At 72.4% G+C, this 56,652-nt stretch carries 48 protein-coding genes (2 of these 48 running past the window's edge); 17 read left to right on the forward strand and 31 right to left on the reverse strand.

Annotated elements, in window-relative coordinates:
• Together OOK38_RS09065 and OOK38_RS09070 are read right to left on the reverse strand one after the other, a co-directional pair.
• A protein-coding gene (locus OOK38_RS09065; protein ID WP_266761961.1) for a metallophosphoesterase crosses the window boundary here: on the reverse strand, positions 1-1,256 show its 5' portion. 256 nt of this gene lie to the left of the window's left edge; 1,256 of the gene's 1,512 nt are visible here — the first part of the coding sequence; the start codon lies at positions 1,254-1,256; its stop codon lies beyond the left edge, outside the window.
• Positions 1,257-1,272: 16 nt separating this feature from the next.
• Positions 1,273-1,515: an SCO4848 family membrane protein gene (locus tag OOK38_RS09070; protein WP_266761959.1), complete on the reverse strand. Its 243-nt coding sequence runs from the start codon at positions 1,513-1,515 to the stop codon at positions 1,273-1,275.
• A 112-nt stretch (positions 1,516-1,627) separates the two neighbouring features.
• On the opposite strand from OOK38_RS09070, the gene OOK38_RS09075 reads away from it, so the two are divergent.
• Entirely contained in the window at positions 1,628-2,917 is a 1,290-nt protein-coding gene (locus OOK38_RS09075) for a D-alanyl-D-alanine carboxypeptidase (RefSeq protein WP_323178794.1), read from the forward strand.
• Here the strand turns inward: OOK38_RS09075 and OOK38_RS09080 are convergent.
• The 4 genes from OOK38_RS09080 to OOK38_RS09095 form a co-directional block, all read right to left on the reverse strand.
• Positions 2,871-3,929: a YihY/virulence factor BrkB family protein gene (locus tag OOK38_RS09080; RefSeq protein ID WP_266761955.1), complete on the reverse strand. Its 1,059-nt coding sequence runs from the start codon at positions 3,927-3,929 to the stop codon at positions 2,871-2,873. The two genes, OOK38_RS09075 and OOK38_RS09080, sit on opposite strands and share 47 nt — an antisense overlap.
• A complete protein-coding gene (locus OOK38_RS09085) occupies positions 3,917-4,351 on the reverse strand; it encodes a GtrA family protein (protein ID WP_266765817.1) in 435 nt (144 codons plus the stop codon). Before OOK38_RS09085 ends, OOK38_RS09080 begins: the two co-directional genes overlap by 13 nt.
• Positions 4,352-4,734: 383 nt before the next feature.
• Positions 4,735-5,679, reverse strand: a complete 945-nt coding sequence (locus OOK38_RS09090) for a decaprenyl-phosphate phosphoribosyltransferase (RefSeq protein ID WP_266761953.1) — start codon at positions 5,677-5,679, stop codon at positions 4,735-4,737.
• Positions 5,672-6,181, reverse strand: a complete 510-nt coding sequence (locus OOK38_RS09095; RefSeq protein ID WP_266765816.1) for a phosphatase PAP2 family protein — start codon at positions 6,179-6,181, stop codon at positions 5,672-5,674. Before OOK38_RS09095 ends, OOK38_RS09090 begins: the two co-directional genes overlap by 8 nt.
• A gap of 307 nt (positions 6,182-6,488) precedes the next feature.
• On the opposite strand from OOK38_RS09095, the gene OOK38_RS09100 reads away from it, so the two are divergent.
• Complete coding sequence (locus OOK38_RS09100; protein ID WP_266761951.1) at positions 6,489-7,838, forward strand: FAD-binding oxidoreductase; 1,350 nt, start codon at positions 6,489-6,491, stop codon at positions 7,836-7,838.
• Between the two features lie 50 nt (positions 7,839-7,888).
• Positions 7,889-8,644: a decaprenylphospho-beta-D-erythro-pentofuranosid-2-ulose 2-reductase gene (locus OOK38_RS09105; RefSeq protein ID WP_266761949.1), complete on the forward strand. Its 756-nt coding sequence runs from the start codon at positions 7,889-7,891 to the stop codon at positions 8,642-8,644.
• Between the two features lie 75 nt (positions 8,645-8,719).
• On the opposite strand, the gene OOK38_RS09110 is transcribed toward OOK38_RS09105, so the two are convergent.
• Positions 8,720-9,301, reverse strand: coding sequence for a 2'-5' RNA ligase family protein (locus OOK38_RS09110; protein ID WP_266761947.1), 582 nt, complete (start codon positions 9,299-9,301; stop codon positions 8,720-8,722).
• 228 nt (positions 9,302-9,529) lie between these two features.
• Complete coding sequence (gene trpS / locus OOK38_RS09115) at positions 9,530-10,543, reverse strand: tryptophan--tRNA ligase (protein WP_266761945.1); 1,014 nt, start codon at positions 10,541-10,543, stop codon at positions 9,530-9,532.
• Between the two features lie 145 nt (positions 10,544-10,688).
• Here trpS and OOK38_RS09120 point away from each other — a divergent pair, with 145 nt between their 5' ends.
• The 4 genes from OOK38_RS09120 to OOK38_RS09135 all read left to right on the forward strand — a co-directional run bounded on the left by OOK38_RS09120 (position 10,689) and on the right by OOK38_RS09135 (position 13,747).
• Entirely contained in the window at positions 10,689-11,258 is a 570-nt protein-coding gene (locus OOK38_RS09120) for an RNA polymerase sigma factor (RefSeq protein WP_151470312.1), read from the forward strand.
• Positions 11,251-12,162, forward strand: coding sequence for a hypothetical protein (locus OOK38_RS09125; protein ID WP_266761943.1), 912 nt, complete (start codon positions 11,251-11,253; stop codon positions 12,160-12,162). Before OOK38_RS09120 ends, OOK38_RS09125 begins: the two co-directional genes overlap by 8 nt.
• A gap of 138 nt (positions 12,163-12,300) precedes the next feature.
• Positions 12,301-13,011, forward strand: coding sequence for a hypothetical protein (locus OOK38_RS09130; protein ID WP_266761941.1), 711 nt, complete (start codon positions 12,301-12,303; stop codon positions 13,009-13,011).
• Positions 13,012-13,093: 82 nt separating this feature from the next.
• Positions 13,094-13,747, forward strand: a complete 654-nt coding sequence (locus OOK38_RS09135) for a hypothetical protein (protein WP_266761939.1) — start codon at positions 13,094-13,096, stop codon at positions 13,745-13,747.
• Between the two features lie 94 nt (positions 13,748-13,841).
• Here the strand turns inward: OOK38_RS09135 and OOK38_RS09140 are convergent, their stop codons facing one another.
• Positions 13,842-15,287, reverse strand: a complete 1,446-nt coding sequence (locus tag OOK38_RS09140) for a glycine hydroxymethyltransferase (protein WP_266761937.1) — start codon at positions 15,285-15,287, stop codon at positions 13,842-13,844.
• A gap of 404 nt (positions 15,288-15,691) precedes the next feature.
• Here OOK38_RS09140 and rocD point away from each other — a divergent pair, with 404 nt between their 5' ends.
• Positions 15,692-16,906: an ornithine--oxo-acid transaminase gene (rocD, locus tag OOK38_RS09145; RefSeq protein WP_266765815.1), complete on the forward strand. Its 1,215-nt coding sequence runs from the start codon at positions 15,692-15,694 to the stop codon at positions 16,904-16,906.
• Between the two features lie 29 nt (positions 16,907-16,935).
• Here rocD and OOK38_RS09150 read toward each other — a convergent pair whose 3' ends face one another.
• Positions 16,936-18,120 carry a glutathionylspermidine synthase family protein gene (locus OOK38_RS09150; RefSeq protein ID WP_266761935.1) on the reverse strand — a complete coding sequence of 395 codons (1,185 nt, stop codon included), beginning with the start codon at positions 18,118-18,120 and terminating at the stop codon, positions 16,936-16,938.
• Between the two features lie 122 nt (positions 18,121-18,242).
• A complete protein-coding gene (locus OOK38_RS09155; protein WP_266761933.1) occupies positions 18,243-18,575 on the reverse strand; it encodes a hypothetical protein in 333 nt (110 codons plus the stop codon).
• Between the two features lie 131 nt (positions 18,576-18,706).
• Between OOK38_RS09155 and OOK38_RS09160 the strand changes: the two genes are divergently transcribed.
• The gene (locus tag OOK38_RS09160) at positions 18,707-19,579 is read left to right on the forward strand and encodes a hypothetical protein (RefSeq protein WP_266765814.1); all 873 of its coding nucleotides are present in this window, start codon (positions 18,707-18,709) and stop codon (positions 19,577-19,579) included.
• Between the two features lie 294 nt (positions 19,580-19,873).
• On the opposite strand, the gene OOK38_RS09165 is transcribed toward OOK38_RS09160, so the two are convergent.
• Positions 19,874-21,265, reverse strand: coding sequence for a PLP-dependent aminotransferase family protein (locus tag OOK38_RS09165; RefSeq protein ID WP_266761932.1), 1,392 nt, complete (start codon positions 21,263-21,265; stop codon positions 19,874-19,876).
• Positions 21,266-21,312: 47 nt separating this feature from the next.
• Between OOK38_RS09165 and OOK38_RS09170 the strand changes: the two genes are divergently transcribed.
• Together OOK38_RS09170 and OOK38_RS09175 are read left to right on the forward strand one after the other, a co-directional pair.
• Entirely contained in the window at positions 21,313-21,873 is a 561-nt protein-coding gene (locus OOK38_RS09170; protein ID WP_266761931.1) for a carboxymuconolactone decarboxylase family protein, read from the forward strand.
• Between the two features lie 31 nt (positions 21,874-21,904).
• The gene (locus OOK38_RS09175; protein ID WP_266761929.1) at positions 21,905-22,621 is read left to right on the forward strand and encodes an isocitrate lyase/phosphoenolpyruvate mutase family protein; all 717 of its coding nucleotides are present in this window, start codon (positions 21,905-21,907) and stop codon (positions 22,619-22,621) included.
• Between the two features lie 101 nt (positions 22,622-22,722).
• Here OOK38_RS09175 and OOK38_RS09180 read toward each other — a convergent pair whose 3' ends face one another.
• The 5 genes from OOK38_RS09180 to OOK38_RS09200 all read right to left on the reverse strand — a co-directional run bounded on the left by OOK38_RS09180 (position 22,723) and on the right by OOK38_RS09200 (position 30,257).
• The gene (locus OOK38_RS09180) at positions 22,723-23,685 is read right to left on the reverse strand and encodes an ABC transporter substrate-binding protein (protein WP_266761927.1); all 963 of its coding nucleotides are present in this window, start codon (positions 23,683-23,685) and stop codon (positions 22,723-22,725) included.
• A gap of 1 nt (position 23,686) precedes the next feature.
• Positions 23,687-25,627, reverse strand: a complete 1,941-nt coding sequence (locus OOK38_RS09185) for a proline/glycine betaine ABC transporter permease (RefSeq protein ID WP_266761926.1) — start codon at positions 25,625-25,627, stop codon at positions 23,687-23,689.
• The gene (locus OOK38_RS09190) at positions 25,627-26,763 is read right to left on the reverse strand and encodes a glycine betaine/L-proline ABC transporter ATP-binding protein (protein WP_266765813.1); all 1,137 of its coding nucleotides are present in this window, start codon (positions 26,761-26,763) and stop codon (positions 25,627-25,629) included. The genes OOK38_RS09185 and OOK38_RS09190 overlap by 1 nt, the downstream gene beginning before the upstream one ends.
• A gap of 254 nt (positions 26,764-27,017) precedes the next feature.
• On the reverse strand, positions 27,018-28,547 hold the full coding sequence (locus OOK38_RS09195; RefSeq protein WP_266761924.1) for a GMC family oxidoreductase: 1,530 nt from the start codon (positions 28,545-28,547) through the stop codon (positions 27,018-27,020).
• A 198-nt stretch (positions 28,548-28,745) separates the two neighbouring features.
• Positions 28,746-30,257 (reverse strand): aldehyde dehydrogenase family protein, encoded by a 1,512-nt coding sequence (locus OOK38_RS09200; protein ID WP_266848326.1) that lies wholly within the window; start codon positions 30,255-30,257, stop codon positions 28,746-28,748.
• 212 nt (positions 30,258-30,469) lie between these two features.
• On the opposite strand from OOK38_RS09200, the gene OOK38_RS09205 reads away from it, so the two are divergent.
• Complete coding sequence (locus OOK38_RS09205; protein ID WP_266761920.1) at positions 30,470-31,387, forward strand: bifunctional helix-turn-helix transcriptional regulator/GNAT family N-acetyltransferase; 918 nt, start codon at positions 30,470-30,472, stop codon at positions 31,385-31,387.
• Here the strand turns inward: OOK38_RS09205 and OOK38_RS09210 are convergent.
• From OOK38_RS09210 to OOK38_RS09230, 5 genes are all read right to left on the reverse strand, one after another.
• The gene (locus OOK38_RS09210; RefSeq protein ID WP_266761919.1) at positions 31,384-32,400 is read right to left on the reverse strand and encodes a hypothetical protein; all 1,017 of its coding nucleotides are present in this window, start codon (positions 32,398-32,400) and stop codon (positions 31,384-31,386) included. The two genes, OOK38_RS09205 and OOK38_RS09210, sit on opposite strands and share 4 nt — an antisense overlap.
• Before the next feature lie 307 nt (positions 32,401-32,707).
• A complete protein-coding gene (locus tag OOK38_RS09215; RefSeq protein ID WP_266761917.1) occupies positions 32,708-33,697 on the reverse strand; it encodes a malate dehydrogenase in 990 nt (329 codons plus the stop codon).
• A gap of 775 nt (positions 33,698-34,472) precedes the next feature.
• Positions 34,473-35,741, reverse strand: coding sequence for an XRE family transcriptional regulator (locus OOK38_RS09220; RefSeq protein WP_266761915.1), 1,269 nt, complete (start codon positions 35,739-35,741; stop codon positions 34,473-34,475).
• Between the two features lie 831 nt (positions 35,742-36,572).
• Positions 36,573-37,235 (reverse strand): DUF3017 domain-containing protein, encoded by a 663-nt coding sequence (locus OOK38_RS09225; RefSeq protein WP_266761913.1) that lies wholly within the window; start codon positions 37,233-37,235, stop codon positions 36,573-36,575.
• An 88-nt stretch (positions 37,236-37,323) separates the two neighbouring features.
• Positions 37,324-38,178: a bifunctional methylenetetrahydrofolate dehydrogenase/methenyltetrahydrofolate cyclohydrolase gene (locus OOK38_RS09230; protein WP_266761912.1), complete on the reverse strand. Its 855-nt coding sequence runs from the start codon at positions 38,176-38,178 to the stop codon at positions 37,324-37,326.
• A 265-nt stretch (positions 38,179-38,443) separates the two neighbouring features.
• Between OOK38_RS09230 and OOK38_RS09235 the strand changes: the two genes are divergently transcribed.
• Complete coding sequence (locus tag OOK38_RS09235) at positions 38,444-39,100, forward strand: hypothetical protein (RefSeq protein ID WP_266761910.1); 657 nt, start codon at positions 38,444-38,446, stop codon at positions 39,098-39,100.
• 104 nt (positions 39,101-39,204) lie between these two features.
• On the opposite strand, the gene purH is transcribed toward OOK38_RS09235, so the two are convergent.
• Both purH and purN read right to left on the reverse strand, forming a co-directional pair.
• Positions 39,205-40,794, reverse strand: a complete 1,590-nt coding sequence (gene purH, locus OOK38_RS09240; protein ID WP_266761908.1) for a bifunctional phosphoribosylaminoimidazolecarboxamide formyltransferase/IMP cyclohydrolase — start codon at positions 40,792-40,794, stop codon at positions 39,205-39,207.
• The gene (gene purN, locus OOK38_RS09245) at positions 40,791-41,411 is read right to left on the reverse strand and encodes a phosphoribosylglycinamide formyltransferase (RefSeq protein WP_266761906.1); all 621 of its coding nucleotides are present in this window, start codon (positions 41,409-41,411) and stop codon (positions 40,791-40,793) included. The genes purH and purN overlap by 4 nt, the downstream gene beginning before the upstream one ends.
• 471 nt (positions 41,412-41,882) lie before the next feature.
• Here purN and OOK38_RS09250 point away from each other — a divergent pair, with 471 nt between their 5' ends.
• Positions 41,883-42,764: a hypothetical protein gene (locus OOK38_RS09250; protein ID WP_266761904.1), complete on the forward strand. Its 882-nt coding sequence runs from the start codon at positions 41,883-41,885 to the stop codon at positions 42,762-42,764.
• 61 nt (positions 42,765-42,825) lie between these two features.
• Here OOK38_RS09250 and OOK38_RS09255 read toward each other — a convergent pair whose 3' ends face one another.
• Entirely contained in the window at positions 42,826-44,598 is a 1,773-nt protein-coding gene (locus tag OOK38_RS09255) for a DUF6350 family protein (protein ID WP_354006132.1), read from the reverse strand.
• A 168-nt stretch (positions 44,599-44,766) separates the two neighbouring features.
• Here OOK38_RS09255 and OOK38_RS09260 point away from each other — a divergent pair, with 168 nt between their 5' ends.
• Positions 44,767-46,119 (forward strand): helix-turn-helix domain-containing protein, encoded by a 1,353-nt coding sequence (locus tag OOK38_RS09260; RefSeq protein ID WP_266761902.1) that lies wholly within the window; start codon positions 44,767-44,769, stop codon positions 46,117-46,119.
• 77 nt (positions 46,120-46,196) lie between these two features.
• Here the strand turns inward: OOK38_RS09260 and sucD are convergent, their stop codons facing one another.
• The 3 genes from sucD to OOK38_RS09275 form a co-directional block, all read right to left on the reverse strand.
• Positions 46,197-47,081, reverse strand: coding sequence for a succinate--CoA ligase subunit alpha (sucD, locus tag OOK38_RS09265; protein WP_261705930.1), 885 nt, complete (start codon positions 47,079-47,081; stop codon positions 46,197-46,199).
• A gap of 21 nt (positions 47,082-47,102) precedes the next feature.
• Positions 47,103-48,281, reverse strand: coding sequence for an ADP-forming succinate--CoA ligase subunit beta (gene sucC / locus OOK38_RS09270; protein WP_266761899.1), 1,179 nt, complete (start codon positions 48,279-48,281; stop codon positions 47,103-47,105).
• A gap of 753 nt (positions 48,282-49,034) precedes the next feature.
• Positions 49,035-49,412, reverse strand: a complete 378-nt coding sequence (locus OOK38_RS09275; protein WP_266761897.1) for a hypothetical protein — start codon at positions 49,410-49,412, stop codon at positions 49,035-49,037.
• Positions 49,413-49,856: 444 nt separating this feature from the next.
• On the opposite strand from OOK38_RS09275, the gene OOK38_RS09280 reads away from it, so the two are divergent.
• The gene (locus OOK38_RS09280) at positions 49,857-50,135 is read left to right on the forward strand and encodes a hypothetical protein (RefSeq protein ID WP_266848330.1); all 279 of its coding nucleotides are present in this window, start codon (positions 49,857-49,859) and stop codon (positions 50,133-50,135) included.
• A gap of 510 nt (positions 50,136-50,645) precedes the next feature.
• Here OOK38_RS09280 and OOK38_RS09285 read toward each other — a convergent pair.
• Genes OOK38_RS09285 through OOK38_RS09295 form a run of 3 tightly spaced genes read right to left on the reverse strand, consistent with a single transcriptional unit; the run spans position 50,646 to position 55,539 of the window.
• A complete protein-coding gene (locus OOK38_RS09285; protein ID WP_266761895.1) occupies positions 50,646-51,809 on the reverse strand; it encodes a VWA domain-containing protein in 1,164 nt (387 codons plus the stop codon).
• The gene (locus OOK38_RS09290; RefSeq protein ID WP_266761894.1) at positions 51,806-54,397 is read right to left on the reverse strand and encodes a DUF5682 family protein; all 2,592 of its coding nucleotides are present in this window, start codon (positions 54,395-54,397) and stop codon (positions 51,806-51,808) included. The genes OOK38_RS09285 and OOK38_RS09290 overlap by 4 nt, the downstream gene beginning before the upstream one ends.
• Positions 54,394-55,539 carry an AAA family ATPase gene (locus OOK38_RS09295; RefSeq protein WP_266761892.1) on the reverse strand — a complete coding sequence of 382 codons (1,146 nt, stop codon included), beginning with the start codon at positions 55,537-55,539 and terminating at the stop codon, positions 54,394-54,396. The genes OOK38_RS09290 and OOK38_RS09295 overlap by 4 nt, the downstream gene beginning before the upstream one ends.
• A gap of 133 nt (positions 55,540-55,672) precedes the next feature.
• Here OOK38_RS09295 and OOK38_RS09300 point away from each other — a divergent pair, with 133 nt between their 5' ends.
• Positions 55,673-56,652: the 5' portion of an SWIM zinc finger family protein gene (locus OOK38_RS09300; RefSeq protein ID WP_266761890.1), read on the forward strand. It continues 376 nt past the right edge of the window; only the first 980 of its 1,356 coding nucleotides appear in the window; its start codon is at positions 55,673-55,675; the stop codon falls past the right edge of the window.

Here is a 56,652-nt window from a genome sequence, read left to right on the forward strand (position 1 = left end):
AGCAGCACACAGGCCCGCGTGGTGTCCCGGTCCCCGAGCGCCTTGCCGAAGTCGGGCCCCTGCCCCTCGCTCTCGCCCTGTACGTCGTTCACGCCGGCGAGGTCGAATCCGGCCAGCTCGGTCCGCGCGTTCTCCAGGGGGTGGATCCCCAGCTCCCGCACCTCCCGGACCCACTGCTCGGCTCCGGAGAAGTACTCGTGGTTCCCGGTGACGAAGTAGGCCCCGTGCCGGGCCCGCAGCCCGGCGAGAGGGGCGGCCGCCGGTCCGAGATCCTTCACGCTGCCGTCGACGAGGTCACCGACTACGGCGATCAGATCGGGCTGTGTGGAGTTGATGGTGTCGACGACCTTCTGAGCGAACCCGCGCCCGAGCACCGGCCCCAGATGGATGTCGCTCACGACGGCGATCCGGAAGCCGTGGGCGGACCGGGGCAGTTTGGCGAGCGGCACGGTGACCCGCTTCACCGACGGCCCGCGCAGTACGCCGTACGTCCCGTATCCCACGGTCCCCACCGCTACGGCCGCGGCGGCACCACCCACGACACGGGAGACGAACAGGCGACGCGACGGCAGGCGGACCGCCTCCGTCGGCTCGGTCACCTCGGTCGGCTCGGTGGGACCGGTCGGCTCGGTGGGACCGGTCGGCTCGATGGGACCGGTCGGTTCCGCCGGCCCCTCCGGGCCCACATGCCCGATGGGTCCTGGCTCTACCGCGGATTCCGGCCGTTCCGCCGATTCCGGCTGTCCCGGCTGTTCCGCCGGCCGCGTCGAAGACGACCTGCCGGAGGGTCCGGTCGTCGCGGTCCGTGCCCCGGCCCCGCCGTCGCCGCTCATCGTCGCCGCCGCGCCGGACCGGGCACGTACGCTCTCGCGCGGACCCGCCTCCCCGACCGCGGCGGGGGACGCCGCCCCGTCGGTCTCCTGGCGTCCGCCCGCCCGGCGTTCCACGAGCCTGCGCAGAACCGGCCGTACGAACTCACCCGCCAGCAGCGCCAGCACGAGGTAGAGCAGCACCGCCATCCACAGGAACCCGGGCCAGGCCAGCGTCCGCTGAAGCCAGAAGGGAGCCCCCGCGCGCTCGCTCGCGACGGCGCCGAACATCAGCAGCGGCCCGGCGGCGAAGACCACCGCCCCCACCCGGCGGAGCGCCCCGGGACCGGCCGTGGTGTCTCGCACCAGCCGTCTCCAGGCATACCAGTGCGACCCACCGAGCACGGCCAGGACGGCCACACCCACCAGCACGAACACGATGACCATGACGCCGTATCCCCCGTTATGACGTCTGGCGCAATGCGCGTACGCCGCGCAACCCGATGACCCCGACGACCGTCCCCAAGACAAAGGAAACGACGGCGAGCGTCAGATGAACCCAGAAGTACGCCGTCGGATCGCCCGCGTCGTCGAACGCGAGCCCACTGCCGTCCTTGTACAGGTTCTTTACGAAAGTGACCCAAATGACCCAACTCCACACCCCGAAGGCGAGCAGGAACCAGGACACGGGGCGGCTGAGCTTCATGCGTTCAGTATCGCCGTCGCCGACGGGGATCCGGCGCCGGGGTGGAGAGGGCGAGGAGGCTTCCCCGAGAGGTGATGGGACTTACCGTCGCGAGCCCTGTACTTTCTCGACCGTGCCTGCCTCGAAAAAGACCGCCAAGCGATCCTTGTTGGTCACTTCCGCCACGTTGTTGACCCTCTCGCTCACAGCGCCCGCGTTCGCCGACACCGCCGACGAAACGAGCCCGGCGAAGAGCCCCACGGCCTCGCCGTCGGCCACTCCCCCGGCGAACATGTCGACCGTCGGCGGTGAGCAGCTCGGCCGGCCCGGGAACCAGGTGAACCTCGGCAGCGGCGTCCCCGTCCTGCCCAAGGACATCACCGCCCGCTCCTGGATCGTCGCCGACGCGGAGTCGGGCGACGTCCTGGCCGCTCACAACGCGCACTGGCGGCTGCCCCCGGCGAGCACCCTGAAGATGCTCTTCGCCGACACGGTGCTGCCCAAGTTCCCGAAGACCACCCCGCACAAGGTGGCCTCCTCCGACCTGGCGGGCATCGGCTCGGGCTCCAGCATGGTGGGCATAAAGGAGAACGAGACGTACACCGTCCACGACCTGTGGCTCGGTGTCTTCCTGCGCTCCGGCAACGACGCCGTGCACGTGCTGTCCGCGATGAACGGCGGCGTCGACGAGACGGTCAAGGACATGCAGGCGCACGCCGAGGATCTCCAGGCCCTCGACACGAACGTGGTGAGCCCGGACGGCTACGACGCCGGGCGTCAGGTGTCGTCGGCGTACGACCTGACGCTGTTCGCCCGTTCGGGGCTCCAGAAGAAGGACTTCCGGGAGTACTGCTCGACGGTGCGGGCGAAGTTCCCCGGCGCGACGGCCAAGAACAAGAAGGGCAAGACCACCCGGGGGTCCTTCGAGATCCAGAACACCAACCGGCTGCTGACCGGCGACAGCGACGTCACCACGTACCAGGGCATCGCCGGCGTGAAGAACGGCAACACCACCAACGCGGGCGCCACCTTCACGGGTGTCGCCGAGCGCGACGGCAAGGTGCTGCTCGTCACGGTGATGAACCCGGAGAAGGACGAGCACAACGAGGTCTACAAGGAAGCCGCGCGGCTCCTCGACTGGGGGTTCAAGGCTTCGGGCACTGTCCAGCCGGTGGGCGAACTGGTCCCGCCCAAGGGCGTCGACACCACCGCTCAGCCAGGTGCGAAGGCCTCGGACGGCACGAGCCCGGAGCGCGCCTCCACGAAGCCGGTGGCGGCCGCCACCGCCACGAAGAAGGGCGGTTCGAGCGGGATCGGCGTCGCGCTCGGCCTCACGGGCGGCTTCCTCGTCCTGCTCGCGGCAGGCGTCTTCCTGGTCAACCGCCGCTGGCCGCTGCCGGACCTGATGCGCCGCCGCCGCTGATACCCCGGGGCTCCGGAGCCTTCGCGTTCTTCGGGGCCCCCGAGACCCTCCGGCCCTCCGGGCCGGACGGTTCGCCCCGGTCCGCCGCTTCGTCCGGGTCCGCCGCTGCCCGCGTGGTCTCCGTCCGCTCCCCCGCGTCTGCCTCCTCCTCGGTGCGCGCCGACTCCTCGCTCCCCGTGGCCGTCCAGGCGGCGCAGTACAGGAGCAGCTTCGACGTGAAGTTGATCCACAGGAGCAGCGCGATCGGCACCCCGAAGGCGCCGTACATGCTCTTCGACGCCACGCCCCGCATATAGCCGCTCAGCAGCAGCTTGAGCAGTTCGAACCCGGCTGCGCCGATCAGTGCCGCGACGATCAGCCGACGGCGCGGCGGCTGCACACCGGGGAGCAGGGTCAGGACGTACAGCAGGACCAGGAAGTCGGCGAGCACGGCCACCGCGAAGGCGATGGCCTGCAGCAGCACGCTCCCCCAGCCGTTCTCGTCGATGCCGAGGTGCCGTGCCGACCAGCCCACCGCGGTGGACGCGAGGGTCGAGACGACGATGGTGAGGAGCACGGCGCCGCCCAGCCCGACGAGTACGCCCCCGTCCTTGAGCTTGCGCAGGAGGGGGTTCTCCTCGCTGTCGGGCAGCTCCCAGACCACGCGCAGACACTCCCGCATCGAGCCCACCCAGCTGATGCCGGTGACCAGCAGCAGGGCGCCGGCGACGAGCCCGATCGTGCCGGCGTTCTGGACGAGGCCGTTGATGTCGAGCTGGTCGGAGATGCCCGGCACCTGCTCGGCGAGCTTGTCCTGGAGGTCCTTCTGCTGCTGCGTGCTCAGCGTGGCGGCACCGATCGCCGCGGCCACGGTCAGCAGCGGGAACAGCGCCACGAAGCTGATGAAGGTCATCGCCGCGGCGAGCCGCGTCCACTTCACCCGGTCCAGCCGCTCGTACGACCGCCACGCGTGCGTGGCCATCAGGCGCACGACCAGGGGCCCCACGCCGGGAATCTTTTTCAGCCAGTCCATGATCCGACTCTGCCCTCGCCTCGGAAAACCAATGACCGGGTACCCCAAAAGCGCAGGACAGTGGCGAGCGCCATGCCGATTCCCGCGCCCGAGACGGTGTCCGCGCGCTGCGAGGTGAACCCGAGTCCGTGGTGACTGACCGCGAGGCACAGCAGCTGTACGAGGGCGCCCGCGATGTTCACCGCGAAGAAGATCACGTACTGGCGCGGGCCGCGGGCCGCCGCGTGCCGGTAGGTGCCGAGCGCGTTTCCGGCGTACGCCACCGAGCAACCCGCCAGGAAGGACAGCGCCTTGGCGGTCAGCGGGTCCAGACCCACCGGGCCGCGCAGCCAGACGAAGAGGCCGAGGTCGGCGGCGTAGGCGAGGACTCCGACCGAGGCGAACCCGAGGAGTTCGCGCAGGAACGGCTTCCGGGGGCCGATCGCCCCGGGAGCCACCACCGAACCCCTGACGGCGGTCCCCGGATCCACCGACTCCCTGGTCGCGGTCCCGGGATCCACCGACTCCCTGACGGCGGTCCCCGGATCCACCGACTCCCTGGCCGCGGTCCCCGGATCCACCGACTCCCAGGCCGCGGTCCCCGGATCCACCGACTCCATGTCGACGGCCCCTGGATCCACGGGCTCCCTGTCGACGGCCGCCGGGGCGATCGTCTCCGAGACGGCGGTCGAGGGGCCGGCCGGCTCCGAGGCGGCGCCACCTGGGGCGATCGGCTCCGCGACGGCGGTACGCGGGGCGGACGGCACCGCGACGGCCGCACCTCCGGCGACAGGGAGGCCGGAGCCGGGCCGGTCCTCGGTGACGCTCACCAGTTCGCCACCGCGAGCCCGTACATCGCCAGCCACACCAGTCCGATGAGGGCGAGCGCGCGGTCCCGCAGGACCACGTCCTCCGGCTCGCCCGCCGTGCCCCGGTCCGCGAAGACGGCGTAGCGCAGGACGGCCAGGATGAAGGCGACCATCGACAGCTGACGCCACGGCAGCACTCCGGCGCTCGGTACTCCGCCCTCCTCCAGGGCCCACAGGCAGTAGCCGAGGACGGAGACCCCGGCGGCCAGCTGCCAGACGAAGCGCAGGTAGCCCGTCGTGTACTCGGTGAGCAACGCGCGGGTGGCACCCGCCTTCCCCGCCATCTGCACGGCTTCGGAGTACCGCTTCGCCGAGACCATGAAGAGCGCCCCGAAGCCGGTGGTGATCAGGAACCAGCGCGAGAGCGGGATACCGAGGGCCAGCCCGCCGATCATCGCCCGCATCAGGAACCCGGTCGTGACGACGACGAGGTCCACCACGAGCACATGCTTCAGGCTGACGCAGTAGGCCAGCTGCATGCCGATGTACGCGGTCAGCAGCGCGCAGACGGCCGGTGAGCAGAACCAGGCGGCGACGGCGGGAGCGAGGACCGCGAGGGTGCCCCCGACGGCGTACGCGACCGGGACGGGGACCTGGCCCGCGGCGACCGGGCGGTGCCGCTTCACCGGGTGGGCCCGGTCGGCGACGGCGTCCCGGGCGTCGTTGATCAGGTACACCGCGGCGGCGCAGGCCGTGAACAAGGCGAAGACGAGCGCCAGTTGGCCGAGCGCGTGCCGGGAGAAGAGCTGGCCCGCGGCGGCCGGGGCGGCCACGACGAGCACGTTCTTCACCCACTGCCGGGGGCGTGCGGTCCTGACGAGGCCCCGGACGAGGCCGGTCAGGCTCCTCGGCGGCGGGGCGGCGGCCGGGATGCGCTCCAGGAGCGCCGTGCGCTCAGCCATGGCCGGCCCCGATCCAACGAGCGCCCAGTCCGGCCGCCGCGGCGCCCAGGGCCGCGCCGGCGGCGACATCCGTGGGGTAGTGGACCCCGACGACGAGCCGCGAGACGCACATCGCGGCGGCGAGCGGCGGAACGGCGTACGCGCCGAGCGTGCCGTAGGCGACCGCCGCGGCGGCCGCGGAGGTGGCGTGCGAGCTGGGGAAGGAGTGCCGCCCGGCCGTGCGCACCAGGGGCGTGACGTGCGCGGGACGCGGGCGGCGCACGATCCGTTTCACGCCCATGCTCGCGAGGTGCGCGGTGGCGGTGAGCGCCGTCGCACGCAACCACGCGCCGCGCCGCTCCCGGTCGACGGCCGCCCCCGCGAGCCCCGCGGCGAGCCAGAGAGCTCCGTGCTCCCCGCTCCAGGACAGGGCGCGCGCGACGGCCGCGACGCGTGGGTCCCCGCCGTACGCGTGGAACGCGGACAGCAGCCGACGGTCCACGTCGTCGAGCCGGCGGTCCATGCCGTCGGGCTGCCGGTCCATGTCGTCGTGATCGTCATGGTCGTCGAGCCGGCGGTCCATGTCGCCATGGTGGTCACGTTCGTCTGGCCGTCGGTCCATGTCACCGCGGTGGCCATGGTCGTCAAGCCGCCGATCCACGTCGTCACGGTCGTCAAGGTCGTCCATGTGGTCCCACTCTTCTAGGGAGCGGTCACAGAACTACGGCAATCTAGGACGACATCCCATTAATCACCCATTTCGGTGAGGACCCGTGAGGGCCGGTTAGATTGCCCCGTTGTGCACCCTTACCGGCGCTACGGTCACGGTCATGCCTGCCGACACCGTCTCCGTCACGGGTTGGGGCCGCACCGCCCCGACCGCCGCCCGTCTGGTCCGCCCGCGCACCTACGAGGAGGCGGCGGCCGCCGTCCGGGAGTGCGGGGCACGGGGAGGGATCGCCCGCGGGCTCGGGCGGGCGTACGGCGACGCAGCGCAGAACGCGGGCGGGGCGGTGCTCGACATGACGGGCCTGGACCGGATCCACGCCATCGACGTGGGCGGCGGCACGGTCCTGTGCGACGCGGGGGTGTCCCTGCACCGGCTCATGCAAGTCCTGCTCCCCCTCGGCTGGTTCGTGCCCGTGACACCGGGGACCCGCTATGTGACCGTGGGCGGCGCGATCGGCGCGGACATCCACGGCAAGAACCACCACGTGTCGGGCTCCTTCGCCCGGCACGTCCTCTCCTTCGAACTGCTGACCGCGGACGGCGAGATCCGGACGGTCGGGAGCGGCACCCCCCTCTTCGACGCCACGGCGGGGGGCATGGGCCTGACCGGTGTGATCCTCACGGCGACCGTCCGCCTCCAGCCGGTGGAGACCGCCCTGATGTCCGTCGACACCGAACGCGCGGTGGACCTGGACGACCTGATGGCCCGCCTCACCGCCACCGACCACCGCTACCGCTACTCGGTCGCCTGGATCGATCTCCTCGCGCGCGGGGCGCGGACGGGACGCTCGGTCCTGACCCGCGGCGATCACGCGCCGCTGGACTCGCTGCCCCCACGCGCGCGCAGACACCCGCTGGCGTTCCGCACCTCGCAACTGCCGGCCGCCCCCGCCTTCGTACCGGAAGGGCTCCTCGGACGGACGACGGTGGGCCTCTTCAACGAGCTCTGGTACCGGAAGGCGCCCCGCGCGCGGACCGGTGAGCTCCAGCGGATCCCGGCCTTCTTCCACCCCCTCGACGGGGTTCCCCACTGGAACCGTGTCTACGGGCGCGGCGGCTTCGTCCAGTACCAGTTCGTCGTCGGACACGGGCGGGAGGAGACCCTGCGCCGGATCGTGCGGCGCATCTCCGAACGCCGCTGCCCCTCCTTCCTCGCCGTCCTGAAGCGCTTCGGGGAGGGCGATCCGGGCTGGCTGTCCTTCCCCGTGCCCGGCTGGACCCTCGCCCTGGACATCCCGGCGAACCTGCCCGGCCTCGGCGCCTTCCTCGACGAGCTGGACGAGGAGGTGGCGGACGCCGGAGGGCGCGTGTACCTCGCCAAGGACGCGCGGCTGCGGCCCGAACTGCTGGCCGCGATGTATCCGCGGCTCGGCGCGTTCCGGGCCCTGCGGCAGGAGTTGGACCCACGAGGAGTCTTCACCTCCGACCTGTCCCGCCGCCTGGGCCTGTAGCCCGGCGCTCCCGGCCGCCCGTCTTCGTTCCCTCGTCTCAAGGAGCTGTCATGAAGGACGCTTTCGGTATCCCCCAGTCCCTGCTGATCCTCGGCGGCACGTCAGAGATCGCGCTGGCCACCGCGCGCCGGCTCATCACCCGGCGCACCCGCACGGTGTGGCTCGCCGGACGGCCGACGCCCGCCCTGGAGGAGGCCGCCGAGCAGCTGCGCCGGCTCGGCGCGGACGCCCGTACCGTCGCCTTCGACGCCCTCGATCCCGAGTCCCACGAGGCCGTGCTCGGCAAGGTCTTCACCGAGGGCGACATCGACATGGTGCTGATGGCCTTCGGGGTGCTCGGCGACCAAGCGGTGGACGAGAAGGAGCCGGTCGCGGCGGTGCGGGTCGCGCAGACCAACTACACGGGCGCGGTGTCGTCCGGTCTGGTGTGCGCGCGGGCGCTGCAGACGCAGGGGCACGGCTCCCTGGTGGTGCTGTCCTCGGTCGCGGGCGAACGCGCCCGCCGCTCGAACTTCATCTACGGGTCCAGCAAGGCCGGTCTGGACGCCTTCGCGCAGGGTCTGGGCGACGCCCTGTACGGCACGGGCGTGCACGTCATGGTCGTACGCCCCGGGTTCGTCACTACGCGGATGACGGCCCATCTGGCGGAGGTGCCGCTGTCGACCACTCCGGAGGCGGTGGCCGCGGCGATCGAGCTGGGGCTGAGGCGGCGTTCCGAGACGGTGTGGGTGCCGGGGGCGCTCCGGATGGTCATGTCGGCGCTGCGGCACGCGCCGCGAGCGGTGTTCCGGCGGCTGCCGATCTGAGTCCCGCGGCCGGTCGCGAGCACGGAGGCGGGGCCGGGGTGCACGGGCCCGGTCCGGGCCGTACGGCCGGTCGTCCTAGAGGGCCGGGAGTGTGGTGTCCCGCTCGGGGGCGCATGCCTGCGGGGGTACGACGGCGCCGCCGAAGACGAACTCGCGGAGCTTGCGCCACACGCCGTCGGCGCCCTGCTCGTAGAGGGCGAATCCGGTGCAGGGCCACTGGGCCTCGTATCCGGAGAGCGCCTCGAAGGCGCGGTCCATCGCCTCGTCCTCGATGCCGTGGGCCACGGTGACGTGCGGGTGGTACGGGAACTGCAGCTCCCGGGCGACGGGCCCCGAGGCGTCCCGGACCTGCTTCTGCAGCCAGGTGCACGCCTCCGCGCCGTCGGCCACCCGTACGTACACGACGGGCGACAGGGGGCGGAAGGTGCCCGTGCCGGACAGCCGCATCGGGAAGGGGCGCCCGGCGGCCGCGACCTCGACGAGGTGCGCCTCGATCGCGGGCAGCGCCGTGGCGTCCACCTCGGTCGGCGGCAGCAGGGTGACGTGCGTGGGGATGCCGGAAGCCGCGGGGTCGCCGAAGCCCGCGCGCCGCTCCTGGAGCAGGCTGCCGTGAGGCTCCGGGACCGCGATCGACACGCCGATCGTTACGGTCCCCACGTCGTCTCCTGTCGTTGTTCGATGTCCGGGCTGTGCGGTGGTGCTGCGCGGGCAGGGGCGGTTGTTCGGCCTGCCCGGCTATCGACTGTACGGCGGTATCGCCCGCAATCGGCGGCCGTACGGGTGTCGCGCTCGTCTCGTACAGACTGCCGAGGGGGCTGTGGTAGGGGGCCGTGCCGCCACCGCGGGGCGGCCGGACGGCCGCGGGTACGGTGGCGGCCCCGGACGTCAGTGTTTGGCGGGCAGGAATCCGACGTTGTCGTAGGCCTGGGAGAGCGTCTCCGCGGCGACGGCACGGGCCTTCTCGGCGCCCTTGGCCAGGATCGCGTCGAGGGTCTCCGGGTCGTCCAGATACTGCTGGGTGCGCTCCCGGAACGGCGTCACGAAGTCGGTCATGACCTCCGCGAGGTCCGTTTTCAGCGCACCGTAGCCCTTGCCGGTGTACTTCTGCTCCAGTTCCCCGATTCCGGCCCCGGTGAGGGTCGAGTAGATGGTCAGCAGATTGCTGATACCCGGTTTCCCCTCCGTGTCATACCTGATGACCGTGTCCGTGTCGGTGACCGCGCTCTTGACCTTCTTGGCGGTCACCTTCGGCTCGTCGAGGAGATTGATGAGTCCCTTCGGCGTCGACGCCGACTTGCTCATCTTGATCGACGGGTCCTGGAGATCGAAGATCTTCGCCGTCTCCTTGAGGATGTACGGCTTGGGGATCGTGAACGTCTCGCCGAAGCGGCCGTTGAAACGCTCGGCGAGGTCGCGCGTGAGCTCGATGTGCTGGCGCTGGTCCTCACCGACCGGGACCTCGTTGGCCTGGTACAGCAGGATGTCCGCGACCTGGAGGATCGGGTACGTGAAGAGGCCGACGCTCGCGCGGTCGGCGCCCTGCTTGGCCGACTTGTCCTTGAACTGGGTCATGCGGGAGGCCTCGCCGAAACCGGTGAGGCAGTTCATGATCCAGGCGAGCTGCGCGTGCTCGGGGACATGGCTCTGGACGAAGAGCGTGCACCGCTCCGGGTCGAGACCGGCGGCGAGCAGCTGCGCGGCGGCGAGCCGGGTGTTGGCACGCAGGTCCGCGGGGTCCTGCGGAATCGTGATCGCGTGCAGGTCGACGACCATGTAGAACGCGTCGTGTGACTCCTGGAGAGCCACCCACTGACGGACGGCGCCGAGGTAGTTGCCGAGGTGGAACGAGCCTGCCGTGGGCTGGATTCCGGAGAGCACGCGAGGACTGTCAGAGGCCATGTTCACCATTCTCTCAGGTACAGGGGCCCGCTCCGGAACTGGCCGGAAACAGATGTGCCGCGGGTGGGAACCGATGGGCCGCGGGCGGTGTAGCAAGAGTGTGAGGACGCGGGAGGGGGGCCGCATCGTCGTCGACGAGGCCGTGGTGATCGCACGGGTACGCGCCGGGGAGCCGGAGGCGTACGCGGAGCTGGTCCGTGCCCACACGGGCATCGCGATCAGGGCGGCCAGGGCGCTCGGAGCGGGCGCGGACGCGGAGGACGTGGTGCAGCAGGCCTTCATCAAGGCGTACTGCTCGCTGGGGCGCTTCCGGGACGGCTCGGCGTTCAAGCCCTGGCTGCTGTCGATCGTCGCCAATGAGACGAGGAACACAGTGCGGACGGCGGTGCGTCAGCGGACGCTGGCCGGCCGGGAGGCGGCGCTGGCGGAGGCGGCGCCGCTGATACCGGAATCGGCGGACCCGGCGGTCGCGGCGCTGGAGTCGGAGCGGCGCTCCGCGCTGCTGGCGGCTCTGGAGCAGCTGAGCGAGGACCACCGCCTCGTCGTCACCTACCGCTATCTCCTGGAGATGGACGAACCGGAGACGGCCCAGGCCCTGGGCTGGCCGCGCGGCACGGTGAAGTCCCGGCTCAACCGCGCCCTGCGCAAGCTGGGCCGGCTGCTGCCCGCGTTCGAACCTCGGGAGCCTCGGGAAGGGGGTGACGAGCATGAGTGAGTCGTACGAGGACGGAGGCGCCGGCGGCGCGGAGTCCGGCCGCGAGCGGGCACGGCGAGCCCGTGCGGACGTCTCCCGGCTGCCGGACGAGCTGCGGGCGCTCGGGCGGTCGCTGGACCGCCCGGGGGCCGACGGCGACGAGTCGATGGTCGAGCGGGTGCTGGAGGACATACTCGCGATGGGGGTACCGCCCGCGCCTTCCGGGCGGCGGGAGGGGATCCCGCTGCCGCCGCCCGGGACTCCGGGGCCCCGCGAGCGGCTGCGCGCGGTGCGCCGCTGGACGCGGGCCCGCCGGCGGGCCCTCACCGCGGGCCTGTGCGGAGTGCTGGCGGTCCTCGTGCTCACGCCCCCGGTGCGGGCGGCGGTCGTCGACTGGTTCGGCTTCGGCGGGGTCGAGGTGCGCTACGACCCGTCGGCGGTGCCCTCGGCCGGAGCCCGGGTGCCGGGCTGCCCCGGGCCCTCGCTGACGTTGGAGCAGGCCGGGCGGCGGGCGGGGTTCGAGCCTCTCGTGCCCGACGCCCTCGGCGCTCCGGACGCGATCACCGTGACGCCCGAGCCGGGAGGACGGCTGCTGATGAGCCTGTGCTGGCGCGAGCACGGGCACACGGTCCGGATCGACGCGTATCCGGCGCGGCTGGACATCGGCTTCACCAAGACGGTCCGGGAGCCGCCGCAGTGGCTGCGGCTGGACGGCGACGAGGAGTTCGGCGATCCGGCGCTGTGGTTCCCGAAGCCGCATCTCCTGAGCTTCTGGCTCGTCGGCGCGGACGGCGGCCGCTTCACCCGCTCCGAGCGGACCGCCGGGCCCACGCTCCTGTGGATGCACGACGGCGACGTGACGCTCCGGCTGGAGGGAGTGGCCTCGAGGACCCGGGCACTGGAGATCGCCAGGTCGCTGAAGTAGCCGGGTTCGCCGTCTCCGGCACGGCTCGGAATTCGTGGGCGTCGGGTGGGAACCCCGGCCGGTCGGGCGGTGTACCAGATGTGACAGACGACGTGCGGGCGGACCGCACGTCGATCGGCCGGCCGGTTCGGGGGTTCCATGCGCAGACTTCGTGAACTGCTCACTACTACAGGGGTGTTGGTATCGGCTCTGGCGGTCGTGCTGCTGGCGGCACCGTCCGCCCTGGCCGGCGGACCGACGAGTGTGCTGCTGGTCTCGCCGGAGAGCGCGGAGAGCGCCGCGCTGTACCACTCGGACGAGGAGTACGGCGAGTTGATGCGGCTTCTGGGCGGGGCGGACTCGGACAGCCGCGAGGTGGAGCTGCCGGGGCTCGGCGCGGCCGACGGACACCAGCTCAATGTGACGTGGATGGCCCATGACGTGTCGCCCTGGCGGGTGGACCGCGTCTATCCGGACGCTTCGTGGAGCGAGGACGTCTGGATCAACACCACGACCGACATGACGACCATGAACAGCTACTGGCACAAGGCCCGGCAGCCGGCCGAGGTGCGGACGCTGCTCAAGAAGCTGGGAATCCTGGGCAGGCCGAAGGCGCAGGGCGCCGGAGGAATCCGCCCGGGTCCCTGGCAGACACCGGAGGGCACGAGTGCCGGTCCGTCGCCCACGCCCACGTCCACGTCCACGTCCACATTCACGTCCACCGCTCGGTCCCGCACGAGGACCGCCGCCGCGACCGGCGACGGCACCGACTGGTGGTGGGCGATACCCGGGGCGGCGGCCGGGGCCGTGCTGGCCCGGATACGACGGCCTCACAAGGGGGAGCCTCGACAGGAGCTGCGGGACGTGTGAGGTACCGGTCGGACGAGGGGGACCTATGAGGGGCCGGGTCGAACGGATCAGGAACGGGGTGCGGGTCCTGTTACTCGTGTCCATGGCATTGGCCGCGCTCGGCGCAGCACAGGCCCCTGCCTCGGCGGGTGCCTGGGAGCTCGGGAAGGGCGACAGCCCGGACATGGCCCTGGTGATCGCCGGTGACACGGGACGGACGACCACGCTGCACGCCGAGGAGCGGGACTTCGGACGGCTGTGGCGGCTGCTGTCGCCCCGGTACACGGGGACCGAGAGGGTGCCCGAAGCGTGGACGCACGGCCGATTTCCCGAGGTGCGGGTCACCGTGATCTGGGGGCTGACCGGTGTCGGGGGCTGGCCGCAGACCAGTCGGGCGCCCGGCGGCGATGTCGCCGTCGAGCGCCAGGACCAGGTGTTCCTCGCGCCGGACGGAACGCCGTGGGTGCGTTCGGATCCCTCGCCCGACGTGGTGGACGACGACATCCGCTGGCATCGGGCGCCGAGCGCGGTGTTCGGGCAACTGGCGGAGGAGGGGAAGCTGTTCGGTTCCCGGCCCGCGGCGGTGGCCGCCGTGGCGGCACCGGATGCGGTGGAGCGGGCACGGTGGGTGCTGCCCGGACTCGCGGTGGGCCTGGCTCTCGGCGTCGGCGTTCCGTGGTTCATACGCCGCGCGGCGGCCCGGCGCGAGGACGCGGGACCGCCGCGGGAGCCACGACAGGAGCTGATCGACTTGTGAGGACCGGACGGCCGAGTGCCTCGGGCCCGCCGGCCCGGGGCCGGTCCGGCCTCGGGCCGGTCAGACCCCGGGTCGGTCAGACCAGGCCCGTGCGTCAGCCGAGGTCGATCTCCGGGTAGAGCGGGAAGCCGGCGAGCAGGTCGGTGGCCCGGTGGGAGATCTCGTCGGAGATCTTCGCGTCCAGGACGTGCTGGGCCTTGGAAGGGGAGCCCTTGGCGGTGGTGCCGGCCTCGGTCGCGGTGAGGACACGGTCGATCAGACCGGCGATCTCGTCCATCTCGGTCAGACCGAGACCACGGGTGGTCAGCGCGGGGGTGCCGATGCGGATGCCGGAGGTGTACCACGCGCCGTTGGGGTCGGCCGGGATGGCGTTGCGGTTGGTGACGATGCCCGAGTCGAGCAGGGCGGACTCGGCCTGACGGCCGGTCAGACCGTAGGAGGAGGCGACGTCGATGAGGTTGAGGTGGTTGTCGGTACCGCCGGTGACCAGGGTGGCTCCGCGGCGCATCAGGCCCTCGGCGAGGGCGCGGGAGTTGTCGACGACGGCCTGGGCGTAGTCGCGGAACTCGGGGCGGCGGGCCTCGGCGAGCGCGACGGCCTTGGCGGCCATGACGTGGGGAAGGGGGCCACCGAGCACCATCGGACAGCCGCGGTCGACCTGCTCGGCGAGGGTCTCGTCGCACAGGACCATGCCGCCGCGCGGGCCGCGGAGCGACTTGTGCGTGGTGGTGGTGACGATCTGGGCGTGCGGGACCGGGTCGAAGTCACCGGTGAGCACCTTGCCCGCGACCAGGCCGGCGAAGTGGGCCATGTCGACCATCAGGGTGGCGCCGACCTCGTCGGCGATCTCCCGCATGATGCGGAAGTTCACCAGGCGGGGGTAGGCGGAGTAACCGGCGACGATGATCAGGGGCTTGAACTCACGGGCGGAGGTGCGCAGGGCCTCGTAGTCGATGAGGCCGGTGGCGGGGTCGGTGCCGTAGGAGCGCTGGTCGAACATCTTTCCTGAGATGTTCGGGCGGAAGCCGTGGGTGAGGTGGCCGCCTGCGTCCAGGGACATGCCGAGCATGCGCTGGTTGCCGAAGGCCTGGCGCAGTTCGGCCCAGTCGGCCTCGGAGAGGTCGTTGACGTTGCGGACGCCGGCCTTGGCGAGTGCCGGGGCCTCGACGCGGGCCGCGAGAACGGCCCAGAAGGCGACGAGGTTGGCGTCGATGCCGGAGTGCGGCTGGGCGTAGGCGTGCTCGGCGCCGAACAGTTCGCGGGCGTGCTCCGAGGCGAGGGCCTCGACGGTGTCCACGTTGCGGCAGCCGGCGTAGAAGCGGCGGCCGATGGTGCCCTCGGCGTACTTGTCGCTGAACCAGTTGCCCATCGCCAGGAGGGTGGCCGGGGAGGCGTAGTTCTCGGAGGCGATCAGTTTGAGCATGTCGCGCTGGTCGGCGATTTCCTGGCCGATGGCGTCGGCGACGCGGGGCTCCACGGCCCGGATCACGTCGAGGGCGCTGCGGAAGGCGGTGGACTCGGTGGAAAGGGGCTCTGGCATGACGGCCTCCGGACGTGGCGTTCAGCGTTCACGGGTCGGCCCAGGCGCACGGCACTCGGTTGCCACGACTCCTCGCCCGGACACTTCCGGGTCCCTCGGGGCGGCCTGTTTCTCCGTTCCGAGGTCCGGGGTCGCCCCCGGGAAGTCACAGCGTGGGTGCCGCTCCCCGATGGTCGGTCCCATCCCAGCGCGCCAGTCACGGCCCCGCCGGTCAGCCTACCGGGCGCGCCGGATCACCGGGGTCCCCGGTCCACCATGCGAGCGACGATAGGAAAGGGCCACAAGCCCGTCCCCGAGCGGGCATCACGTGCCAGCGCCCGGGGAGAACGCGCCGTGCGGCGTGCCGGGGAGGACCGCGCCGCTCCCCGCGCCGCTCGTCAGAGAACGGAGATCCCGTGACCGCCATGGATGCCAAGGAGACGACGGAGGCCCTCATCGCCTCGGCCGACGCGCACAGCGCGCACAACTACCACCCGCTGCCGGTCGTCGTGGCGACGGCGGACGGGGCCTGGATGACGGATGTCGAGGGGCGCCGCTTCCTCGACATGCTGGCCGGATACTCGGCACTGAATTTCGGTCACGGCAACCGGCGGCTGATCGAGGCGGCGAAAGCCCAGATGGACCGGGTGACGCTGACGTCGCGGGCGTTCCACCACGACCGGTTCGCGGACTTCTGCCGAGAGCTGGCGTCGCTGTGCGGCATGGAGATGGTGCTGCCGATGAACACCGGCGCGGAGGCGGTGGAGACAGCGGTGAAGACGGCCCGGAAGTGGGGGTACCGGGTCAAGGGCGTCCCCGCGGAGATGGCGAAGATCGTGGTCGCGGGCAACAACTTCCACGGGCGCACGACGACGGTCATCAGCTTCTCGACGGACCCGGAGGCGCGGGCGGACTTCGGCCCGTACACGCCGGGATTCGAGATCGTGCCGTACGGGGACCTGACGGCGCTGCGGGGGGCGGTCACGGAGAACACGGTGGCCGTACTGCTCGAACCGATCCAGGGAGAGGCGGGCGTGCTCGTGCCGCCGGCCGGTTATCTGCCGGCCGTGCGGGAGCTGACGCTGGAGCGCGATGTGCTGTTCGTCGCGGACGAGATCCAGTCGGGGCTGGGGCGGACCGGACGGACGTTCGCGTGCGAGCACGAGGGCGTGGTGCCGGACATGTACGTCCTCGGGAAGGCGCTCGGCGGCGGGGTGGTGCCCGTGTCGGCGGTGGTGTCGAGCGCGGAGGTGCTGGGGGTGTTCCGGCCCGGGGAGCACGGATCGACGTTCGGGGGGAATCCGCTGGCCTGCGCGGTGGCGCTGGAGGTGATCGCGATGCTGAGGTCGGGCGAGTACCAGCGGCGGGCGGCCGAGCTGGGTGAGCATCTGCACCATGAGCTGGGCGCGTTGAAGGACTCGGGTCATGTCACCGCGGTGCGCGGACGCGGCCTGTGGGCGGGCGTCGACATCGCCCCGGAGCACGGCACGGGCCGGGAGATCTCCGAGAAGCTGATGGACCGGGGTGTCCTCGTCAAGGACACCCATGGCGTCACCGTCCGGATCGCCCCGCCCCTGGTCATCGGCAAGGAGGACCTGGACTGGGGACTTGCCCAGCTGCGGGCCGTGCTGGGGGCGTAGGGACGGGGCCCGTCGCACCGGGCCGGCGGCTAGAGGATCACGTGGGGCAGGAAGCGGGCGTACTCGTCCGTGATCGGGCCCGACGACTCCCGGATGCCGAGGCCCGCCGACTCGTCCTCGACGACCCAGGCGCCGAGGACGACACGGTTGCCGTCGAAGGACGGGAGCGGTGCCAGCTCCTGGTAGCAGCAGGCCTCTTCGCGTACGACGGGGGCGGCGCCGGGTTCGTGGATCGTCACACCGGCGCCCTCGCGGCCGAGGAGGGGCTTGGCGACGTAGCCGTTCGTCCGGGCCAGCTCGCGGGGGCCGTCGAGGTAGGCGGGGAGCAGGTTCGGGTGCTCCGGGTAGAGCTCCCAGAGGATGGCGAGGAGGGCCTTGTTGGAGAGGAGCATCTTCCACGCGGGCTCGATCCACAGGGTCGTTCCGGTGCCGCCGCCGTTGTCGAGGGTGTCCAGGACGTGGCCGGCGAAGTCGTCGGAGGTGAGCCACTCCCAGGGGTAGAGCTTGAAGCAGCTGCGGATGAAGCCGAGCCGGTTGTCGACGAAGCGGCCGGAGAGGGGGTCCCAGCCGATCTCCTCCATGGAGATCCAGTCGGTGTCGAGGCCGGCCTGTTCCGCGGTCTCCTTCAGGTAGGCGACCGTCATCAGGTCCTCACCGAGCTCGTCGGCGGCGGAGTGCGCGAAGTAGAGGGGGCTTCCCGGCGGAAGGAGGGCACCCTGCTTCTTCCAGGCGGCGACGAGGCGCTCGTGCAGGGAGTTCCACTGGTCGGCGCCGGGGAAGCGGTCCTCCATCCAGAACCACTGCGGGCTCGCGGCCTCGACCAGCGAGGTCGGCGTGTCGGCGTTGTACTCGAGGAGTTTCGCCGGGCCCGTGCCGTCGTAGCACAGGTCGAAACGGCCGTAGACGGACGGGAGTTCGGCGCGCCGGTGCCAGGCCTCGGCGACGGCCGCCGCGACCCGCGGATCGTCGATGCCGAGGTCGGCGAAGCGTCCTCGCTCGACGATGTGACCGGCCGCCGCGAGGCACATGCCGTGCAGCTCCTCGACGACCTCCTCCAGCGCCTCCACCTCGGGAAGGGAGAAGGCGTAGTAGGCGCTCTCGTCCCAGTAGGGGCGCAGGGAGTCGTCGGGGTAGCGGGTGAGCGGGTAGACGAGTCCCTGCTCCTCGACGGTCTGCTGCCAGCCGGGGCGGGGGGCGATGGTGCGGCGTTCCATGGGTGCGTCGGTTCTCTGTTCGGCGGGTGGGGTGGGGCCGTTGCGCGGGGCGGAGCCGTTGCGTACACGGCGGACGCGCCGGGTTCGGCCCCTGGGGCGGGGGAGGACGACGCGCCCGCCGGTCAGCCGCCGGAGCCGCCCTTGCCGCCGCCGAAGCCGCCGCGGTGGACGCCGCCGCCCGAACCGCCGGAGCCGCCGGGCTTGGTGAAGGAGCCGCCGTCGATCCAGCTGCTCTTCTTGTTGCCGCCGTAGTACCAGACGCCGTTGGACGAGGTCTTGGTGGACTTGCAGTTCTCGTCGGCGACGACCTTGTAGCCCTTGCCGAGGTTGTAGCTGTCGCGGTCGACGCAGCGCTTGTCGGGGTCCGAGGAGCAGGCGGTGAGCGCCGCCGCGAGGAGGCCCATGCCGCCCAGGACGACCGTGCCCGAGCGCAGTTGGCGTCGTACGTCCGCCATGTCCGTTCCCCCGTTTGTTCTGTGCAGATCACGTTTTGGTTGAAGAGGAACAGACTAGGGATCGCGCACGGCCCCTCCGCGAGGGCCCCCCGAGAAGCACCGTCCCCTACAGTCGCTTCGTGCTCTTTGGAATGATCTGCGCCCTTGGCGCCTCGGTCTGTTTCGGTACGGCGACGGTTCTGCAGGCGATGGCCGCGCGGGCGGCGGGCGAGGACGGGACGGGCGGCGGGGCCGGTGGCGCGGCGGCACTGCTGCTGCGGGCGCTGCGGCAGTGGCGCTATCTGGCGGGACTGGGCCTCGACGGCGTCGGGTTCCTGCTGCAGATCATCGCGCTGCGGTCGCTTCCGATCTACGCCGTGGGCGCGGCCCTCGCCGCGAGCCTGGCCGTGACCGCGGTGGTGGCCTCGCGGCTGCTCCATGTGCGGCTGAGCCGGGTCGAGTGGGGCGCGGTGGCGGTGGTGTGCGCCGGGCTCGCGATGCTCGGGCTGGCGTCCGGGGCGGAGGGGGACCGGACGGGGTCCCTGGCGTTGAAGTACGCGGTGCTGGGGACGTCCGTGGCCGTCCTGGTGCTGGGGCTTCTCGGCGGGCGGCTGCCCGACCGGGGGCGGGCGCTCGCGCTGGGACTCGGGGCCGGGTTCGGGTTCGGCGTGGTCGAGGTGGCCGTGCGGCTGATCGAGGACCTCGATCCGGGAACGCTGCTGGCCAATCCGGCGACGTACGCGCTGCTGATCGGTGGCGGGGCGGCGTTCCTGCTGCTCACCACGGCCCTGCAGCGGGGTTCGGTGACGACGGCCACCGCCGGGCTGGTCATCGGGGAGACCATCGGGCCCGCGCTGGTGGGGGTGGTGTGGCTGGGCGACCGTACCCGCGAGGGGCTGACCTGGCTGGCGGTTCTCGGTTTCGCGGTGGCCGTGGCGGGGGCCTTGGCACTGGCCCGGTTCGGTGAGGCGCCGGAGACGTCGGCGGAGGCGCCGGCGGACGCGGAGGAAGCGCGGGAGGCGTGAGAGGGCCGCGTGGGCGCGCGGGAGGCGTGCGAGGGCCGCGTAGGCGCGCTCCCGGGGGTGGATCGAACGGAGCGCATCTCCGGAGCGGGAAGTCCCGGGGGGTGGGTCGTACTCGCCCAGGACCCGGCGGAGTAGGCCCGGCCATCCACGGGACCCTTGTCGGGATCCGGTGGATCGAGCGGAGCCGCATCTCCGGAGCGGGAAGTCCCCGGGAGAGGGTCGTGCTCGCCGAGGACCCGGCGGAGTGAGGCCCGGCCCTCGACGGAACCCCGTATCGGGATCAGGTCCCCCGTTTCAGGGAAGCGCGCGGCACAGCGCGTCCAGTGCGCCGGACCAGGCGTGGTCCGGCGGTGTGCCGTAGCCGACGACAAGGGCGTCCTGGGGCGGGGCGGAGGCGTCGGGGTGGCGGTGGCGGGAGAGGCCGTGGACCGCGAGGCCCTGCCAGACGGCGGCCTGGACGACCGACTGCTCGGTGCCCGGCGGAAGTCGCAGCACGGCGTGCAGCCCCGCGGCGATGCCGGTGGCGTGCACGGCGGGGGCGCGGGCGGCGAGCGCGGCGACGAGTGCGTCCCGGCGGCGCCGGTAGCGCAGCCGGGCGGCACGCACATGGCGGTCGTAGGCGCCCGAGGTGATGAACTCCGCCAGGGTGAGCTGGTCCAGCGCGCCGGTGGACCAACCGCCCTCCCCCTTCAGCGAGACGACCTCGTCCGCGAGGGACGGCGGCAGGACCAGCCAGCCCAGGCGCAGCCCGGGCGCCAGGGACTTGCTCGCGGTGCCCAGATAGACCACGTGCTCGGGGTCCAGGCCCTGCAACGCGCCGACGGGCTGGCGGTCGTAGCGGAACTCGCCGTCGTAGTCGTCCTCGAGGACGAGCCCCCCGGTGCGGCGGGCCCAGCCGACGACGGCGGCCCGGCGGTCCGGGTGCAGCGGCACGCCCATCGGGAACTGGTGGGCGGGGGTGAGCAGGACGGCTCGTACGCCCGTCATCCGGCTTGTGTCGGTGCCGAGTTCGTCGAACGGCAGGGGGGTCGTGCGCAGGCCCGACCGGTGCAGGAGGTTCCAGTGCACGTCCAGGCCGTACGACTCCACGGCGATGGAACGCAGACCCCGCTGCCGCAGGACCGTGCCGAGCAGCGTCAGGCCGTCCGAGAAGCCGGAGCAGATCACGATGCGGTCCGGGTCGGCGCGTACGCCCCGGGCGCGGGAGAGGTAGCCCGCGAGGGCGCTGCGCAGTTCGGGACGGCCGCGTGGATCGCCGTAGCCGAGGGCGTCGTGCGGTGCGCCGGTCAGGGCGCGGCGGGCCGCCTTGAGCCAGGCGGTGCGCGGGAAGGACGCGAGGTCGGGGCGGCCGGGGACGAGGTCGTAGGCCGGACCGCCCTGTTCGCGGCGGCGTGGGGCGGCCTCCCGCGCCGGTCGTACGACGGTCCGCTCGGCTACCCGGGTGCCCGAGCCCTGGCGCGCGGTGAGCCAGCCCTCGGCGACGAGGTCGGCGTAGGCGTCGGCGACCGTGTTGCGGGCGATGCCCAGGTCGGTGGCGAGCGAGCGGGAGGACGGCAGCCGGGTTCCGGGGGCCAGCCGGCCGCTGCGTACCGCCTCGCGCAGCGCCTCCGTCAGCCCCTTGCGGACGCCGGATCCGGTCGGCTCGACATGAAGGTCGACGCCGAGAGTGGCCCATGTTCTTGCCATGGAAATGGACCATACTCCTGGGCTACTCCCCTCGTAGGGTCGATCTCATGACGACGCAGGACACGACCACGCAGAACGCCACGACAACCGACACGAACGACACGAACGACACGAACGAAGGCGGGACCGCGCGGTACGCGCCCGAGCACGCCCCCCGACTGGAGTGGGCCAAACTCGCCCCCGACGTCTACAAGGCGATGGTCAGGCTCGACGCGGCGGCCCGGCGCGGGGTGGACCCCGTGCTCCTGGAGCTGGTGAAGATCCGCGCCTCGCAGCTCAACCACTGCGCGTTCTGCCTCGACATGCACACCAAGGACGCGCTCGCGGCGGGTGAGAGCGTGGAGCGGATCGTGCAGCTCGGCGCCTGGGAGGAGTCGCGGCACTTCTACACGGAGAAGGAGATCGCGGCGATCGAGCTGACCGAGGCCGTCACCGTGCTCACGGACAGGTTCGTGCCGGACGACGTGTACGAGCGCGCGGCCCGGCATTTCGAGGAGACCGACCTGGCCCAGCTGATCGCCGCGATCACCGTGATCAACGCCTGGAACCGGTTCGGCGTGACCTGCCGCATGGTGCCCGGCCACTACCAGGCGGGCCAGTACAAGTGACGGCCCGGCGCGACCCGGAGGGGAGTACGCGATGGTGACCAAGGCCGAGACGTTCGGGGCGCTGCACCACGGGCGCGTGCCGGGCGATCCGCTGGTGCTGCCCGGGCCGTGGGACGCCGCGAGCGCCCGGGTCTTCGTGGACGCGGGGTTCCCCGCGCTCGCCACGCCGAGTGCCGGGGTCGCCGCCTCGCTCGGGTACGCGGACGGGGAGACGCCCGCCGACGAGATGTTCGCCGCCGTCGCGCGGATCGTCCGGGCGGTCGACGTGCCGGTGTCGGCGGATGTCGAGGACGGCTACGGGCTGGCGCCCGGGGAGCTGGTGGAACGGTTGCTGGAGGCGGGCGCCGTCGGATGCAACCTCGAGGACTCCGAGGGCGGGGTCCTCAAGGACGCGGCCCGGCACGCCGACTGGCTGGCCGAGGTGCGGAGCGTGGCGGCGGACCTGCTCTTCGTCAACGCCCGTGTCGATGTCTTCGTGCACGGGGACGGAGACCCCGGTCAGGTCATCGAGCGGGCCGCGCTCTACGTCGCCGCGGGGGCGGACTGCGTGTATCCGATCGGGGCGCCGACCGACGTGCTCCCGCTGCTGCGGTCCGGCATCCGCGGGCCGGTGAACGTGTTCGCCGGGCTCGACGGGGTGCCGGCCGGCCAACTGGGTGAACTCGGGGCCACGCGGATCACGTTCGGACCCGGGCTGCAGCGCCGGGCGGCCGAGGCGCTGGGGGACATCGCGGCGAAGCTGAGGTAGGCCGCGGGGCGGGTGCCGCTGCAGCAGCGGGGCGGGTGCCGCTGCAGCAGCGGGGCGGGTGCCGCTGCTGCCGGCACCCGCCCCACCCCCACGTACGGCGGCTAGCTCGGAAGCCACGTCCGCCAGGTCGACGCGTGGCGGTCGACCCACTTCTTCGCCGCCTCCTGAGCCGTCAGCCTGTCGTTGGCGATCATCAAGGAGACCTCGTTCTGGTCCTCGGTGGTCCACTTGAAGTTCTTCAGGAAGGCGGCCGCCTTGCCGCCGGTCTTCGCGAAGTCGGCGTTGAGGTACTTCTGCAGCGGGGTGTGCGGGTAGGCGCAGGCGACCTTCGCCGCGTCGGCGTCGCAGCCCTCCTTGTAGGCGGGCAGCTTCACCTCGGTCATGGGGACCTTCTCGAAGAGCCACTGCGGGGAGTACCAGTACGTGAGGAAGGGCTTCTTCTCCTTCGCGAACTGCTTCATCTGCGTGATCTGCGCGGCTTCCGAACCGGCGAACACCACCTGGTAGTTCAGCTTCAGGTTGGTCACCAGGGCCTTGTCGTTGGTGACGTACGACGGGGAGCCGTCGAGGAGCTGTCCCTTGCCGCCGCTCTCGGGGGTGCGCATCCGGTCGGCGTACTTGTCGAGGTTCTTCCAGTCCGTGACGTCGGGGTGCTGCTTGGCGAAGTACGTCGGGACGTACCAGCCGATGTGCCCGGTCACTCCCAGGTCGCCGCCGGGCGCGATCGTCTTCTTGTCGTCGACGTAGCGCTTCTCCTGGTCGGGGTGGCCCCAGTCCTCCAGGATCGCGTCGACGCGGCCCTGGCTGAGCGCGTCCCAGGCGGGCACCTCGTCGACCTGGACGGTGTCGACGCGGTAGCCCAGCTCGTGTTCGAGCAGGTACTGCGCCACGCCCACGTTGGCCTGGGCGCCGACCCAGGACTGCACGGACAGGGTCACGGTCTTCGCGCCCTGGGCGTTCGCGAAGGGCGAGGCCTGCTTGGTCATGTCGGCGGCGCCGCAGCCGGTGAGCAGCAGCAGGGCCGATGCCCCGGCCACCGCCGTGGATGTCGTACGGAGTCGCATGTCAGGCTCCCTTCCTCACGCGGCGTTCGGTCGGCTGGGTCACCCGGTCGAGCATCAGGCCGAGGCAGACGATCGCGGCGCCCGCCACCAGACCGGTGGCCAGGTCGCCCTGGGCGAGGCCGAACACGACGTCGTAGCCGAGCGCGCCACCGCCGACCAGACCGCCGATGATGACGACGGCCAGGACCAGGACGACGCCCTGGTTGACGGCGAGTTGCAGTGCCGGGCGGGCCAGCGGCAGCTGGACCTGGCGCAGTTGCTGCGCGGGGGTCGCGCCGAGGGAGCGGGCGGCCTCCAGGGCCGCCGGGTCGACGGCGCGCAGGCCCTGGGTGGTGATGCGGACGACGGCGGGCAGCGCGTACACCACGGCGGCGGCGACGGCGGGTGCGCGGCCGACGCCGAACAGCGCGACCACGGGGATGAGATACACGAACTGCGGCATGGTCTGGAAGACGTCGAGGACGGGCCGGAGCAGCCGCTCGAAGCGTTCACTGCGGGCGGCCGCGATGCCGACGGCGAAGCCGATCACGAGGGTCACGGCGACGGCCGCGAGGACCTGCGACAGCGTGTCGAGGGACGGCTTCCACACGCCTAGCACGCCGATCGCGGCCATCGCGAGGACGGCGGTGAGCGCGGTGCGCCAGGTGCCGATCAGCCAGGCCAGGGCGGCGACGATCAGCAGCACCGACCACCAGGGCAGCCACTGCAGGCCGTCCCGGACGGGGTCGAGGACCCAGGTGGTGAAGTGGCCCGCCCAGTCGGCGGTGCCGCCGATGTAGGGGACGCCCGAGTACAGGTGGTCGGTCATCCAGTCGACGGCGCTGTTCACCGGCTCGGCGATGCCGACGACCCACGCATCGGGCCAGTCCAGCCGGCCGGCGAGACGTCCGGCGACCGCGACAGCCACCGCGGCGACCGCCCCGTACAGCCAGGGGGTGCTCGTACGGGCCTCGCCGAGGCGTTCGCCCGCCGCGCCCGTGACGCGGTCGAGGACGACGGCGAGGAGCACGATCGGGATGCCCGCGGAGAGGGCGGCGCCCACGTCGACGGAGGCGAGGGCCTGGTAGACGCGGTCGCCGAGACCGCCGGCGCCGATCACGGAGGCGATGACGGCCATGGACAGCGCCATCATGATCGTCTGGTTGAGGCCGAGGAGGAGTTCGTTGCGGGCCAGCGGGAGGCGGGCGGTGAGCAGGCGCTGGCGGGCCGTGGCGCCGAGGGAGGTGACCGCCTCCATCACGCCTGCGTCCGCGTCGCGCAGGCCGAGCGCGGTGAGGCGGGCCATCGGCGGGGCGGCGTAGACGACGGTGGCGAGCACGGCCGCGGGCACGCCGATGCCGAAGACCAGCACGACCGGCAGCAGGTACGCGAAGGCCGGGAGCACCTGCATGGTGTCGAGGACGGGGCGCAGCGCGCGGTGGGTGCGGTCGGAGAGCCCGGCGGCGAGGCCGAGCAGGGCGCCCAGCACGACGGAGGCGAGCACGGCGACCACCATGACCGCGAGGGTCTGCATGGTGGGCACCCACATGCCGAGCAGTCCGCAGGCGAGGAACGCGGCGCCGGTGCCGAGGGCGAGACGCACGCCTGCCGCGCGCCAGGCCACGAGCGCGGCCACGGCGGTCACTCCGGCCCAGCCTGCCGCGAGCAGCAGCAGATAGACGCCGCGCACGGAGAGGACGACGGCGTTGCTGACGTAGCCGAAGAAGTACAGGAACAGCGGGTGGCTGTCGCGGTTGTCGATGATCCAGTCGCTGGCCTTGCCGAGCGGTTCGGTCAGGTCGACGGTGAGGGCGTGCGGCCAACTGCCGCCGGCCCAGCGGGCGTCGGCGAGCGGCACGAGCACCGCGGCGACGACGGCGAGCAGCAGGAGCTTGCCGACGGCGGGGTGCCGGAGGCGGGCGGGCAGGACGCTGCGGGGAACGGATGCGGTGACCGCGGCCATCACACCGCCTCCTTCCGCGGGTCCGCCCCGGCGCGTGGGTCCGCCCCGGTCCTTGCGTCCTGGCCGGCGGTCAGGTCCGATCCGGCGACGACGGCGAGCAGCCGCTCGTGGTCGACGACGCCGAGGCAGCGGCCGTCCTGGACCACGCAGGCGGCCCGCCCGCTGCCGGAGACGGCCTTGATGGCGTCGGCGACCACGGTGTCGGGGGCGAGCGCACCGGGGTGGCCCGGTCCGCCGCAGTCCCCGGCCCGCATGGCCGTGCGCACGGTCATGACCTGCTCGCGGGGCACGTCACGGACGAACTCGCGGACGTAGTCGTCGGCCGGGGAGCCGACGATCTCCTCGGGGGTGCCGAGTTGGACGATCCGGCCGTCGCGCATCAGGGCGATGCGGTCACCGAGGCGCAGTGCCTCGGTCAGGTCGTGGGTGATGAAGACCATCGTGCGGCCCTCCTCGCGGTGCAGCCGCACGACCTCCTCCTGCATGTCGCGCCGGATCATCGGGTCGAGCGCGCTGAACGGCTCGTCGAAGAGCAGGACCTCGGGGTCGACGGCGAGCGCGCGGGCCAGCCCGACACGCTGCTGCTGACCGCCGGACAGCTGTCCGGGCCTGCGCTGCTCCATGCCCTCCAGGCCGACCTTGGCGACGACCTCGGCGGCCCTCGCCCGGCGTTCCTCACGCGAGATGCCCTGGATCTCCAGGCCGTAGGCGACGTTGTCGAGCACCGAGCGGTGCGGCAGCAGACCGAAGTGCTGGAAGACCATGGCGGCGCGGTGGCGGCGCAGTTCGCGCAGCCGGACCTTGTCCATCGCGATGACGTCCTCGCCGTCGATCGCGAGGCGGCCCGAGGTGGGCTCGATCAGCCGGGTGAGACAGCGCACCAGCGTGGACTTGCCGGAGCCGGACAGGCCCATGACGACGAAGACCTCGCCCTTGCGCACGTCGAAGCTGACGTCGCGGACGGCGGCGGTGCAGCCGGTGGCGGCGCGGAGCTCGGCGGCGTCGAGCGCGGCGAGTTCCGGGTCACCGGGGACCCGGTCGGCCTTCGGACCGAAGACCTTCCACAGGTTGCGCACGGAGAAGACAGGCTCGGTCTCCATGCCGGACTCGGTTCCGTTGCCGGACTCGGTCTCCATGCCGGACTCAGTTCTGTCGTCGGACTCGGTCTCCATGCCGGACTCAGTTCTGTCGTCGGACTCGGTCTCCATGCCGGACTCAGTTCTGTGGTCGGACTCATTTCCCTTGCCGGGCACGGCGGTTGCCGAACCGGCAGCCGCACGGGCGCCGGTCACCGTGCCGTCGGGCGTGGCGGCCATCGTGCTGTCGTCCGTGGCGGACGTCGTGCCGTCAGGCATGGCGGACATGTCGTTCCCGTCGGTGGTCGTACTCATCACGCACCGCCCCCGATCAGATCAGCGGCCTTCTCGCCGACCATGAGCACCCCGATCATCGGATTCACGGCGGGCATGGTCGGGAAGACGGAGGCGTCGGCGATCCGGATGCCGTCGAGGCCGCGGACGCGCAGCTCGGGGTCCACCACCGCGAGTTCGTCCGAGAGCTCGCCCATCCGGCAGGTGCCCGCCGGGTGGTACACGGTGTGCGCGACCTGGCGTGCGTACGCGCTGAGTTCCTCGTCGTCCGTGATGCCGGGGCCGGGGCACACCTCGCGCTTGAGCCAGCCGGCGAGCGGCTCGGCCTGGGCTATCTCGCGGGCGATCTTGATGCCGTCGACGAGGGTACGGCCGTCGTAGTCGTCCTCGTCCGTGAAGTACCGGAAGTCGAGGGCGGGTTTGACGGCCGGGTCGGCGCTGGTCAGGTAGAGACGGCCGCGGCTGCGGGGCTTGGGGATGTTGGGCGTCATCGAGACGCCGTGCGCGGGGCGTTCGTAGCCGAGGCGCTCCGGGTTGTCCGTGAAGGGGATCTGGTAGAAGTGGAACATCAGGTCTGGGCCCTGGTGTTCGGGGTCGCGGCGTACGAACAGACCCGCGTCGGAGTCCATCGCGGAGTTCTCCGGGATCGGCCCGTTCGTCTCCCAGACGATCACCGACTCGGGGTGGTCGAGCAGGTTCTCGCCGACGCCCGGCAGATCGTGCACGACGGGGATGTCCAGCTCCTCCAGGTCACCGGCGGGTCCGATGCCGGAGTGCAGCAGCAGGCGCGGCGAGTCGACGGCGCCCGCGCAGAGCAGGACCTCGTTCTTCGCGCTCACGAGCACCTCGTCGCCGTCCTTCGTGCGGACGTGCACGCCCGTGACCCGGGTCCCGTCGAGTTCCAGCTTGTACGCCCAGGTCTCCAGCAGGAGCGTCAGGTTGGGGCGCTCGTCCATCACCGGGTGCAGGTACGCCACCGAGGCGCTCGACCGCTTGTTGTTCTCCGGGTGGTACGCGAGGTCGAAGAAGCCGACGCCCTCGGTGAACGGCTGCCGGTTGAAGCCCTCGACGCGCGGCACGTCGAGCGCGGACCGCGCGGCGTCCACGAAGTCGCGGGCGATGGCGTTCCGGTCCTTCTCGTCGACCGGGACGATGTTGTTGAGGAGCCGCGCGTAGTACGCCTCCATCGGCACAGCGCCCCAGCCCTTGGCACCGGCCGCCTCCCACTCGTCCCAGTCGGACGGCAGCGGCTTGAACGCGATCAGCGTGTTGTGCGACGAGCAGCCGCCGAGCACCCGGGCGCGGCTGTGCCGGATGTGCGAGTTGCCGCGTGGCTGCTCGGTGGTCGGGTAGTCGTAGTCGAGTTCCCCGCCGAGCAGGCCCATCCAGCGGCGCAGGGTGAGGACGTCGTCGCGGCCGACGTCGCTGGGCCCGCCCTCGATGACGGCGACGGTGACGTCGGGGTTCTCGGTGAGGCGGGACGCGATCACGGAGCCCGCCGTGCCGCCGCCGATGACGACGTAGTCGTACGTGTTCTCGTGCTGGGACATGAAGTGGTACTCCAAGGTGCCTTGTGCGGTGGGGGGTTGGAGGAAGGGGGCGACGCGGGGACGGGGGACGGAGAGGAGCCGGGTACGGGTTCGCGCCGGGCGGCGGCTCGGGGTCGTCACCCCAGGTGGAGTGGCCGACGGGCGCCCGCCGCACGGCCGTTGACCCGCGGGTCGGCGAGCGGGACCGGCCGGGCGGTCTCAGCCGGCGAACCAGCGCACGGGCTTCGGCGCGAGGTTCTGGTAGACGTGCTTGGTCTCGCGGTACTCGGCGAGCCCGGCCGGGCCGAGTTCGCGTCCGACACCGCTCCTGCCGAAGCCGCCCCACTCCGCCTGCGGGAGGTAGGGGTGGAAGTCGTTGATCCAGACGGTGCCGTGCCGCAGCCGGCCCGCGACGCGACGGGCGCGGCCGGCGTCGGCGGTCCAGACGGCGCCCGCGAGGCCGTACTCGGTGTCGTTGGCGAGGGCGACGGCCTCGTCCTCGGTGGAGAAGGTCTCCACGGTCAGGACGGGCCCGAAGACCTCCTCGCGGACGACACGCATGCCGCGGTGGCACTGGTCGAGGACGGTCGGCTCGTAGAAGTACCCGGTGGCGGGACGGACACCGGACGGCTCGGGCCGCTTTCCGCCGGCGCGCAGCACCGCGCCCTCGGCCAGGGCGGAGGCGACGTACTCCTCGGTCTTCGCTCGCTGCTGCTCGGAGACGAGCGGGCCGCACTCGACGCCGTCCTCGGTGCCACGGCCGAGCCGGACGGCGCCGGCCCTGCGGGCGAGTTCGGCGACGAAGCGCTCGCGCACGGACTCCTCGACGATGAGCCGTGAACCGGCCGAGCAGACCTGGCCGCTGTGGATGAAGGCGGCGTTGAGGGCCTGGTCGACGGCGGTGTCGAAGCCTTCCTCGGTGGCGCAGGCGTCGGCGAAGACGACGTTGGGGTTCTTTCCGCCGAGTTCGAGCGCGACCTTCTTGACCGTGTCGGCGGCGGCGCGCGCCACCTTCGTACCGCTGGTGAGTCCTCCGGTGAAGGACACGAGATCGACATCGGGGTGTTCGGCGAGGCGGGCGCCGACGGTGTGGCCGGGGCCCGTGACGAGGCCCGCGACACCGGCGGGCAGCCCGGCCTCGGCCAGCAGACGGAGCAGCGCGACGGTGGTCAGCGGGGTGATCTCGCTCGGCTTGACCACGAAGGTGTTGCCCGCGGCGAGGGCCGGAGCGATCTTCCAACTGGCCTGGAGGAGGGGGTAGTTCCAGGGTGTGATCAGCGCGCAGACGCCGACGGGCTCGTGCACGACGACGCTGTGGATGTCGGACGATCCGGCGTCCACCACGCGGCCGCCACCCTCGCCCACGACGAGGTCGGCGAAGTAGCGGAAGGCGTCGGCGACGCAGTCGATGTCGACGCGCCCCTCTTCCAGGGTCTTGCCCGCGTCCCGGCTCTCCAGCAGGCCGAGTTCCTCGCGGTCGCGGACGAGGAGGTCGGCGACGCGGCGCAGCAGGGCGGCGCGGTCGGCGACGGGGGTGTGCGGCCAGGGGCCCTCGTCGAAGGCGCGGCGGGCGGCCGCGACCGCGAGGTCCGTGTCCTTCTCGTCACCCTCCGCGACCACGGCGAACGGCTCGGCATCGGCGGGGTCGAGGATCTCGCGCGTCGCGCCGGAGAGCGCCGCGCGCCACTCGCCGCCCACGTGGATGGTCTGTTCTGCCTGGTGTCCAGCCATGATCGGTGTTGCCTTCCGTTCCTGTTCGATGCCCCTGTGTCACGCGTGTGTCACTCCCGGGAGCCGTGAGCACCTGCCCCCCGACCCCGGATGCATGCACAATCCGTCACCAAAAGTGCGCCGGGTCACTGACAAATCCCCCACAACACGGCCAGACCGGTCGATGGATACCGATGGACAGCCGTGTTTCCTTTGACTAAAGTCAAAGGAATATGAAGCCAGTGTCAGCGGACCAGGTGACGGCGCTGCGGCGGTTCAACCGCTACTTCACCCGGCGCATCGGCGTTCTCGACGACCACTACCTCGGCCAGGACCGCCCCCTGGGCGAGGCCCGGCTGCTGTTCGAGATCGGTGGCGCGGGAGCCTCCCTGCGGGAGCTCCGGGCCCGGCTCGGCCTGGACGCCGGGTACTTGAGCCGGATGGTGCGGGCCCTGGAGAAGCAGGGCCTCGTCCGGGTGAGCGTTCACCCCGGCGACAGCAGACTGCGCCTCGCGGAGCTCACGGCCGCCGGGCAGGTCGAGGTCAAGGAGCAGAACCGACGGGCCAACGGGCTCGCCGAGGGCCTGCTCGGCGGCCTCGCCGCTCCTCAGCGCGCGGAACTGACCGCGGCCCTCGACACGGCCCACCGTCTGCTCCGGCTCGCCGCCATCACCGTCGAGACCGTCGACGGCGCGTCCCCCGACGCCCGCGCCTGTCTCGCCGCGTACGCGGCCGACATCGACGAAAGGTTCCCCGAGGGCTTCGACCCCGGCGACCTCGTCCGGCCCGACGAGGTGTCGGGCGACGCGGGCGTCTTCCTCGTCGCCTACGAGGAGGACCGCCCCGTGGGCTGCGGAGCGCTGCGCCGGCTCGCTCCCCGAGCGGGCGAGATCCGCCATGTCTGGGTGCACCCCGGCGCCCGGCGGCTCGGCCTCGGACGCCGCATCCTCGACGGCCTCGAACAACGGGCCGCCGAGCGGGACTTCACGGTCGTACGGCTGGACACACACGCCGTGCTCACCGAGGCGCAGGCGATGTACCGGGCGTGCGGATACATGGAGATCCCGCGGTACGACGACAACGTGTACGCGGCGCACTGGTTCGAGAAGCGGCTTCCCCGCGCCGGGGCGAGGAAGCCGCTCGGACGCTAGGTGCCGCTCGTGCAGTCGAACCCGGTCGGACAGAAGGAGTTCACGGCCGTCGTGAGCTGCTCGGTCAGGTCCGTGCCCGTCGGACCGCTCGCGACGACGGCGTACGGCGTGCCGTCGGCGGCCTGGAAGCGGTGGTCGACGGTCTGGGTGGCTCCGTACCGCTTGTCGTAGTAGCTGTAGCTGAACTCCGTCCAGCCGGTGCCGGTCCGCCGGTCCAGGTACTGGTAGTCCTTGGCCCCCTGCGCGATGCTCTCGGCCTGCGCGGAGGATTCCGCCGCCGAGGGCTCCATGATCTCGAACACCAGGAGCCTGCGGTTTCCGTCAGGCGCCGTGTAGGTGACGACGGGCGCCAGCTTGCCCTGCTTCTCCTCGCGCGCCCAGCCGTCCGGCACGTCCACGGTGTAGCCGAGCGGGTCGACCGCCCGGCTGTACCCGGGCGACGGCTCCGGGGCGGCGGTCTCCGCCGGGTCGGCGTAGGCGCCCTCGCTGCCCGAGGTGTTCAGGGTGTCCGGAGTCGCGCCGGGCTGCGACGCGGTGACGGTCACCGCGGGACCGGTCGGGCCCGCGTCCGGGTGCCCCGCCGGGTCGTCCCTGGTCAGCGCCCACAGCCCGCCGCCCACACCACCCGCCAGAACGGCCACGGCCACGATCACCAGAAGCAGCCGCCGCGAGTCACCGGCCCGCTGCGGCCCGCCACCCCCGGGCATCGCGCCGCCCCCGGGCCACGGCGGGGACTGCGGGGGTGACTGCGGGTGCGACCAGGACTGGGACTGCTGCTGCGGCCAGGGATGCTGGGGCGGCTGCTGCGGCATCGGCTGCGGTGGTACGGGGGCCGCGGGCGGATAGTGATCGGGCCGCGGCGAACCCGCCTGAGTGGCAGCCGCCCACCACTGCTGCCCCCCGTCCGGCGGCGCCCCACCGGCATCGGCACCGTCCTGGACCTGGCCGCCCTCGGGCCGCCCCGTACCGTCGTCCACCCATTGCCGACGGTCCGCGTCCCATCTCTGCGCCATCCCGCACCCCCGCTCCCCGTCGGCCGCACCCGGCGGCACCGATCTCGACGCTCTCGTCGCCGAACCTCTGCCGCGCCCTTGCCCCCCGGCGGACCGTACGTAACGACGATAGTGAGGATTCCGCCTGCCGCACCCCTCTTTATGACGACAAAGCACACACGTTCGATACGTACTTTCCGTACGCCTCACCGACCCCGCCGGACCCGGAACACAGCGATGCCCGGGTGGTGATCACCACCCGGGCATCGCGCGTACCGCGACGGACCGACTCACCCGAGCCGAACCCGTCAGATCCGTTCGGATCAGATCAGATCAGGCCGAGAGCGCGAACCGCCTCGCGCTCCTCCTCGAGCTCCTTCACGGAGGCCTCGATGCGGGTGCGGGAGAACTCGTTGATGTCCAGGCCCTGGACGATCTCGTACCGGCCGTCCTTCGTGGTGACGGGGAAGGAGGAGATGAGACCCTCCGGCACGCCGTAGGAACCGTCGGACGGGATACCCATGGAGGTCCAGTCGCCGTCCGCCGTGCCGTTGACCCACGTGTACACGTGGTCGATGGCGGCGTTGGCGGCCGAGGCGGCCGAGGACGCGCCACGGGCCTCGATGATCGCCGCACCGCGCTTGGCGACGGTCGGGATGAACTCCTCGGCCAGCCACTTCTCGTCGCTGACGACCTCGGCGGCGTTCTTGCCGGCGACCGAGGCGTGGAAGATGTCGGGGTACTGGGTGGCGGAGTGGTTGCCCCAGATGGTCAGACGCTTGATGTCGGCGACCGTGGTGCCCGTCTTCTTCGCGAGCTGGGTCAGCGCGCGGTTGTGGTCCAGACGGGTCATCGCGGTGAAGCGCTCGGCGGGTACGTCCGGAGCGGCGGCCTGGGCGATCAGCGCGTTGGTGTTCGCCGGGTTGCCGACGACCAGGATCTTGACGTCGTCCGCGGCGTTGTCGTTGATGGCCTTGCCCTGCGGCTTGAAGATGCCGCCGTTGGCCGAGAGCAGGTCGCCGCGCTCCATGCCCTTGGTACGGGGGCGGGCGCCGACGAGCAGGCCGACGTTGGTGCCGTCGAAGGCGACGTTCGGGTCGTCCGTGATGTCGATGCCCTGAAGGAGCGGGAAGGCGCAGTCGTCGAGCTCCATGGCGGTGCCCTCGGCGGCCTTCAGCGCCGGCGTGATCTCCAGGAGGCGCAGCTTGACCGGCACGTCCGCGCCGAGCAGCTGGCCGGAGGCGATGCGGAAGAGCAGGGCGTAACCGATCTGGCCGGCCGCGCCGGTGACGGTGACGTTCACGGGAGTGCGAGTCATGGCGTTCTCCGTATGACAGCTGGCGGTGGGGCGTCCCTGCCCCGGGTGCAGGATCGTCCCCTGCAACCACCGCAATGATCGATCAAAGGTCCCGATGATCGATCTCTCGGCGTCAAGAGAGATCCGCCGCCAGGCTATCGCGCATCCGGGACGCCGGACGTCAGGGTCCGTGTGGCCCACCCCACAGATGGCCCGAGAAGGCGGCCGCCGGGCCCGGGAGAGGGTGGGCTCGGCGACCGCCAAAGGGAGTACCAGGGGCACGGGAAGGGATCTCCCCCCTCCCCGAACGCACCGGATCCCGTGGGGGTACGGAGCCCCTGCCCCCTCCTTGCGAACCCAATCCCCCCAACCCGAGGATTTTTCCGCCCGGGCCGAACAACCTTCTTTCGCCCCCTCCACCCCTACCCGACCCACCCTGGGGCTCCGCCCCAGACCCCGCTCCTCAAACGCCGGAGGGGCTGAAATTGCCGAGCGCCGGAGGGACCGAAACTTCCCCGGCCAGGGCTGAATGAAAAGCGACCTCGCACCCGCAGCCGAAAGGTGACCACTGGGGCGAAGCCCAAGCCCCCGCGCACCCGCAGCCGGCAACGCACGGGAGGGGCCGTGCCGGTACATCCCTGATGTCCGTCGCTTACGTCCGGATCGAGCAGCGGCTCCCTAGGAAGCCCACGTCTGATCCAGCGGCGACGGACGGGGATGTACCGGCACGGCCCCGACCCACAACGCACCCGCACCCGCACCCGCACCCGCACGGAACGCCGACGCCGGCGTCCCGCTACTTCGTGCAGCCCTTCTGCCCGGACTTCAGCGTCGCGCAAGCCTTCGCGTCCCCCGCGTCCTTCACCGCGACCATCGGCGTGTACGCGTCCGCGTCCGCGTCCACCAGACCCGTCTGCTTCGCCGCGGCCCCCGACGACACCTCGACCCGGTCGCCCGCCGCCGCCTGCGTGACGCGAGCCCAAGCCGCCCCGCAGGTCTTGCTGTACCGCACCTCCACCAGCGCCGTCCCCACCGTCACACTGGTCGTGGTCTTGGCGAGTTCACCGCCGCAGCCCATGTCCTCGGGGTCCTTACCGGTGCACGAGGCCCCACTGCACTTCACCCCGGGCGGCAGATCGGGCTGAACACTGGCGGACGCGGCGGGCGTCTTCGGCGTACCGCCCGCGTCCTCCTTGTCCCCGCCCTGCGTGAGGTAGACGGCGGCCGCGACCACGACCAGCGCACCCACGACCCCGGCGAGGAACATCGTCAGCCGCCGCTTCCGCCGCGCGCCGTCCGCCCCCGAACCGGCACCGACGGGCCGCGCGTCCTGCGGCGGCGGACCCCCGGCCGCACGAGCCGGCCCCACCGGAGCCACCGGACCGAACTGCCCGCCTCGGTCGGACGGCGACCCGACGGCCCCCCAGCTGACGCCGGCACGCCCTGCGCCACCGGCCGAGGAGCCGGAGGCCCCACCGGAACCGGACGACGACCCGGACGACCCTCCGGCCGAAGAAACCCCGGAGGAAGAAACCCCGGACGACGACCCGCCGTACGACGGCTCACCCCCGTCCCGCCCGGACGGCTGCACCGGCACCGAAGGCGCCGACGGCGGAACCGTCGGCGCGCCCCCCGCAGGTCCAGCGACACCGGGCGCGGCGGTCACGCTGCCGCTCCTGCGGGCCGACTGCTGCGGCCCGCCGCTCCCCTTCGCCGAAGACGGCCCGAACTCCCCCAGCGCGGCGCGCGCCTGGGATATCCGTATCGCCTCCATCGTCATGTCGTGGCGCATCTCCGAACGGCTCCAGGCGCGCTCGGCCAGCTCCCACATGGTCGTCAGATGCACGGGACTGGTCCCGGTCACCTCGGCCAGCGCGACGATCGCGCCCTTGGGCGCGAGCAGCCGGCCGTTCAGGTACCGCTCCCAGGATGTCTTGCTGTAGCCCGTGCGGTCGGCCACCGCGGCGATGCTCAGCCCGCTCCGGTCGACGAGCCGTCGCAGCTGACTGGCGAACTCCCTGACCTGCGGATCGAGTTCATCCGGCAAGGCCTTCCAACGAGGCATTCTTTCCCCCCTCTTCCCCCCGTACGTGCACAACTGTCTTCCCCGCGCATGGCTCCCCGAGCTCTCGGCAACGCGTGGAGCAGGGGGCATCCCCGACTCCGCCGAATCCCCGTTCTGGCTACCCACAGGGATGCACTCGGTCCGGATCTCAGTTCCCGGGATGGGGGCGCACGGGAGCATTCGAGCCGGGGCATGCACCGTTGCACGCCCGCCGGGTCACGGTCCAGTGTTCCACCGGCATCGCGTACGACCGGCCGAACCCCCGCTCTTCGTACGGGACGTCCCGTACCGTCCCGATTGACCACGTTAGCCCGACTGTCGTGACAGATCGGTGTACATCCCTGAACTTGTCAAGACATCGACACAACGAGAACACAGATGCACCCCCAGACGCCCCAGAAACGGTCAGCGCCCCCGCAAGTAACCCACGGGCCGGAACGGGACCCGGCGAGCCGGAACGACCGCTCCGGGGGCCCGAGTCGGGCGGTTCCTGCCGAACGGCGCGCAGACCGTACCGGAATGGTCACTTCCGTGCCACAGCGGTCCGCCGGCTGTTGAACCGGCCCGTTCCCGTGCACAAGGGTTGACCCCGGGCGGAACACTCGCCCGATCGCGGCCCGTCCTTGACTCGGGGGAGAGGACGGGCCGCCGTCGTCCCCGGACCCGGACCCGGAACGGATTCTGCCCGCCGGCCGCCGCGACAGGGCGCCAGGCGTCAGGAGGCGGGCGGCGGCACACGGGGAGACAGAACGGCCCGCCCTCTCCCGAAGGAGAAGACGGGCCGCAGGTACGCCCGGGCAGGCGGGCGCGGACGCGCGAGCCGGTCCGCGGTCAGCGCACCGTGAAGTGCAGCGTGTCGTCGAGGAACGGGATCTCGAGCAACGGGTTGGGCTGAGCCATCATCGCGAGCAGGACGATGGCCGCGCCCAGGACGCCGTACGTGAGCATGTCCGTGAAGCGGGAGCGGACCGCGAGCATGCCCACGCTGGGCAGCATCCAGCGCATCACGGCGCCCGCGAGCAGCGCGGCGCCGATCAGGATCGTGCCGACCCGGAACACGTCGAGCGCGGTGAGCAGCAGGCCGAGCGCGACGGCCGACAGCACGGTGAGGATGGGCCACTGGCGCGCGGGCGCCGGGGCGTCCCCGGAGGCCGCCCGGCCGCCGCCCTCGGGCCGTGCCGTGTCCCGGGTGAACAGCGGGAAGCGGCGCGTGGTGCGCCGCGGCTTCCCCTCGGCGTCGGGCGCGCTGATGGCGTCCCGCACGGTCTCCTCGACCGGCTCCTCGGTCCCGGCCGGCTCCTCGGCCTCGGCCCGCTTGCCGGCCCGGGCCCGGGCCCGCTTGCCGGCGTCGGCCCGCTCGTCGGCCTCGGAGTCGGAGCCGGAGTCGGAGCCGACCCCGGACGACGGCTCGACGTCGGGGCCGGTCCCGGGCCCGGCCTCGGCCTCGGTCCGCGCGGCCGCCTCGCCGCGCGCCCCGGTGACGGCGTCACGCACGGCGCCCTCCGCATCCTGTACGGCCGACTCGGTACCGGCGGCTCGCGCGCCGCGCGGCGCGCCGTCCCCGGTCTGATGGGTGGTGCCGTCAGCCGACACTGCGCTCCGCCGCTTCCACCACGTTGACGAGCAGCTGGGCGCGGGTCATCGGGCCGACACCGCCCGGGTTCGGGGAGATCCAGGCGGCGACCTCGGCGACGTCCGGGTGGACGTCTCCGACGATCTTGCCCTCGGCGCTGCGCGAGACACCGACGTCGAGGACGGCGGCGCCCGGCTTCACGTCCTCGGCCCGGATGAGGTGCGCGGAGCCCGCGGCGGCGACGATGATGTCGGCGCGCTTGAGGTGCGCGGAGAGGTCACGGGTACCGGTGTGGCACTGGGTCACCGTGGCGTTCTCACTGCGCCGCGTCAGCAGCAGCGGCATCGGGCGTCCGATGGTCACACCGCGGCCGACGACCACGACCTCGGCGCCCTTGATCTCCACGCCGTAGCTGCGCAGGAGGGTGAGGACACCGTTCGGGGTGCAGGGCAGCGGGGCGGGCTCGTTGAGGACGAGACGCCCGAGGTTCATCGGGTGCAGGCCGTCCGCGTCCTTGTCCGGGTTCATGAGTTCCAGGATGCGGTTCTCGTCGATGCCCTTGGGGAGCGGCAGCTGGACGATGTAGCCGGTGCAGGCAGGGTCCTCGTTCAGCTCGCGGACCACCGCCTCGATCTCTTCCTGCGTGGCGGTCGCGGGCAGTTCGCGCTGGATGGAGGCGATACCCACCTGGGCGCAGTCGCGGTGCTTGCCCGCGACGTACTTCTGGCTGCCGGGGTCGTCCCCGACCAGCACCGTCCCGAGGCCGGGCGTGACGCCCTTCTCCTTCAGGGCCGCCACGCGGACGGTCAGGTCGGACTTGATCGCGGCTGCGGTGGCCTTGCCATCGAGAATCTGGGCGGTCATGGCCCCCATCCTCCCGGATGACCCGGTCCCGGTTCCAATCCGGGGCCGCGGCGGCCGCCGGGCGCCCGATTCGCCCGTATCCCGCCATGATCACCGATGTTGCACTTGCACAACACATAGGGAATGCCGCTGGACAAGTAAGAGTCCGCTAAAGAACGATGAGCACACAGTGTGTCGCGGGCAGTGCCGGGGGGACGGACCGCTCTGTAGAAATTCCTCCGAACCGTGCCACGCGTCGTCCCCAGGCAACGGAGGAAAACCCGCCATGAGTTTCGGCGACCCGAACAACCCTTACGGGCAGCCGCCCCAGCAGCCCCCCGCCCCTCCGCAGGCCCCGCCCGGCTACGGCTATCCGCAGGCCCCTCCCGGCGTGCCCCCGCAGGGCTACGGCTACCCGCAGCAGCCGGCGTATCCCGGCTACCCGGGCGGCAACTCGATGTTCCCTCAGACGATGCCGGGTCTGCTGACCACGGCGCGCGTCTTCCTGTTCATCATCTCCGCGGTGCAGATCCTGGCGGCGCTCGGCTGGTTCTACCTCGCCGCCATCGCCAACGACGTCTCGGACGCGGCGGACCGCTACAGCACGTCGTCGTCGGACGACCCGTTCGGCGCGTTCAGTGACGGTGCCGACATCGCGTCCGGCGTCATCGTGGTGATCGCCCTGATCGCGGCGGGCCTGGCGGCCCTGTCGATCACCCTGGGCGTGAAGTTCAGCAAGGGAGGTCAGGGCGTCCGCATCACCACCGTCGTCTACGGTGCGCTGGGCGGGATCGTCGGCCTGATCAGCCTCTTCGTGGGCCTGGACTCGGGCATGGCCTCCGCCGTCATCTTCCCGCTGATCTGGGTCACGTTCGCGGCCGTCATCACGGCGGCTCCGGTCGTGTCGAGCGGCACCGCCTGGTTCGCCCGACCGCGCTACTGAACCGTTCGCACTACTGAATCGTTCGCACTACTGAACCGTTCGCACCGAGGGCCGTGTCCCACCCTGCTACCAGGGGGGACACGGCCCTCGCGTTTCCTGCCGGATCAGTGGAAGAAGTGCCGCGTCCCGGTGAAGTACATCGTGACGCCGGCCTTCTTCGCGGCCTCCACGACCAGCTCGTCGCGGACCGAACCGCCGGGCTGGACCACGGCCTTGACGCCCGCGTCGGCGAGGATCTCCAGGCCGTCGGGGAACGGGAAGAACGCGTCCGAGGCGGCGTAGGAGCCACGAGCGCGCTCGGCGCCGGCCCGCTCGACCGCGAGCTTCGCGGAGTCGACACGGTTGACCTGGCCCATGCCGACGCCGACCGAGGCGCCGTCCTTGGCGAGCAGGATCGCGTTGGACTTCACCGCGCGGCAGGCGCGCCACGCGAAGGCCAGCTCGTCGAGCTCGCCCTCGCTCAGGGCGTCACCGGTCGCCAGGGTCCAGCTCGCCGGGTTGTCGCCGGCGGCCTGGAGCCGGTCGGTGACCTGGAGCAGCGCGCCGCCGTCGACGGGCTTGATCTCGACGGGAGCGGCCGGGGCCTGGTGGGCCCGCAGAACGCGGATGTTCTTCTTCTTGGTGAGGGCTTCGAGGGCGCCGTCCTCGTACTCGGGCGCGACGATGACCTCGGTGAAGATCTCCGCCACCTGCTCGGCCATCTCCTTGGTGACCGGCCGGTTGACCGCGATCACTCCGCCGAACGCGGACAGCGGGTCGCAGGCGTGCGCCTTGCGGTGCGCCTCGGCGACGTTCGACGCGATCGCGATCCCGCACGGGTTGGCGTGCTTGATGATGGCGACGCAGGGGTCCTCGTGGTCGTACGCGGCACGGCGCGCGGCATCCGTGTCCGTGTAGTTGTTGTACGACATCTCCTTGCCGTGCAGCTGCTCGGCCTCGGCGAGACCGCCCGTGCCGGAGGTGTAGAGGGCGGCGGGCTGGTGCGGGTTCTCGCCGTAGCGCAGCGTGTGCGCGCGCTCCCAGGTGGCACCGAGGAAGTCGGGGAACCGCGAGTCGTCGACCGGCGCGTACGAGGAGGCGAACCAGGAGGCGACGGCGACGTCGTACGCGGCCGTGTGCTGGAAGGCCTCGGCGGCGAGCCGCTTGCGGGTGCGCAGGTCGAAGCCGCCGCTCTGGACAGCGGTGAGGACGTCGCCGTAGCGGTCGGGGCTGGTGACGACGGCGACGGAGGGGTGGTTCTTGGCGGCCGCGCGGACCATCGAGGGACCGCCGATGTCGATCTGCTCGACGCACTCGTCGGGGGTCGCGCCGGACTCGACCGTCTCACGGAACGGGTAGAGGTTGACGACGACGAGGTCGAACGGCTCGACGCCGAGCTCGGCGAGCTGCTGCCGGTGGCTCTCGAGGCGCAGATCGGCGAGGATCCCGGCGTGGACCTTCGGGTGCAGGGTCTTGACGCGGCCGTCCAGGCACTCGGGGAAGCCGGTCAGCTCCTCCACCTTGGTGACGGGCACACCGGTCGCGGCGATCTTCGCGGCGGTGGACCCGGTGGAGACGAGCTCGACACCGGCCGCGTGCAGCCCGCGGGCCAGCTCCTCGAGACCGGTCTTGTCGTACACGCTGACGAGCGCGCGCCGGATGACCCGCTTGGTGCCCTCGGTGCTCTCGGCCGTGACTGTGCTGTCGGCGGTCACTGGATAACTACCTTTCGTCCCTCAATGCGATAGCCGTTGCGGGCGAGCCGCCCCACGACATCGACGAGCAGCCTTCGCTCGACTTCCTTGATGCGCTCGTGCAGAGCGCTCTCGTCGTCCTCGTTGCGGACCTCGACCACGCCCTGGGCGATGATCGGTCCGGTGTCGACGCCGTCGTCGACGAAGTGGACGGTGCAGCCGGTGACCCGGGCTCCGTACGCGAGCGCGTCGCGGACGCCGTGGGCGCCGGGAAAACTGGGGAGCAGCGCGGGATGGGTGTTGACGAACCGTCCGCCGAACCGGGCGAGGAATTCCTTCCCCACGATCTTCATGAACCCGGCGGACACGACGAGGTCGGGCTCGTACGCCGCGGTGGCCTCGGCGAGCGCCTGGTCCCACTCGTCCCGGCCGGCGTAGTCCTTGACCTTGCGCACGAAGGTCGGGAGCCCGGCACGCTCGGCCCGCGCGAGCCCTTCGATGCCGTCCCGGTCGGCGCCGACGGCCACGATCTCGGCACCGTAGGCCGCTGAGCCCGCCTCCGCGATGGCGTCGAGCAGAGCCTGCAGATTCGTACCTGATCCGGAGACCAGCACGACGAGGCGCTTGGCCTTGGCCACGACGGGGCCCTTTCTCGGGGGAGCACTTGTACGGTCGTACGAATGCTTCGCGCCCCGGGATACGGGGAAGTCTACGAAGCGGCCGACCGGCAGCAACGATACCGGCACACCGGGCGGCCCCCACGGGACGGGGGCGAGGCCGGAAGGTAGCGTCTGGGGAGGATCCACCCGGAACACCGTCCGGCGCGGGGAACGCCCCGCGCACGCGGGACGTTGACCTGGGACGAGAACGAACGGCCGGGGCACAGCCTCCGGCACCACCTGCGGCACCGCCCCGGAGACATCCGGAGCGCGTGTCCGGGGGTACGAAACTCGGGGCGCGAGTCCGGAGTACGAAGCTCGGGGCGTCAGTCCGGGGCGGACCGACCCGAGGCGTCAGCCCGGGAGGACCGGCTCGGGGCGCGCGTCACGAGCGCGAAGCTGTGTGGACACGCCGCCCGCCAGAACCACCAAGGGGAAGACGCTCACCTGATGCCGGACCGCAGTCTCCGACTCCCTCCGCTCCTGCTGCGCGAGCGGCGCCCTTCGTCCACCCCGCCGAGGTCGGGCGGGGACGGCTCCACAGGCGGGCCCGGCTCCGCGGACGGGAACGGCGGCTCGGCAGGTGGCAGCGGCGGCGGCCCCTCGGGCGAGCGCGGACCCGACGCGCCCGACACTCCCCCGTCCGGACCGTCCGCTCCCTCGAACCCCGACGACAATCCGTTCGCGCCGCCGCCGGAGGGGACACCCGACCGGCCCTGGCAGCCGCGCGGACACGGACAGGGGAACGGCCAGGACTCGGGCGAGAACGGCGAGGGCGAACAGTCCGGCCCCCGGTACACCCCCTGGGGCAGTCAGTGGAGCGACCGCCAGCCCGGACCCTCCGACGGTGGCGGTTTCGGCGACCGGCCCGGTGCGCCGAAGGGTGAGGGCGGTCCCGAAGGGCCCGACGGCGGACCCGGTACGGGCATGCGCTGGGACCCTACGGACCCCGCCCAGCGCCGCGCCCGTTTCGCGCTGCTCTCCGGCATGTGGGCGTTCTTCTTCGCCCTCTTCAGCTGGCCGTACGTGGCGCTGCTGCTCGGCGCGCTCTCTCTGTACTGGGGCATCAGCTCGCTCCGGACCAAGGCGCGCACGCCGGACCCGGACGCTCCGGCGCCCGATCCGAACGTCCGCCCCCAGACGACCGCCGCGGTGAGCGGCATCGTCACCGCGTCGCTGGCCATCGTGATCGTCGCCGCGACCTTCACCGCGCAGCTCGTCTACAGCGATTACTACTCCTGCACGAACGACGCCCTCACGAACGTCGCGAAGCAGTCCTGCGACGACCTTCTGCCGTCGCAGCTGCGCGACTGGCTGGGCACCGGCAACTGACGCCGCGCCTCCTGCCGGGGACTGCCACCCGGCAGGAGGCCTCCGCTTCTCCGGACCGCCCTCAGCGCGAGTCCTCCACTCCTCCGGACCGCCCTCGGTCCGGGCGGGTCAGACCCTCCGGGCTCTCCGGCCTCCCTGAGCCCTCCGGGGTCTCCGGGGTCTCCGGGTTCTCCGTGTCCTCCGCGTTCTCCGCGTCGGCCGGCCGGGCGGCCTTCTTCAACGCCTCCCAGCGGTTCTCCCGCGACGCCTCCTCGTGCCAGGCGGCCGCCGCGGCCTCCCCCGGCAGAGGGTCGTACGGCTCGTACGGCGCGTAGGGGTCGTACGGTTCGAAGTCCTCAAGGACGGACTCCAGCACCGCGGGGTCGACCCGAGCCGCAGCCTCCGCCCGGGCAGCGGGTGACGGCATCGACGGCGACGTCGGCCTGGGCAGCGGCGTCGGCACCGGCGTCGCGGGCGTGTCTCCCGTCCGGTGCGGCATCCAGGCGGGCATCCGCAGCCGGGGCTTCCGCCCGAATCCGCGCGCGTCCCGGCGGGCAGCCGCGCGCTTCGGCGCCCCGCGTCCCCGGCTCCGCCACTCCCCCGCGCCCACCGCGACGGGAATCCCGACGATCGCCGTCCACAGCGCCGCGGCGGGCCCCACCTGCCACCACACGGGTCCGAAGTGGGTCAGGGCGGCGACCCCCAGCGGCCCTCCCGCCAGCCCGGCGAGCACGCCGAGCGCGATGCCGCACCCTCCGGCGGCGAGTGCGACGACGGCCACCGTCCGTCCGAGCGACCACGGCTCCTCCCGGCCCGCCGCCCCCCGCACGGCCCCCGCCCTCACCGTGAACCACGCCACCGTCAGCCCGGCGGCCACCGGCACCAGCCCGCCCGCCCAGTTCGGTGGCGCCCCGGACCCCGCCCCCGGCACCGCCGCGAGCAGCGGGAACGCCGGGAGCAGATCGGTCGGCGCGCGCGTTCCCTCGGCGGCCGCGGACAACGGACCCACGACATGACCGGCGCTCAGGACGACACCCGGCCCGAGCCCGTAGGCCGCTCCCCACACCGCCGCGTTCGGCACCAGGACCAGACACAGCAGCAGAACGGCGAACCGCCCCGACCACCCACCGGTGAGCTGAACGAACGAGGCGCGGGCCGTGTCCCCGTGCCAGACCAGCGACGCCGCCACGAGCAGGGCCCCGCCTCCGACGAGGACCGCGACCCCGGCGGCGGCGGCGCGCACCGCGCCCCCGAGCACCCGGTCGTCGGCGGCGGCGAGCCGGCGTACGGCGGACACCGGTCGCACTCCGGCGAGCGGCAGGGCGTCCACGGCCCGCGTCCCCCAGAGCGGCATCGGCCCCCATGGACGCCCGTAAGCCGTCCAGACCCCCGCTCCCGCGGCGATCGCCGCGAGGAGTGGCAGGCAGATCACGGCCCAGGCCCAGGAGGGCCGCAACGTGCCGCCGGAGGCGTACCACGCGGCGGCCCAGGCGACGGACAGATAGCCGGCCGTGACGCCCGCCCACGCGGTACGCGGCGACGCCCCCGAGGTGACATCGGCCGCCTCACGCGCCGCCCGGTGCAGCAGCCACACCGGGAGCACGAGCAGGAGGAGCGGCGTCACCCCCACCGGCATCGGCAGACCGGACAGTGTGTCGGTGCGGATCAACTCCACGCCGTGCGCGAGCAGCCAGAGCGCGGCGGCGACATGCAGCGCCCCGTCCGGCCCGCTGTCCGGGTACGGCGAACTGATCCACAGCACCATGACGAGGACGGCGAACGCGCCGAGTCCGAGACCCGCGGCGAGGGCACCGCCCAGGAGGCCGGCCGCCAACCCTGGTGATCGGCCGCGCATCCGGGTGAGCAGGAGGGACAACGAGAGCCTGCGGTCGGTGATTTGGGTCACGACCGTCATGCTCCCAACGACACGCTCTTTCTCGTCGTAACAGGCGAACCTTGGATGTGTCGCTCAATATGCAGCTATGTACTTTTTCGTACGAAGGGGCGACCTGTGGGATCGGACATGACACAGAGCCCCGCCACCCCGCTGCCGGCGCCCGAGGAGCGCCGCCGTCTGCGCGAGGACCAGTCGCTGACCCAGACCGAGATGGCCGCCCGGCTCGGTGTCAGCCGGGCGACGGTGCGCTCGTGGGAGACCGGCCGCACGACGCCGCGCGGCCGCAAGCGGGAAGCGTACGTGAGGCTGCTCACCGCCGATCCGGCCCACTCACCCGCCGAGGTGAACGCCCGTCAGGAGGAAACCTCGCCCGAACTGGTGGGGGCGGGGGCGACACCGGCGCACGAGACCCGCTCCGCCGACGGCGAGACCCGGTCAGCCGACAGCGCGGAGCGGTCCGGCGACAGCGGGGAGCGGTCCGGCGACAGCGGGGAGCGGTCCGGCGAGGGCGACGAACGGCCGGGCGGAAGCGGGAAGCGTTCCGCCCGGGACAGGAAGCGTCCCGCCGAAGGGACAGGCCCGTCCGCCACGGACAGGGAGCGGGCCGCGGCGGCGAAGGAGCGGCTCGCCGAGGGCAGGCAGCGGCCTGCCGAGGACGGGGACTCCGCTCTCCCGGAGCCGTCACTGACACCCGCTCAGGCCTTCGACGCGCTCTACGCGTTCTGCGCCCCCGCCCTTGTACGGCAGACCTATCTGCTGACCGGGCGGCGCGAGCTGGCCCGCGAATCCGTGGAACGCGCGTTCCAACTGGCCTGGCACCGCTGGCCCGAGGTGGCCGTGGACCGGGACCCGGCCGGATGGGTACGTGCGACGGCCTACGAGTACGCGCTCTCCCCCTGGCATCGGCTGCGTCCGCGCTACCGGCACCCGGAGGCGCCGCCCGCCGGCGCCGCCGACCGCGCGCTGCTCGACGTACTCCTCGATCTGCCGCCCGTGTACCGGCGCACGCTGCTGCTGTACGACGGTGTCGGGCTCGGGCTGCCGGAGACCGCGGCCGAGACGGAGGCGAGCACGCCCGCGGCGGCCAATCGGGTGCTGCACGCGCGCGAGGCCGTCGCCGCCCGGCTGCCGGAGCTGGCCGTGCCGGAGGAGCTGCACTGGCGGCTCGCCGAGCTCGCGAGCTCGGAGCGGCTGCGCGCGGCGAAGCCCCGCACGGTCCGCTGGCACGGCGAGCGCCGCGCCCAGCAGTGGACCCGGGCGGCCATCGCCTTCACGGTCCTGCTCGTCGGGGTGACCGCCCTGACGATGCGCACGGCCCCCGACCACTACGAAGCCCCCCTCGCCCCGCCGGAGACCATCCACGGCCTGCCGCCCCGGGCCGCCCCCGGACCGCTCTCCGCAGCGGAGCTGAAACTCCGGGCCAAGCTGAAGGCCGAGACGGCGAGGGGCCCCGAGCGGCTGATCCCGGAGGTCCGCTGACGTCCGGGCGGCAGAACGCCGGTGGGCCCGCACCCCTCGAGGGGTGCGGGCCCACCGGCGTTCGGTCGAGCGGTGGCTCAGCCCGCGAGGATCTCGCGCGCGAGCTTCGCCGTCTCGGTCGGCGTCTTGCCCACCTTGACGCCCGCGGCCTCGAGGGCCTCCTTCTTCGCGGCGGCCGTGCCGGAGGAGCCGGAGACGATGGCGCCGGCGTGGCCCATGGTCTTGCCCTCGGGCGCGGTGAAGCCGGCGACGTAGCCGACGACCGGCTTCGTCACGTTCTTCGCGATGAAGTCCGCCGCACGCTCCTCGGCGTCGCCGCCGATCTCGCCAATCATGACGATCAGGTCGGTATCGGGGTCGGCCTCGAACGCGGCGAGCGCGTCGATGTGCGTCGTACCGATGACCGGGTCGCCACCGATGCCGACGGCGGACGAGAAGCCGATGTCACGGAGCTCGTACATCATCTGGTACGTCAGCGTGCCCGACTTCGAGACCAGGCCGATGCGGCCCGGCTTCGTGATGTCGCCCGGGATGATGCCGGCGTTGGACTGGCCCGGGGTGATGAGACCGGGGCAGTTCGGGCCGATGATGCGGGTCTTGTTGCCCTTCGACTTCGCGTACGCCCAGAAGGCGGCGGAGTCGTGGACGGCGATGCCCTCGGTGATGACGACCGCGAGGGGGATCTCCGCGTCGATCGCCTCGACCACGGCGGCCTTGGCGAAGGCCGGCGGCACGAAGAGGACGGACACGTTGGCGCCGGTCTTCTCCATGGCCTCGGCGACCGTGCCGAAGACGGGGATCTCATTGCCGTCGATGTCGACGGACGTGCCCGCCTTGCGCGGGTTCACGCCACCGACGATGTTCGTCCCGTCCGCGAGCATGAGCTTGGTGTGCTTCATGCCCGTGGCACCGGTCATGCCCTGGACGATGACCTTGCTGTCCTTGTTCAGGAAGATAGCCATGGCTGTTTAGTCCCTCGTCCCTTACTTCGCAGCCGCGAGCTCGGCGGCCTTGTCGGCCGCGCCGTCCATGGTGTCCACGCGCTGGACCAGCGGGTGGTTGGCGTCCGACAGGATCTGACGACCCAGCTCGGCGTTGTTGCCGTCGAGACGCACGACCAGCGGCTTGGTGACTTCCTCGCCCTTGTCGGCGAGCAGCTGGAGCGCCTGGACGATGCCGTTGGCGACCTCGTCACAGGCGGTGATGCCGCCGAAGACGTTGACGAAGACGGACTTGACGTCCGGGTCGCCGAGGATGATCTCCAGGCCGTTCGCCATGACCGCGGCGGAGGCGCCGCCGCCGATGTCGAGGAAGTTGGCGGGCTTGACGCCACCGTGGTTCTCACCGGCGTACGCGACGACGTCGAGGGTGCTCATGACGAGACCCGCGCCGTTGCCGATGATGCCGACCTCACCGTCGAGCTTGACGTAGTTGAGGTTCTTGGCCTTGGCGGCGGCCTCGAGCGGGTTGGCCGCGGCGTGGTCGACGAGCGCCTCGTGGTCCGGCTGACGGAACTCGGCGTTCTCGTCCAGCGACACCTTGCCGTCGAGGGCGATGACCTTGCCGGAGGCGACCTTGGCGAGCGGGTTCACCTCGACGAGGAGGGCGTCCTCCTTGATGAAGGTGTCCCACAGCGTCACCAGGATCTCGGCGACCTGCTCCGCGACCTCGGCCGGGAACTTCGCCTGGGCGACGATCTCGCGGGCCTTCTCGATCGACACGCCTTCGTTGGCGTCGACCGGCACCTTCGCGAGGGCGTCGGGGTTCTCCTCCGCGACGACCTCGATCTCCACGCCGCCCTGAACGGACGCCATGGCGAGGAAGGTGCGGTTCGTGCGGTCGAGGAGGTACGAGACGTAGTACTCCTCGACGATCTCGGGCGCGGTCTCGGCGATCATCACCTTGTTGACCGTGTGGCCCTTGATGTCCATCCCGAGGATGTCCGTCGCGCGGGCGACGGCCTCGTCGGGGGTGGCGGCGAGCTTGACGCCGCCGGCCTTGCCGCGGCCACCGACCTTCACCTGGGCCTTGACGACGGACTTGCCGCCAAGACGCTCGGTCGCCTCGCGGGCTGCCTCAGGCGTGTCAATGACTTCACCGGCCAGCACCGGTACACCGTGCTTGGCGAAGAGGTCCCTCGCCTGGTACTCGAACAGGTCCACGCGCGTCCGTCCCTATCAGTGATCTCGCGGTTCGTTGGATGCGTGGGCGTGCCGCGAAGGGCAACGTGACGTCCGCTGTCACAAGGGTGGCGCACACGGTGTCCGAGCGCGCGGCATGTCCGTCTCGCAGGTTATCGCCGCTGGACGCGGGTCCCTAAATCGCAGGTCACACCTCAGCGGTGATACCTGTCACAGATCGTGCCCGGACGGGGCCTCACCAGGCTGGGGTTTGCCTGGTGAGGCCCCTCGAACGGCCCCGAAGGGCCCAGGGCGGGTGGTCCCCACCCCAATGGGGACCACCCGGCCCTCCCGCAGGGGTCCGGCCGGACGGATCCGACGGCTTTCGGCCATCCGGGCCATGACCCTGCGGAAGTCGATCATCTGCGGCACGCCGTTCCGCGGCCGGGCGTGTCGCACGGCGCCGCATGACACGCCCGTCCCCCGCACGACACGCCCGTCCCACGTGACGTCCGATGCCTACGCACTGCGCACGCAGTGGGTCGATCACAGACAGTGCATTCAGCACGAGACGTACGGGCCGTACACGCCGAGCGGGCCGAACGGTCTGACGCGGTCTGAGCGGTCTGTCTGAGCGGTCTGAGCGGCGTACGTGCTGTGCGGAGGGGCGTGCTCGGTGTGCTCGGCACCCGGGGTGCGCCAGGCGGTTTCCGCCGGAGCGCTGACCCGACAGCGCGCCGGGCCGGGCCGGGCGGGAAGGGGAGACCTCTCCGGGCCGGGCAGCGGGGAACCGCCCTAGCCGGGGAGGACGGGAATGGCCCGGTGCCGGTCCCGGGTCCCGGCCGGGGGCACATCCGCCGAAGCGCCGGGCGCGAGCCGGAGCGGCACCCGGTGGTTCGGAGTGACGGCGTGCGCGTCGCCGTGCCGCGGCGCGGGGCTGTCCACGGCGGACTGCCTGCCCAGCGCGCCGCTCGGATCGCCGGGAGGCGCCTTCCGGGCCGGGGCCTGCCCCGCCTGTACGACGTCCTGGACACGGCGCTCCACGACAACCGCGCCGCCCGCCCCGAAGCCGCCCGGTCCGTACGCGGGGACGGTGGAAGCGGGAGCGTCCGACCGCCGCCCCGTGCCGCCCCCGCCCTTCGTCGCGCTGGACTGCTCCGCGACGCCACTCACCGGCTGCCGGGCCACCGCGACGAACGGAGGCCGCGCACCCGCGCCGGGAAACACGCACGGACTCGCAGGGTCGGGCTGACCCGACGGGAGGAGAAGCCCCGGCGGAGCGAGGAGTCCCGGCGGTGCGGGGAGTCCCGGCGGTGCGGGGAGTCCCGGGGCGGGAAGTCTCGGCACGGACAGCATCGCGCCCGGCGACCTCGACAGCCCCCTGCTCACCGACTCGACCAGATCCCCGACCGGCCGTACGACAAGCCCGCCGGCCGGCCCCGCGACGTCCCCCAGGGCGCGGCCCACGCCATCGGCGACCCCGTCGATGACCCGCGGGACCCGAGCGGAGAGCCTGCCGCGAGTGCCGGGCACGACGCGAGCGCGGGAGACGGCGTGCGTGTCGGGTGCGACGGGAGCGAGGGGTACGCGGCGCGTGACCGGCGCGCCATGAGGAGCGTGGCTGACCGGCATGCCGTGTGCGGCGGGCACAACGTGCGGGACCGGTACGACGTGCTGCGTGACTGGCGCGGCGCGCGGGACCGGTGCGGCGCGCGGGACCGGTGCGGCGGGAACGGCAAGTGCGGCGGGGTCATTCTGGGCCGCCGGGGCGGCCGGGGCGGCCCGCTGAACCTGTGGGGCTCTCGTAGTCCGTGCGGCTTGTACGGCCCGGTCAGATCCGCCGGGCGGCTCGGCCCGTACGGCCGGCTCCGTGCGTGGGGCGGGCTCGGGCTCTGATTCGAGGACGCCCACGACGGAAGCGGTGCCGCTCGCGGCGGGCCTGGTGTGCGAAGCCGGCTTCAGCAGGTCCGCCGAAGTCCGGTCCACGGAGGTCCGGGCCACCGAAGTCCGAGCCGCCTCGAGGACCCGGACGGAAGGCGGGTGCGTCGCCCCGTCGGCCGCCTGCGCCTGCCCTCCGCAAAGGAACCCGAGTGCGCAGAACCCGCCCGCCAGCAGGACCACCCGCAGCGCACGCCGCCCGGCCGTGCCGCGCACCAAGCGCGGAACAGCACCCGACGACGCGGCTGGCTGGGTCAAGACGGGGAGGGTCCTCCCGTACGAAGGGACGCGAGGGCACACAAGGGAACGGAACGAACGCGAACGCCTCGGAAATGCCCGGGTCGGCACGGGCCGCCAAGGAATCGCAAGGCAGAGCCCGTTGGCCGCGTCGATCCTCGCACGGGACCGAAGAGGGTGCGCAAGTCCCCTGTTACCGATGGATACCCATGTCCCGATTCCCGCCCCTTCTCACCTGGTGTCCGGTATCGGAAGCGGCCGCTTCTCGATCGCCGCCGCCATGACCTCGGGAAACAGATCGGGCGTACAGGCGAACGCCGGTGCGTCGAGCGCCGCGAGCGCCGCCGCGTGCTCGCGGTCGTACGCGGGCGCCCCCTCGTCGGACAGCGCGAGCAGCGTCACGAACTGCACCCCCGACGCCTTCATCGCCGCGACCCGCTTCAGCATCTCGTCGCGGATCCCGCCTTCGTAGAGGTCGCTGATGAGGACGACGACCGTGTCGGCGGGCTTGGTGATCTGCGACTGGCAGTACGCGAGTGCCCTGTTGATGTCCGTGCCGCCGCCGAGCTGGGTGCCGAAGAGGACGTCGACCGGGTCGTCGAGCTGGTCGGTGAGGTCGACGACGGCCGTGTCGAAGACCACGAGCCGGGTGGCGATGGACCGCATCGAGGCGAGCACGGCACCGAACACGGAGGCGTAGACGACCGACGCGGCCATCGACCCCGATTGGTCGATGCAGAGGATGACCTCCTTCTTCACGGACTGCGAGGCACGCCCGTAGCCGATCAGCCGCTCGGGCACGATCGTGCGGTACTCGGGCAGGTAGTGCTTCAGGTTGGCCGCGATCGTGCGGTTCCAGTCGATGTCGTGGTGGCGGGGTCTGCTGATCCGGGCACTGCGATCGAGGGCGCCGGTGAGCGTGGCCCGGGTGCGGGTGGCGAGCCGCTTCTCCAAGTCCTGGACGACTTTGCGCACGACGGCCCGCGCGGTCTCCTTCGTCGTCTCCGGCATGGCCTTGTTGAGGGAGAGGAGGGTGCCCACCAGGTGCACGTCGGCCTCCACCGCCTCCAGCATCTCGGGCTCCAGGAGCAGGGCGGAGAGCCCGAGCCGGTCGATGGCGTCGCGCTGCATCACCTGCACCACGGACGAGGGGAAGTAGGTCCGGATGTCGCCGAGCCAGCGCGCGACCGACGGCGCCGATGCGCCGAGCCCCGCCGAACGGTCCCGCCCCGACTGCCCCTTGCTCCCCTTCCCGTACAGCGCGCCCAGCGCCCCGTCCATGGCGGCGTCCTGCCCGGTGAGCACGCACCCGGTGCCGTCCGCCTCGTCGCCGCCGAGCACCAGCCGCCATCGCCGCAGCCGCTCGCCGTCGGCGCCCACCGCTGCCTCGGTCATGGAGCCACCCTCACAAGGTCGTTGTCGTGATGTGTCCGGCCGGCACCGTCGCCGCCGTCACCTCCGCCGTCACCGCCGTCGGCCCGGCCATCCACGTCGTCGTCGGCCCCGCCCGGCTCGCCGAGCCCCAGCAGCAGGCTCAGCATCGGCAGCACAGCGTCCGCGCGCTCGGTGTCGAGATCTGCGGCGAATCCGGGTATTCCGGAGCCGGTGGCCTCGGCACTCGCCCGTACTCCCGGGCCGCGCCGGACCAGTTCGCCCAGCGTCCTGCGCACCCCCGTCTCGTACGCCGAGAACGTCCGGCGCAGCAGCGGCAGCACATCGGTGAACGCGTCCGTCGGCACCCCGGTCAGCCACGCGTCCACCAGTCCGAGCAACCGCTCGTCGTGCACGAGCAGCATGCCGCCCCCGGAGCCGCCCCCGACGAATCCCTCGATCCACGCGGCCGCGTCCGCGGGCTCCGTCCCCGGCGACAGCACGAGGCCCATGAGCCGCGCCGCCTCCTCCTGCGCCAACTCCCCTTCGTCGAGGAGAAGCCGGACCGCCCGCCCCCTGACCACCCCCGGAACGGTGTCCCGCGCGGCGAGCAGCCGCAGCACGGAGTGCCAGCGCCCACGGATGCCGCCGGCCGAAGCGGTATCACCGGCAGGAGCGGTGTCACCGTCCGGAGCGGGCTCGGCCAGCAGCCCCACCGCTCCGTGCACGGCGTCGATGTGGCGGCGCATCTCCTCGGCGGCGTCGCTGTCCAGGGCGACGCAGGCCGGGGGGAGGCCCACGAAGACGCGCTCGGCCAGCCCGGCCGCGACATCCGCGAGGGCGTGGGTGTCCGTGCCGCGCACGTCGCCGTAGCGCAGGGAGCGGACGAGCGCGGGCAGAGCCTGCGCGAGGTGGCCCACGTCCGCGTCGAGGGCGGCCCGGTCGGCGAGCACCCGCATCACCACGGGGAGCGCGTCCGGGAGTTCGGCGAGGAGGCAGCGCTCGGCGAGCGCCGTGACGTCGGCCAGGGAAGGCGCGCCCACGGCGTCCGCCTCGGCCTTGGCCGTCGCGGCGGCCGGAACCGTCGTGCCCCACACGCCGGCCTCGGCGACCCGCACCGACAACTCCGGCTCCCAGCGCAGCCGCCAGGTCTCCCTGAAGGTGCCCGTGCTGCCGCGGGACGTCGTGGGCTCGCCCCACGCGACGCCCAGGAGACGCAGCCGGTGCAGCAGTGTGCTGCGCCCCGCGTCGGTCTCCTTGCGCAGGTCGAGCTCCACCTCCCGTTCCAGTGCCTCGGGTTTGAGCCGCAGCCGCCGCTGCGACCGCGCGAGATCCCGCTGCAACGGCACCGCCGGGGCGGACTCCGGCACCTCGCCCAGCACATCCCCGACCACGAGCCGGTCGCGCACCAGCGCCAGGGGGACGTCCGAGCCCTCGCACATCACGGCCCGGACGGCATCGGTGGTCTCGGTCAGCCCGGGCAGCGGGCGGCCTCGCATCGCGGCGAGGGTGTCGGCCAACCGCACGGCCTCGATGACATGGGCGGACGACACGCCCCGGTCCTCGTCGCGCAGCAGCCGGGCCACCTTGGTCATCCACCGCACGACCGGGCGGTCGGGGGCGCTGAACAGATGTCCGTACCAGCCCGGCGAGTCGATGCCCGCCCCGTACCCGCTGACCCGGGAGAGCCGGCGGTGTGTCCAGGGCACCCACGTCAGGTCGACCTTGGCCCTGGGCAGGCCCTTGAGCAGCGCCCGGTCGGCGCCGACCGTGGTCCTCCGCCGCAGCGCGGGCACGTGCCAGGCGCCGCACACCACGGCCACGTCGTCCCCGAACTCCCGCCGCGCCGAACGGATCTGGAGCCGCATGTACGCCTCCCGCACCAGGTCCCGGTCGTGGCCCCCGACCCCGTACGTCTCCCGCAGCGCCTCCATGGCCTCCTCCAGCACGGTGAACGGCGCGAACGGATCGCCCGCGGTCCCGGCCCGGTGCTCGACGACGTCCTCCCACCAGCGCTCCGGGTCGTCGTAACCCGCTGTCTCGGCGAGCACCGCGAGGGGGTCGATCCGTACGGACGCCTCGAGGGGCCGGTCCGTGGCGCCGCCCTCGTCCGGTCGGCCGGGATCCGCCCCCGGGCCGAGCGCGTCGGGGTTCCCGGCCGCTACGGGGTCGGCGGGGTGGGCGGGAGGCGTGCTCCCCGGCTCGTCCCGGTCCGGGTCCGCCCCGTCCCTCCCCCAGGCCAGGGTGTGGGCCGCCGGGAGGTCGATGAAGCGGGCCGGCACTCCGTGCTCCAGAGCCCACCTGATCGCGACCCACTCCGGCGAGAACTCGGCGAGCGGCCAGAAGGCCGAGTTGCCCGGCTCGTCCACGACATGGGCGAGGAGCGCCACGGGGGGCCGCATGTCCTTCTCGGCGGCCAGCGGGACGAGTGCGTCCGCCTCGGGCGGTCCCTCGATCAGTACGACCCGGGGAACCGCCGCCTCCAGCGCGGCCCGCACGGCCCGCGCCGACCCCGGCCCGTGATGACGCACACCGAGCAGCAGCGGCCCGGCACCCCGCTCGGTCACCCCGCCCCGCGGCGCGGGCGGCTCGGTGTCCCGTACTCCGCTCATGCGCTCACCTCGCGGCAGGCCCGGTAGAAGTCCTTCCAGCCGTCCCGCTCGCGGACGACCGCTTCCAGGTACTCCTGCCAGATGACGCGGTCGGCCGCCGGGTCGCGGACGACGGCACCGAGGATGCCCGCGGCGACATCGCTCGCCCGCAGGACGCCGTCGCCGAAGTGGGCGGCCAGAGCGAGGCCGTTGGTGACGACGGAGATCGCTTCGGCCGTGGACAGCGTGCCGCTGGGCGACTTCAGTTTCGTCCGTCCGTCGGCCGTGATCCCGTCGCGCAGCTCCCGGAAGACGGTGACGACGCGGCGGATCTCGTCGATGCCCTCGGGCACGGCGGGCAGGTCGAGGGAGCGGCCGATCTGGTCGACCCGGCGCGAGACGATGTCGACCTCGGCGTCGGCGCTCTCCGGCAGCGGCAGGACGACCGTGTTGAAGCGGCGGCGCAGCGCGCTCGACAGTTCGTTGACCCCGCGGTCGCGGTCGTTGGCCGTGGCGATCAGGTTGAAGCCGCGGACGGCCTGCACTTCCTGGCCCAACTCCGGGATCGGCAAGGTCTTTTCGGAGAGGATCGTGATCAGGCTGTCCTGAACGTCCGCGGGCACGCGGGTCAGTTCCTCGACGCGGGCCGTCATGCCCTCGGCCATGGCCCGCATGACGGGGCTCGGCACGAGCGCGTCCCGGCTGGGCCCGTGCGCGAGCAACTGCGCGTAGTTCCAGCCGTACCGGATGGCCTCCTCCGGCGTGCCGGCCGTGCCCTGCACGAGCAGCGTCGAGTCACCGCTGACCGCGGCGGCCAGATGCTCGGACACCCACGTCTTCGCGGTGCCGGGCACGCCGAGCAGGAGCAGCGCCCGGTCGGTGGCGAGGGTGGTGACGGCGACCTCGACGATGCGGCGCGGCCCCACGTACTTGGGGGTGATGACGGTGCCGTCCGGCAGTGTGCCGCCCAGCAGGTAGGTGGCCACGGCCCAGGGTGACATGAGCCAGCGTTCCGGGCGGGGCCGGTCGTCCTGCGCGGCGAGCGCGGCGAGTTCGGCGGCGAAGGCGTGCTCGGCGTGCGGCCGCAGCGCCTCGCTCTGCCGGCTCGCCTCCCTGTCTCCCGCGGGTGTGTGGACGGACGTCGGTTCAACGGACACGGACATGGCTCGGTCCCCCTCCAGCTCGGCCGGTTCGGATCTGGTTCCACCGTGCACCACGCCACTGACAATGCGCTCCGACCTGCGCAAACGCGGCCGCGAGGATCGATTGTCAGTGGGGGGACCTACCTTCGATGGCATGACACAGCAGGCGGTGCGCTGGACGGCGGATCAGGTGCTGGCACTGGCGCCTGACGCCGCGTCACGCAAGGCGGGGAGCAAGCTCGGCGCGGCCGGTTCGTGGTCGGAGGCGGGCCATTCCGAGGAGGGGACGGTATGGGGACTGTGCAGGGGAAGCGGCAGCAAGCCGTATCAGACGGTCATCGACATCGCGGACTCGACGGGTCCCGCCTACAAGTGCAGTTGTCCGAGCCGGAAGTTCCCGTGCAAGCACGCGCTGGGGCTGCTGCTGCTCTGGGCGGGTGCGGACGACGCGGTGCCGTCCGGGCAGGAGCCGGACTGGGCCGCACAGTGGATCGAGGGAAGACGCAAGCGCGCGGAGGACAGGAAGACGGCGGGCGGGGGATCTGGAGCGTCCTCGCCGGGTGATCCCGAGGCGGCGCGGCGCAGGGCGGAGCGCCGGGCCGAGCGGATCACCGCGGGGGCGGCCGAGCTGGAGCAGCGACTGGCGGACCTGCTGCGCGGCGGTCTGGCCTCCGCCGAGCGGGCGGGGTACGGGCTGTGGGAGGAGACGGCGGCCCGGATGGTCGACGCGCAGGCACCCGGTCTGGCGGCGCGCGTGCGGGAGTTGGGCGCGATCCCGTCGTCGGGGCCGGGCTGGCCGGTGCGTCTGCTGGAGGAGTGCGCGCTGCTCCACCTCCTCGACCAGGGCTGGCTGCGGCGCGAGCGGCTGCCGGACGACCTTGCCGCGACGGTCCGATCCCGCGTCGGGCTGTCCGGCTCGGCGGACGGCCCGCCGGTGCGCGACCGCTGGCTGGTTCTCTCGCAGTACGACACCGCGGACGCGCGGCTCACGACGCGCAGGATCTGGCTGTACGGCGCGGAGTCCGGCCGGACGGCACTGCTCCTCTCCTACGGCGCGGCCGGCCGGGCTCCCGAGCAGGCGCTTCCGGTGGGACTGGCCTTCGAGGCGGAGGTGTCCGCGTACCCGGGCGCCGG

The sequence above is a fragment of the Streptomyces sp. NBC_00568 genome, assembly GCF_026341855.1.
Classification (GTDB): domain Bacteria; phylum Actinomycetota; class Actinomycetes; order Streptomycetales; family Streptomycetaceae; genus Streptomyces.

What these genes read in the sequence shown, in the direction of transcription:
- OOK38_RS09070 (WP_266761959.1), bottom strand. Translation starts at nt 1,515, where the DNA reads ATGAAGCTCAGCCGCCCCGTGTCCTGGTTCCTGCTCGCCTTCGGGGTG.
- OOK38_RS09080 (WP_266761955.1), bottom strand. Translation starts at nt 3,929, where the DNA reads ATGGACTGGCTGAAAAAGATTCCCGGCGTGGGGCCCCTGGTCGTGCGC.
- OOK38_RS09090 (WP_266761953.1), bottom strand. Translation starts at nt 5,679, where the DNA reads ATGGCTGAGCGCACGGCGCTCCTGGAGCGCATCCCGGCCGCCGCCCCG.
- OOK38_RS09095 (WP_266765816.1), bottom strand. Translation starts at nt 6,181, where the DNA reads ATGGACCGCCGGCTCGACGACGTGGACCGTCGGCTGCTGTCCGCGTTC.
- OOK38_RS09100 (WP_266761951.1), top strand. Translation starts at nt 6,489, where the DNA reads ATGCCTGCCGACACCGTCTCCGTCACGGGTTGGGGCCGCACCGCCCCG.
- OOK38_RS09105 (WP_266761949.1), top strand. Translation starts at nt 7,889, where the DNA reads ATGAAGGACGCTTTCGGTATCCCCCAGTCCCTGCTGATCCTCGGCGGC.
- trpS (WP_266761945.1), bottom strand. Translation starts at nt 10,543, where the DNA reads ATGGCCTCTGACAGTCCTCGCGTGCTCTCCGGAATCCAGCCCACGGCA.
- OOK38_RS09125 (WP_266761943.1), top strand. Translation starts at nt 11,251, where the DNA reads ATGAGTGAGTCGTACGAGGACGGAGGCGCCGGCGGCGCGGAGTCCGGC.
- OOK38_RS09130 (WP_266761941.1), top strand. Translation starts at nt 12,301, where the DNA reads ATGCGCAGACTTCGTGAACTGCTCACTACTACAGGGGTGTTGGTATCG.
- OOK38_RS09135 (WP_266761939.1), top strand. Translation starts at nt 13,094, where the DNA reads ATGGCATTGGCCGCGCTCGGCGCAGCACAGGCCCCTGCCTCGGCGGGT.
- OOK38_RS09140 (WP_266761937.1), bottom strand. Translation starts at nt 15,287, where the DNA reads ATGCCAGAGCCCCTTTCCACCGAGTCCACCGCCTTCCGCAGCGCCCTC.
- rocD (WP_266765815.1), top strand. Translation starts at nt 15,692, where the DNA reads ATGGATGCCAAGGAGACGACGGAGGCCCTCATCGCCTCGGCCGACGCG.
- OOK38_RS09150 (WP_266761935.1), bottom strand. Translation starts at nt 18,120, where the DNA reads ATGGAACGCCGCACCATCGCCCCCCGCCCCGGCTGGCAGCAGACCGTC.
- OOK38_RS09155 (WP_266761933.1), bottom strand. Translation starts at nt 18,575, where the DNA reads ATGGCGGACGTACGACGCCAACTGCGCTCGGGCACGGTCGTCCTGGGC.
- OOK38_RS09160 (WP_266765814.1), top strand. Translation starts at nt 18,707, where the DNA reads ATGATCTGCGCCCTTGGCGCCTCGGTCTGTTTCGGTACGGCGACGGTT.
- OOK38_RS09165 (WP_266761932.1), bottom strand. Translation starts at nt 21,265, where the DNA reads ATGGCAAGAACATGGGCCACTCTCGGCGTCGACCTTCATGTCGAGCCG.
- OOK38_RS09170 (WP_266761931.1), top strand. Translation starts at nt 21,313, where the DNA reads ATGACGACGCAGGACACGACCACGCAGAACGCCACGACAACCGACACG.
- OOK38_RS09175 (WP_266761929.1), top strand. Translation starts at nt 21,905, where the DNA reads ATGGTGACCAAGGCCGAGACGTTCGGGGCGCTGCACCACGGGCGCGTG.
- OOK38_RS09180 (WP_266761927.1), bottom strand. Translation starts at nt 23,685, where the DNA reads ATGCGACTCCGTACGACATCCACGGCGGTGGCCGGGGCATCGGCCCTG.
- OOK38_RS09185 (WP_266761926.1), bottom strand. Translation starts at nt 25,627, where the DNA reads ATGGCCGCGGTCACCGCATCCGTTCCCCGCAGCGTCCTGCCCGCCCGC.
- OOK38_RS09190 (WP_266765813.1), bottom strand. Translation starts at nt 26,763, where the DNA reads ATGGAGACCGAGTCCGGCAACGGAACCGAGTCCGGCATGGAGACCGAG.
- OOK38_RS09195 (WP_266761924.1), bottom strand. Translation starts at nt 28,547, where the DNA reads ATGTCCCAGCACGAGAACACGTACGACTACGTCGTCATCGGCGGCGGC.
- OOK38_RS09200 (WP_266848326.1), bottom strand. Translation starts at nt 30,257, where the DNA reads ATGGCTGGACACCAGGCAGAACAGACCATCCACGTGGGCGGCGAGTGG.
- OOK38_RS09205 (WP_266761920.1), top strand. Translation starts at nt 30,470, where the DNA reads ATGAAGCCAGTGTCAGCGGACCAGGTGACGGCGCTGCGGCGGTTCAAC.
- OOK38_RS09210 (WP_266761919.1), bottom strand. Translation starts at nt 32,400, where the DNA reads ATGGCGCAGAGATGGGACGCGGACCGTCGGCAATGGGTGGACGACGGT.
- OOK38_RS09215 (WP_266761917.1), bottom strand. Translation starts at nt 33,697, where the DNA reads ATGACTCGCACTCCCGTGAACGTCACCGTCACCGGCGCGGCCGGCCAG.
- OOK38_RS09220 (WP_266761915.1), bottom strand. Translation starts at nt 35,741, where the DNA reads ATGCCTCGTTGGAAGGCCTTGCCGGATGAACTCGATCCGCAGGTCAGG.
- OOK38_RS09230 (WP_266761912.1), bottom strand. Translation starts at nt 38,178, where the DNA reads ATGACCGCCCAGATTCTCGATGGCAAGGCCACCGCAGCCGCGATCAAG.
- OOK38_RS09235 (WP_266761910.1), top strand. Translation starts at nt 38,444, where the DNA reads ATGAGTTTCGGCGACCCGAACAACCCTTACGGGCAGCCGCCCCAGCAG.
- OOK38_RS09250 (WP_266761904.1), top strand. Translation starts at nt 41,883, where the DNA reads ATGCCGGACCGCAGTCTCCGACTCCCTCCGCTCCTGCTGCGCGAGCGG.
- OOK38_RS09255 (WP_354006132.1), bottom strand. Translation starts at nt 44,598, where the DNA reads ATGCGCGGCCGATCACCAGGGTTGGCGGCCGGCCTCCTGGGCGGTGCC.
- OOK38_RS09260 (WP_266761902.1), top strand. Translation starts at nt 44,767, where the DNA reads ATGACACAGAGCCCCGCCACCCCGCTGCCGGCGCCCGAGGAGCGCCGC.
- sucD (WP_261705930.1), bottom strand. Translation starts at nt 47,081, where the DNA reads ATGGCTATCTTCCTGAACAAGGACAGCAAGGTCATCGTCCAGGGCATG.
- OOK38_RS09285 (WP_266761895.1), bottom strand. Translation starts at nt 51,809, where the DNA reads ATGACCGAGGCAGCGGTGGGCGCCGACGGCGAGCGGCTGCGGCGATGG.
- OOK38_RS09290 (WP_266761894.1), bottom strand. Translation starts at nt 54,397, where the DNA reads ATGAGCGGAGTACGGGACACCGAGCCGCCCGCGCCGCGGGGCGGGGTG.
- OOK38_RS09295 (WP_266761892.1), bottom strand. Translation starts at nt 55,539, where the DNA reads ATGTCCGTGTCCGTTGAACCGACGTCCGTCCACACACCCGCGGGAGAC.